At 69.0% G+C, this 50288-nt stretch carries 42 protein-coding genes, 1 tRNA gene and 5 pseudogenes; 24 read left to right on the top strand and 24 right to left on the bottom strand.

Annotated elements, in window-relative coordinates; translation table 11 throughout:
• Both J7E87_RS25635 and J7E87_RS25630 read right to left on the bottom strand, forming a co-directional pair.
• Positions 1–1423: pseudogene (locus J7E87_RS25635) on the bottom strand (hypothetical protein); the annotation flags it as partial.
• A 7-nt stretch (positions 1424–1430) separates the two neighbouring features.
• Positions 1431–2444 (bottom strand): SMI1/KNR4 family protein, encoded by a 1014-nt coding sequence (locus J7E87_RS25630; RefSeq protein WP_215096895.1) that lies wholly within the window; start codon positions 2442–2444, stop codon positions 1431–1433.
• Positions 2445–2663: 219 nt separating this feature from the next.
• Here J7E87_RS25630 and J7E87_RS25625 point away from each other — a divergent pair, with 219 nt between their 5' ends.
• Positions 2664–3179 (top strand): YwqJ-related putative deaminase, encoded by a 516-nt coding sequence (locus tag J7E87_RS25625; RefSeq protein ID WP_215096894.1) that lies wholly within the window; start codon positions 2664–2666, stop codon positions 3177–3179.
• A gap of 10 nt (positions 3180–3189) precedes the next feature.
• Positions 3190–3681, top strand: coding sequence for an SUKH-3 domain-containing protein (locus tag J7E87_RS25620; RefSeq protein WP_215096893.1), 492 nt, complete (start codon positions 3190–3192; stop codon positions 3679–3681).
• A gap of 179 nt (positions 3682–3860) precedes the next feature.
• On the opposite strand, the gene J7E87_RS25615 is transcribed toward J7E87_RS25620, so the two are convergent.
• Positions 3861–5198, bottom strand: coding sequence for a sensor histidine kinase (locus J7E87_RS25615; protein ID WP_215096892.1), 1338 nt, complete (start codon positions 5196–5198; stop codon positions 3861–3863).
• Positions 5199–5612: 414 nt separating this feature from the next.
• Here J7E87_RS25615 and J7E87_RS25610 point away from each other — a divergent pair.
• From J7E87_RS25610 to J7E87_RS25580, 7 genes are all read left to right on the top strand, one after another.
• Positions 5613–5685: transfer RNA gene (locus tag J7E87_RS25610), tRNA-Gln, on the top strand.
• Between the two features lie 109 nt (positions 5686–5794).
• On the top strand, positions 5795–7243 hold the full coding sequence (gene glmU, locus J7E87_RS25605; RefSeq protein WP_215096891.1) for a bifunctional UDP-N-acetylglucosamine diphosphorylase/glucosamine-1-phosphate N-acetyltransferase GlmU: 1449 nt from the start codon (positions 5795–5797) through the stop codon (positions 7241–7243).
• A 109-nt stretch (positions 7244–7352) separates the two neighbouring features.
• On the top strand, positions 7353–8330 hold the full coding sequence (locus J7E87_RS25600; protein ID WP_215096890.1) for a ribose-phosphate diphosphokinase: 978 nt from the start codon (positions 7353–7355) through the stop codon (positions 8328–8330).
• 259 nt (positions 8331–8589) lie between these two features.
• Positions 8590–9183, top strand: a complete 594-nt coding sequence (locus J7E87_RS25595) for a 50S ribosomal protein L25/general stress protein Ctc (protein ID WP_215096889.1) — start codon at positions 8590–8592, stop codon at positions 9181–9183.
• Positions 9184–9295: 112 nt separating this feature from the next.
• Complete coding sequence (pth, locus tag J7E87_RS25590; protein ID WP_215096888.1) at positions 9296–9889, top strand: aminoacyl-tRNA hydrolase; 594 nt, start codon at positions 9296–9298, stop codon at positions 9887–9889.
• 97 nt (positions 9890–9986) lie between these two features.
• Positions 9987–10406 (top strand): hypothetical protein, encoded by a 420-nt coding sequence (locus tag J7E87_RS25585; protein WP_215096898.1) that lies wholly within the window; start codon positions 9987–9989, stop codon positions 10404–10406.
• 185 nt (positions 10407–10591) lie between these two features.
• On the top strand, positions 10592–11260 hold the full coding sequence (locus J7E87_RS25580) for a PT domain-containing protein (RefSeq protein ID WP_215096887.1): 669 nt from the start codon (positions 10592–10594) through the stop codon (positions 11258–11260).
• 57 nt (positions 11261–11317) lie between these two features.
• Here J7E87_RS25580 and ppc read toward each other — a convergent pair whose 3' ends face one another.
• Positions 11318–14047, bottom strand: a complete 2730-nt coding sequence (gene ppc / locus J7E87_RS25575) for a phosphoenolpyruvate carboxylase (protein WP_215096886.1) — start codon at positions 14045–14047, stop codon at positions 11318–11320.
• A 225-nt stretch (positions 14048–14272) separates the two neighbouring features.
• Between ppc and J7E87_RS25570 the strand changes: the two genes are divergently transcribed.
• The 3 genes from J7E87_RS25570 (at position 14273) to J7E87_RS25560 (ending at position 17841) form a co-directional block, all read left to right on the top strand.
• Positions 14273–15253 (top strand): fatty acid desaturase, encoded by a 981-nt coding sequence (locus J7E87_RS25570; RefSeq protein ID WP_215096885.1) that lies wholly within the window; start codon positions 14273–14275, stop codon positions 15251–15253.
• A complete protein-coding gene (locus tag J7E87_RS25565; RefSeq protein ID WP_215096884.1) occupies positions 15250–15939 on the top strand; it encodes a TetR/AcrR family transcriptional regulator in 690 nt (229 codons plus the stop codon). The genes J7E87_RS25570 and J7E87_RS25565 overlap by 4 nt, the downstream gene beginning before the upstream one ends.
• 153 nt (positions 15940–16092) lie before the next feature.
• Positions 16093–17841 (top strand): VCBS repeat-containing protein, encoded by a 1749-nt coding sequence (locus tag J7E87_RS25560; RefSeq protein ID WP_308313081.1) that lies wholly within the window; start codon positions 16093–16095, stop codon positions 17839–17841.
• A 79-nt stretch (positions 17842–17920) separates the two neighbouring features.
• Here the strand turns inward: J7E87_RS25560 and J7E87_RS25555 are convergent, their stop codons facing one another.
• Positions 17921–18295 (bottom strand): VOC family protein, encoded by a 375-nt coding sequence (locus J7E87_RS25555; protein ID WP_215096883.1) that lies wholly within the window; start codon positions 18293–18295, stop codon positions 17921–17923.
• Positions 18295–19116, bottom strand: coding sequence for a trans-aconitate 2-methyltransferase (locus J7E87_RS25550; RefSeq protein WP_215096882.1), 822 nt, complete (start codon positions 19114–19116; stop codon positions 18295–18297). Before J7E87_RS25550 ends, J7E87_RS25555 begins: the two co-directional genes overlap by 1 nt.
• A gap of 131 nt (positions 19117–19247) precedes the next feature.
• On the opposite strand from J7E87_RS25550, the gene tamR reads away from it, so the two are divergent.
• On the top strand, positions 19248–19745 hold the full coding sequence (tamR, locus tag J7E87_RS25545; RefSeq protein ID WP_215096881.1) for a MarR family transcriptional regulator TamR: 498 nt from the start codon (positions 19248–19250) through the stop codon (positions 19743–19745).
• Here tamR and J7E87_RS25540 read toward each other — a convergent pair.
• The 14 genes from J7E87_RS25540 to rsmI all read right to left on the bottom strand — a co-directional run bounded on the left by J7E87_RS25540 (position 19704) and on the right by rsmI (position 36973).
• A complete protein-coding gene (locus J7E87_RS25540; protein WP_215096880.1) occupies positions 19704–20480 on the bottom strand; it encodes a response regulator transcription factor in 777 nt (258 codons plus the stop codon). The genes tamR and J7E87_RS25540 overlap by 42 nt on opposite strands.
• 513 nt (positions 20481–20993) lie before the next feature.
• On the bottom strand, positions 20994–22100 hold the full coding sequence (gene galK, locus J7E87_RS25535; RefSeq protein ID WP_215096879.1) for a galactokinase: 1107 nt from the start codon (positions 22098–22100) through the stop codon (positions 20994–20996).
• Positions 22097–23062 carry a UDP-glucose 4-epimerase GalE gene (gene galE / locus J7E87_RS25530; protein ID WP_215096878.1) on the bottom strand — a complete coding sequence of 322 codons (966 nt, stop codon included), beginning with the start codon at positions 23060–23062 and terminating at the stop codon, positions 22097–22099. The genes galK and galE overlap by 4 nt, the downstream gene beginning before the upstream one ends.
• Positions 23059–24102 carry a galactose-1-phosphate uridylyltransferase gene (gene galT / locus J7E87_RS25525; RefSeq protein ID WP_215096877.1) on the bottom strand — a complete coding sequence of 348 codons (1044 nt, stop codon included), beginning with the start codon at positions 24100–24102 and terminating at the stop codon, positions 23059–23061. Before galT ends, galE begins: the two co-directional genes overlap by 4 nt.
• A 254-nt stretch (positions 24103–24356) precedes the next feature.
• Positions 24357–25052, bottom strand: coding sequence for a LuxR C-terminal-related transcriptional regulator (locus J7E87_RS25520; RefSeq protein WP_215096876.1), 696 nt, complete (start codon positions 25050–25052; stop codon positions 24357–24359).
• 216 nt (positions 25053–25268) lie between these two features.
• Complete coding sequence (locus J7E87_RS25515) at positions 25269–27068, bottom strand: PQQ-binding-like beta-propeller repeat protein (protein WP_215096875.1); 1800 nt, start codon at positions 27066–27068, stop codon at positions 25269–25271.
• A 61-nt stretch (positions 27069–27129) separates the two neighbouring features.
• Positions 27130–28953 (bottom strand): PQQ-binding-like beta-propeller repeat protein, encoded by a 1824-nt coding sequence (locus J7E87_RS25510; protein WP_215096874.1) that lies wholly within the window; start codon positions 28951–28953, stop codon positions 27130–27132.
• A gap of 227 nt (positions 28954–29180) precedes the next feature.
• On the bottom strand, positions 29181–30986 hold the full coding sequence (locus J7E87_RS25505) for an ABC-F family ATP-binding cassette domain-containing protein (RefSeq protein WP_215096873.1): 1806 nt from the start codon (positions 30984–30986) through the stop codon (positions 29181–29183).
• A 286-nt stretch (positions 30987–31272) separates the two neighbouring features.
• Positions 31273–32169 (bottom strand): 4-(cytidine 5'-diphospho)-2-C-methyl-D-erythritol kinase, encoded by an 897-nt coding sequence (locus J7E87_RS25500; protein ID WP_215096872.1) that lies wholly within the window; start codon positions 32167–32169, stop codon positions 31273–31275.
• Entirely contained in the window at positions 32166–33023 is an 858-nt protein-coding gene (gene rsmA / locus J7E87_RS25495) for a 16S rRNA (adenine(1518)-N(6)/adenine(1519)-N(6))-dimethyltransferase RsmA (RefSeq protein ID WP_215096871.1), read from the bottom strand. The genes J7E87_RS25500 and rsmA overlap by 4 nt, the downstream gene beginning before the upstream one ends.
• Positions 33020–34432, bottom strand: a complete 1413-nt coding sequence (locus tag J7E87_RS25490) for a resuscitation-promoting factor (protein ID WP_215096870.1) — start codon at positions 34430–34432, stop codon at positions 33020–33022. The genes rsmA and J7E87_RS25490 overlap by 4 nt, the downstream gene beginning before the upstream one ends.
• Positions 34433–34579: 147 nt before the next feature.
• Positions 34580–35449 (bottom strand): TatD family hydrolase, encoded by an 870-nt coding sequence (locus J7E87_RS25485; RefSeq protein ID WP_215096869.1) that lies wholly within the window; start codon positions 35447–35449, stop codon positions 34580–34582.
• Between the two features lie 33 nt (positions 35450–35482).
• Positions 35483–35956, bottom strand: a complete 474-nt coding sequence (locus tag J7E87_RS25480) for a hypothetical protein (protein WP_215096868.1) — start codon at positions 35954–35956, stop codon at positions 35483–35485.
• 129 nt (positions 35957–36085) lie between these two features.
• Entirely contained in the window at positions 36086–36973 is an 888-nt protein-coding gene (gene rsmI, locus J7E87_RS25475) for a 16S rRNA (cytidine(1402)-2'-O)-methyltransferase (RefSeq protein WP_215096867.1), read from the bottom strand.
• A 53-nt stretch (positions 36974–37026) separates the two neighbouring features.
• Between rsmI and J7E87_RS25470 the strand changes: the two genes are divergently transcribed.
• The 5 genes from J7E87_RS25470 (at position 37027) to J7E87_RS35420 (ending at position 42387) form a co-directional block, all read left to right on the top strand.
• Positions 37027–38748, top strand: a complete 1722-nt coding sequence (locus tag J7E87_RS25470) for a dolichyl-phosphate-mannose--protein mannosyltransferase (protein ID WP_215096866.1) — start codon at positions 37027–37029, stop codon at positions 38746–38748.
• 192 nt (positions 38749–38940) lie between these two features.
• Positions 38941–40581: a penicillin-binding transpeptidase domain-containing protein gene (locus J7E87_RS25465; RefSeq protein ID WP_215096865.1), complete on the top strand. Its 1641-nt coding sequence runs from the start codon at positions 38941–38943 to the stop codon at positions 40579–40581.
• A gap of 119 nt (positions 40582–40700) precedes the next feature.
• Positions 40701–41189, top strand: coding sequence for a YbaK/EbsC family protein (locus J7E87_RS25460; RefSeq protein ID WP_251017994.1), 489 nt, complete (start codon positions 40701–40703; stop codon positions 41187–41189).
• Positions 41186–42037, top strand: a complete 852-nt coding sequence (locus tag J7E87_RS25455; protein ID WP_215096863.1) for a DMT family transporter — start codon at positions 41186–41188, stop codon at positions 42035–42037. The genes J7E87_RS25460 and J7E87_RS25455 overlap by 4 nt, the downstream gene beginning before the upstream one ends.
• Before the next feature lie 161 nt (positions 42038–42198).
• Positions 42199–42387, top strand: a complete 189-nt coding sequence (locus J7E87_RS35420) for a hypothetical protein (protein ID WP_308313079.1) — start codon at positions 42199–42201, stop codon at positions 42385–42387.
• Here the strand turns inward: J7E87_RS35420 and J7E87_RS25445 are convergent.
• Positions 42335–42658 (bottom strand): flavoprotein, encoded by a 324-nt coding sequence (locus J7E87_RS25445; protein WP_308313080.1) that lies wholly within the window; start codon positions 42656–42658, stop codon positions 42335–42337. The genes J7E87_RS35420 and J7E87_RS25445 overlap by 53 nt on opposite strands.
• Before the next feature lie 1072 nt (positions 42659–43730).
• Between J7E87_RS25445 and J7E87_RS25440 the strand changes: the two genes are divergently transcribed.
• The 3 genes from J7E87_RS25440 (at position 43731) to J7E87_RS25430 (ending at position 46314) form a co-directional block, all read left to right on the top strand.
• Positions 43731–44585 carry a hypothetical protein gene (locus tag J7E87_RS25440; protein WP_215096862.1) on the top strand — a complete coding sequence of 285 codons (855 nt, stop codon included), beginning with the start codon at positions 43731–43733 and terminating at the stop codon, positions 44583–44585.
• A 300-nt stretch (positions 44586–44885) separates the two neighbouring features.
• On the top strand, positions 44886–45179 hold the full coding sequence (locus tag J7E87_RS25435; protein WP_251017993.1) for a hypothetical protein: 294 nt from the start codon (positions 44886–44888) through the stop codon (positions 45177–45179).
• A 463-nt stretch (positions 45180–45642) separates the two neighbouring features.
• Positions 45643–46314 (top strand): hypothetical protein, encoded by a 672-nt coding sequence (locus tag J7E87_RS25430; protein WP_215096861.1) that lies wholly within the window; start codon positions 45643–45645, stop codon positions 46312–46314.
• A 929-nt stretch (positions 46315–47243) separates the two neighbouring features.
• Here J7E87_RS25430 and J7E87_RS25425 read toward each other — a convergent pair.
• A pseudogene (locus J7E87_RS25425) lies at positions 47244–48014 on the bottom strand (transposase family protein).
• Between the two features lie 224 nt (positions 48015–48238).
• On the opposite strand from J7E87_RS25425, the gene J7E87_RS25420 reads away from it, so the two are divergent.
• Together J7E87_RS25420 and J7E87_RS25415 are read left to right on the top strand one after the other, a co-directional pair.
• Positions 48239–48595 carry a hypothetical protein gene (locus J7E87_RS25420; RefSeq protein ID WP_215096860.1) on the top strand — a complete coding sequence of 119 codons (357 nt, stop codon included), beginning with the start codon at positions 48239–48241 and terminating at the stop codon, positions 48593–48595.
• A 10-nt stretch (positions 48596–48605) separates the two neighbouring features.
• Positions 48606–48725 (top strand): annotated as a pseudogene (locus J7E87_RS25415) (IS5/IS1182 family transposase); the annotation flags it as partial.
• A gap of 109 nt (positions 48726–48834) precedes the next feature.
• Here the strand turns inward: J7E87_RS25415 and J7E87_RS35415 are convergent.
• Positions 48835–48987, bottom strand: a pseudogene (locus J7E87_RS35415) (site-specific integrase); the annotation flags it as partial.
• Between the two features lie 173 nt (positions 48988–49160).
• Here J7E87_RS35415 and J7E87_RS25410 point away from each other — a divergent pair.
• Positions 49161–49676: a putative immunity protein gene (locus tag J7E87_RS25410; RefSeq protein WP_215096859.1), complete on the top strand. Its 516-nt coding sequence runs from the start codon at positions 49161–49163 to the stop codon at positions 49674–49676.
• Positions 49677–50008: 332 nt separating this feature from the next.
• Here J7E87_RS25410 and J7E87_RS35410 read toward each other — a convergent pair.
• Positions 50009–50288 (bottom strand): annotated as a pseudogene (locus J7E87_RS35410) (IS630 family transposase); the annotation flags it as partial.

The raw sequence follows: 50288 nt of genomic DNA, 5'->3' as shown, positions 1-50288 counted from the left end.
GGCTCGGGTCCGCCAGCATCGTCGCGGCATGGTGCGCGCCACCACCGGGCGGCGGCGTGCCACCGGGCGGGCCGGGCGGACCAGGAGGCTGCGGAGCACCGGGCGGGCCGGGGGGCCGGGGCGCACCGGGGCCGCCCAGTTGGCTCGGGTCCGCCAGCATCGTCGCGGCATGGTGCGCGCCACCACCGGGCGGCGGCGTGCCACCGGGCGGGCCGGGCGGACCAGGAGGCTGCGGAGCACCGGGCGGGCCGGGCGGCTGCGGTCCCTCCCCACCCAGCTGCGAGACGAGCTGCGTCGGCAGATAGCCGCCCGCGGGAGCACCGGGAGCACCCGGCCCCGAAGGCGGCGGCGTCGCCCCGGGCCGCGCGCCCGGAGTGCCCGGAGCGCCGGGCGGTGGCGGAGTCGTCGGACCGCTTCCGCGCGAGCCACGCGGCGGCAGGACCGCCTTGCTCGTCGCCGCGTCGGCGATGTCGGCCGCGCCGGGAGCGGCGGGTCGTCCCCCGGGCTGCTGGTTCAGCGCCGGGGCGACCGCGGTCCGCGGCAGCTGGCTGCCGCCCGACATCAGCGCGGTCGGCGCGTCCGCGCCCACCGCGGGCGGCGGGGTGTCATCGTCGTCGGTCCCCGAGATCGGCGGTGCGAACACCGTGGCCGGCAGCGGCACGGACGCGTCGTCCGACCCGGCGGCGCTGGTGTCCGTCCACGCGGCGGCCCCGGACGGCGTGTTGGGCACACCGTCGGATGCCGTCGGCTCGTAGTCGCCGCCACTGGCGCCGGCCCACAGCGCCCCGCCCTGTGAGGCGTCGCCGCCCGAGGTCCCGGCCGCGGGCCAGGCCGATCCGGCGGCGGACGAACTACTGCCCGCCTGCGACGCGTTGGGGCCGGTGGCACCCGAAGCGGCAGCGGGAGCCGCCCAGTCGGCCCCGGCCGACGGCACACCCGCGCCCGCAGGCGCACCGCCACCCGCAGGCGCGTCCGAGGAAGCCGTCCCCGAGCCCGAAGCTGTAGACGCACCCGAAGCCGTCGCGCCGGACTCCGGCGACCGCCGGTCCGGGATCCCCAGCTTGTCCGCCGCTTCCTGGAGCCACTCCGGCGGGCTCAACAGGAACGACGTCTGATTCAGGTCGATGCGCTGCGGCGGCTCGGGCGCTGCGGCGGCCTCGTCCTGAATCCCGTACTCCTCCTCGTACCGGCGGATCACCTCACCCACCGGCAGCCCCGGCCACAGCGTCGCGTCACCGCTGTCGCGGGCGATCACCAGCCGCTGCTGCCCGCCGTCGGAACGCGCACCGCCCTCGCGATCCTCCGCCCAGACCACAAAGCCGAGCTCGAACTCCCGCACCCGCACCTCACGATGCTGATACGCGGGCACATCGCCGTTGACCCACTCTTCCGCGCGCTCCTGCGCCTGCGCGAAGGTCACCATCGGACCGTCACCCCTCGTCCGAGATCGGGACGGCCTGCGCGAAGCCGCCGTCCACCATCAGATTCGCCACGGTCTCCAGCTCCGGCGGATTGCCCGCCAGGCGCTGCAGAAAACCGTCGAAGTCGTCGCCGCACGGCAGCAACAGCCGCTCCACGCGCTCCTGCACGTTCCAGCCGTCCTGATCCCGTGCGTCGTCGTACGCGCAGAACCACACCGAGCCGATCGCCGAGCCCTTGACCTTCACCGCCAGGATCCCGCCCTGGACGAACGCGACGCCCAGGTAGTCCTTGGTCAGGTGGTCCCGCAGGCATTTGTTGACGTACACCAGGTCATTGGCCCCGGCCTCGTCCCGCACGGTGAAGAACGGCTGGTCGACCAGCAGCCCCAACTCGGCGTCGAGCGCCGCCCCTACAGGTGCGCAGCCGCCCGCCGCCTTGAGGAAGGAGCGGTAGGCGCCCGGCAGCCGGTAGCCCAAGTCCTCCTCCACGCCGATCAATTGTTGCTCCGTCACCGACACGGCGCCCTTGGGCAGGCCGAAGTGCGCGGGCCGGGTCTCCTGCAGCGGCCGGGTACCCCGCTTGCTCAGGTCCACCGGCGTCGTCGCCAGGCCGCCGTGATGCCGCAGCAGCGCCTTCACCTCGACCGGGACCAGCTCGAGGCGGCGGGTGCCGGGCACGTGGTGCCAGGTCCAGCCATGCGGTGTGGCGACCGCGGGAATCGTGGCCCACAGCGCGTGGCCGTCGGCGTGCAGCGCCGCGTTCGCCGATACGTAGTCGGTGAGCCGCAGTTCGTCGACGCCGAAGCCCTCCGGGGGCTCGGCAATCTGGGCGGCGGCGCGCGCGTACGGCGAAAAGTCCGGATAGCCGTTCTCGTCCACGCGCACGCCTCTGGGGTGGCGGGAGGCCCGGACCGGGTCCGGGAAGTTCACGACCTGCCCGGCGTAGGCCGCGTTCGGTGGCGCGGTTTGTCCCACGGCCCGGGGGCCGGGAGGTGCCCCCAGCCCTTGCCGACCTGTCGTCATGGCGGTATGCCCCCTGCTGCGTTCCGGCTGGTTGAGGACAGCCTATGCGGTGGGGCAACAGGGAGAACCGACGCTCCTCTTCCGTCACGAACAGTCACAAACGCGTGACCGTTTGCCGACGGGTCGACACGTTTCAGTGCCCCAGCTTCCGCACCGCCCGGCCCATTTGGCAGTGTGTCCCGCAACTCGGGGGAGTGCAGGGGAGGGAACGACAGCACCATGCACACAGCGCAACCAAGCACGTCCGGCACCGCAGGTGATCCACGCCTCAATTGGAGCAGCACCGAGGCCCACCGCCCGCCCGCCCTGAACCACCGCCGCGACGGCATCCTGCCCACCGTCGCCGCGGCCCTCTCCGTCCGGGGCGAGACCCTCACCTGCACCGCGGGAAAAGGAGACCAGCCGCCCGCACTTCACGCGCTTGTACAGGATTTCCTCGACACCCTCACCAGCGGCCAGCGCGAACGCTTCACCGGCCGCTGCCCCGAGGCGATCCTGCTCTCACGCCATCTCACCGCCGCCGAGTCGCAGCGCTCGAAGCGGGCCCAGCGCAAACCGCTGACCCACAGCGAGGCACGGCGCACCCTGAAACAGGCGAAACTGACCGCACGCCGCATCCGCGAGGACGGCGACCCGCTGCACGGCAGCTACGCACCGCCCTGCCGTTCCTGTACGGCATTGCTCGACCACTTCGGGGTACGCCCCGTCGCCCCGACCGCACCCGAGAACGGCTGAACCCGCACCGATGCCCGACCACCTCAGCACCACCCGGTTCCCGGTCGCCGTCGACGCCGCCCTGCGCGAGGCGGGGTGGCAGCCCGGCCGCTGGGACATAAAGCTGGCCGAGCACTGGGCGGACACGCTGCGCGCGTACGCCTCGCCGGCCGGGCACCGGCACTCGGTGTTCCCGGCGGCGGTGGAGGCATGGGCGGAATTCGGCGGACTGCGTGTCGCGGCCCCCGGCCCCGGCCGGCAGACGGCCCCCACACCGGTGCACTTCGACCCGCTGGCCGGGCTCCACCTCGCCCGTACTCTCGCCGATCTGGGGCGCGCGCTGGACACCGAGATGTCCCCGCTCGGGGAGGAGGGGGACAGCCAGGCGGTGCTGGCCATCGACATGGACGGCCGGGTCTACAGCCTCGACCACACCGGCGACTGGTACCTCGGCCCGGACATCGACCGGGCGCTAGCCACGCTGGTCACGGGCGTCCAGCCGCCCCGGCTCACACTCCGCTGAGCCCCGCGCCCGATCAGCACGACTCAGAGCGGCCGAGCCCGATCCCGCGCCCGATCCCGGGCTCGATCAGCATGAGTCAGAACAGCCGACCCGGCCGAGCCCCATCCCGGGCCCGATCGGCCGGTCCCGGGCCCGATGAGCGCGAGTCCGAGCCCGCACCCACGCCCGATCGGCGCGAGTCAGAGCTGCTGCTCGCCGTACCCGTCCCGGTCCGGCAGCACCGCAGACACCCGGAAGCCGCCCACGTCGGTCGGCCCGGACACGAACACCCCGCCGAGCGCGAGCACCCGCTCCCGCATCCCCACCAGACCGTTGCCGCCGCTCGGCAGCCGCGCGGCCGCCGGCGCACCGTCGGCGTCCGGAGCGCCGTTCTCCACCTGCATGGCGACCTCGGCGTCGCGGCGCGCGAGCCGCACCATCACCTTCGCGCCGGCCGCGTGCTTGTGGACGTTCGTCAAGGCCTCCTGGACCACGCGGTACGCGGTCTGCTCGACCTCCGGCGCGTATTCGCGCGCCTCGCCCTGGACCACGAGTTCGACCACCATCCCCGCCTGCCGGGACTGGCCGACCAAACTCTCCAGGTCGGCAAGAGAGGGCCCGTCCTCGGCGGCGGCAGCGGCGGCGGCTGCCGCGGCGACCCCCACCGCCACCAACGGCACCGGCTTCGCGGCCCGCAGTTCGTCCCCGCCCGCCCGCAGCACCCCGAGCATCTCGCGCAGCTCGGTCAGCGCCTGCCGGCCCATGTCCCCCACCAGCGCGGCGTTCTTCACAGCTTTCTGCGGATCCTTGAGCGCCACCGCCTGCAGTGCGGCCGAGTGCACCACCATCAGGCTCACGCGGTGCGCCACGACATCGTGCATCTCCCGCGCGATCCGGGTCCGCTCCTCCGTACGCGCCCACTGGGCCCGCTGCTCGGCGCGGTCGGCCAGCAGCGACAGCTCCTGCTCCAGGCTGTCCGCGCGCTCCCGCAGACTCTCCATCAGCCGGCGCCTGGCCCCTATGTAGAGACCGAACAGCACCGGCGGCGCGGTCAGGGCGAGCGACATGAAACCCGCCATCGTCGGTACGTACCAGGCGCCGGGCTCCGGATCGAAGTCCGCGGACTGCACGTCCTGGCGCACCCGTACGTACGACACGATCAGCGTCGCGGTCAGCGACATCGCGGCGAGCGTCGCGGTTATCCGACGCGGAACATCGGACGCGGCGAGCGTGTAGAGCCCGACGATGCCCATCAAGAAGCCCATCTCGGCGGGCGTGGTCGCGATCGACACCAGTACCACGGCGATCGGCCACCGCCGCCGCAGCACCAGCACGGACCCGACGATCAGTCCGAACAGCACCCCGACTGGCACGGGAATCGCGGCCTTGTCCGCGAACCCCACACCCTCCAACGCGCACTCGACGGCGGAGACGATCCCGAGCCCTACATCCAACGCGGCACTGCGCCGCCGTCCCCACCACAGCCGGCCACGGGCGGTCGTGCCCGTGCCGTCCTGGTCTTCCCCCGTTGTGGTCATGCCGACCAGCCTACGGGCGGGTGCGGCTCATTTGGCGGAGAGTGCGGCAGCACGGAATGAGTCCGAACACGTGCGAAACAAGCAGTGATCGCACGATCCGATGAATCGAGCGGACTTTCGACCGGAACGTCCGCATTCCGGAAGACGCTCACCGCACGACAGAGATCCAGGGCAAGTACGCCGACTTCGAGGGCCTCCGTGAGCAGGCGATCGCGCCGCGACGGGAAGCCTCGGCCGACGCCGGATCCGCGACCGGCTCTTCGTCGACAACGCGGGGGAGACGTACCGGGGCTGCCCGGCCGTCCCAGTGACACAGAGCGCCGAGTTCTGCCTCGCGTGGAAGGCGCCTGGTACGGCATAGTGTTGGGTGCAGATTCGGCGGCCTGACTCAATGTCCGGTTTAGCCGAATTCCATCCCCCATGGTGTAATCAGGCAGCACTGCGGTTTTTGGTACCGTATGTTCAGGTTCAAATCCTGATGGGGGAGCCCAGAGACACGGGTCCTGACCTCCGCGGTCAGGACCCGCCCTTATTTCACTACTGAAACCCCCCGGTATCCTTCGGATGTCCACCACCCGAAGCCGAAGGGCATTCCAGTGAGCGCCAACCGCCCGGCAGCCGTCGTCGTCCTCGCAGCGGGTGAGGGGACCCGCATGAAGTCGAAGACCCCCAAGGTCCTGCACGAAATCTGCGGGCGTTCGCTCGTCGGACATGTCGTCTCCGCCGCGCGCGAGCTGGACCCCGAGCACCTCGTCGTCGTCGTCGGCCATGCCAGTGAGCAGGTCAAGGGGCATCTCACCGAGCAGTACGCCGGCACCCGCACCGCCTACCAGGCCGAGCAGAACGGCACCGGGCACGCCGTCCGGATGGCTCTCGAAGAGCTCGGCCGGACCCCCGAGGGAACCGTCGTCGTCGTGTGCGGCGACACCCCCCTGCTCTCCGGCGAGACGCTCACCGCGCTCGCCGCGACCCACGCCGCCGACGGCAACGCCGTCACCGTGCTGACCGCCGAGGTGCCGGACTCCACCGGCTACGGCCGGATCGTGCGCGACACCGTCACCGGCGCCGTCACCACGATCGTCGAGCACAAGGACGCCACCGAGGAGCAGCGCGCGATCCGGGAGATCAACTCCGGGGTCTTCGCCTTCGACGGGCAGCTGCTCGCGGACGCGCTGGGCAAGGTGCGTACGGACAACAGCCAGGGCGAGGAGTACCTCACCGACGTCCTCGGCATCTTGCGCGAGGCCGGTCACCGGGTCGGCGCCTCCGTCACCGGCGACCACCGGGAGATCCTGGGCATCAACAACCGCGTACAGCTGGCCGAGGCGCGCAAGCTGCTCAACGAGCGCCTGCTCGAGCGGGCGATGATGGCCGGCGTCACGGTCGTCGACCCCGCGTCGGTGCTCATGGATGTGACGGTGACGTTCGAGCGGGACGCGATCGTGCACCCCGGTACACAGCTGCTGGGCGTGACCCATCTCGCGGAGGGCGCCGAAGTCGGCCCCAACTCACGGCTGAAGAACACCACGGTCGGCCCGGGCGCGCGGGTGGACAACACCGTGGCGGAGAGCGCGGAGATCGGGGAGTCGGCCATGGTCGGCCCGTTCGCGTATCTGCGCCCCGGCACCCGGCTCGGCCTGAAGGCCAAGGCCGGTACGTACGTGGAGATGAAGAACGCCACGATCGGCGAGGGCACGAAGGTGCCGCACCTCTCCTACGTCGGCGACGCGACGATCGGCGAGTACACGAACATCGGCGCCGCGAGCGTGTTCGTGAACTACGACGGCGAGACCAAGCACCACACCACGATCGGCTCGCACTGCAAGACCGGCTCGGACAACATGTTTGTGGCTCCTGTCACGATCGGGGACGGCGCGTACACCGCGGCGGGCTCGGTCATCACCAAGGATGTGCCCGCCGGTTCGCTGGCCGTCGCCCGCGGCCAGCAGCGGAATATCGAGGGCTGGGTGGCTCGAAAGCGCCCAGGGAGCGCCGCCGCGCAGGCGGCCCAGGTCGCAACGGAACAGGTCACCGACGAGAACTGACCGGAAACAGGTGCGTCCATCTCGGCGTACCGTGATACGTGCACACAAATTCGGCTGGCTCACGCTCAGTACATCCGTGGCCAGAGAACACGTCTGAGGAGACAGTGCTGTGACCGGGATCAAGACGACCGGCGAGAAGAAGCTGATGCTCTTCTCCGGCCGCGCCCACCCCGAGCTGGCCGAGGAGGTCGCACACCAGTTGGGTGTCGGCCTGGTGCCGACGAAGGCTTTCGACTTCGCGAACGGCGAGATCTACGTCCGCTTCCAGGAGTCGGCCCGCGGTGCGGACTGCTTCCTGATGCAGAGCCACACGGCTCCCATCAATAAGTGGATCATGGAGCAGCTGATCATGATCGACGCTCTGAAGCGGGCCTCCGCCCGGAGCATCACCGTGATCATCCCGTCGTACGGCTACGCCCGCCAGGACAAGAAGCACCGTGGCCGCGAGCCGATCTCGGCCCGGCTGATCGCCGACCTGCTGAAGACCGCGGGCGCCCACCGCATCCTCACGGTCGATCTGCACACCGACCAGATCCAGGGCTTCTTCGACGGCCCGGTCGACCATCTCTCCGCGCTGCCGGTGCTAGCCGACTACGTGGGCGCGAAGGTGGACCGCAACAAGCTCACCGTCGTCTCCCCCGACGCCGGCCGGGTTCGCGTCGCCGACCGCTGGTGCGACCGGCTCGACGCCCCGCTGGCCATCGTCCACAAGCGCCGCGACAAGGACGTCGCCAACCAGGTGACCGTCCACGAGGTGGTGGGTGAGGTCAAGGGCCGCGTCTGCATCCTCGTCGACGACATGATCGACACCGGTGGCACCATCTGCGCCGCCGCGGACGCGCTGTTCGCGCACGGCGCGGAGGACGTGATCGTGACGGCGACGCACGGCATCCTGTCCGGCCCGGCCGCGGACCGTCTGAAGAACTCCAAGGTGAGCGAGTTCGTGTTCACGAACACGCTGCCCGACCCGGGCGACCTGGAGCTCGACAAGATCACGGTGTTGTCGATCGCGCCGACGATCGCGCGTGCGGTGCGTGAGGTGTTCGAGGACGGTTCGGTGACGAGCCTCTTCGAGGAACAGGGCTGAGGCCGAGGGCCGAGCACGTTCGAGAAGGGGCCGTTCCCGCCGGGAACGGCCCCTTCTCATGCCCTGCCGGAGGCCGAGTCCGGGACCTCTTGATCGAATTGGGTGGCTCGGGGGACTCCGAGTAGACTGTCCAAGTTGCTCGGCGAGGGAGGCCGCACCTTTGGTGCGGCGGTCCGTTATCGACGCGCTCTTCGTAGCAGGCCTGTCGTGGCCGGGTGACCGCCACCAGAGTCTTTTTCTGCAAATACGAGGAGTGCACATGTCCGAGGTGAAGCTCGCCGCCGAGCCCCGTACCGAGTTCGGCAAGGGCGCGGCCCGTCGTATCCGCCGCGCGAGCAAGGTTCCCGGTGTTCTGTACGGTCACGGCTCCGACCCGATCCACATCTCGCTGCCCGGCCACGAGCTGCTGCTCGCCCTGCGTACCTCCAATGTTCTGCTCTCCCTCGACATCGAGGGCAAGACCGAGCTGGCCATCCCGAAGGCCGTGCAGCGCGACGCGATCAAGGGCTTCCTGGAGCATGTCGACCTGCTCATCGTGAAGAGCGGCGAGAAGGTCAACGTCGAGATCCCCGTGCACACCGAGGGCGAGCTGGCCCCGGGTGCGTACCTGGTCGAGCACGTGCTGAACGCCCTGCCGGTCGAGGCCGAGGCCACGCACATCCCCGAGTCCGTCACGGTCTCCATCGCCGGCCTGGCTGCCGGTGACGCCATCCTCGCCAAGGACGTGCCGCTGCCGTCCGGCACGGTCCTGGCCGTCGAGGAGGACACTGTCGTCCTGCAGGTCCTGGCCGCGCAGGCCGAGGAGCCGGCCGCCGAGGGCGAGGGCGAAGGCGAAGTGGCCGCCGAGGCCTGAGCCGTAAGCTCTGCCTGAGCTTGGCTGACGGGGTGGCGGGCTGCGGCCCGCCACCCCGTTTCTCTGTCGGTTACGAATGCCCTTACGCCCTACGCGAGGAGACGCAGCGCAGATGTCCGAGGTGAACAGCCCCTGGCTCATCGTGGGCCTCGGCAATCCCGGGCCGGACTACGCCGCGAACCGGCACAACGTCGGATTCATGGTCGCCGACCTGCTCGCGGAGCGCACCGGCGGCAAGTTCAAGCGTGCGCAGAAGGCGCAGGCGCAGGTCGTGGAAGGCCGGATCGGCCCGCCCGGTCCCGCGAACCGGCGGGTGATCCTCGCCAAGCCGATGTCGTACATGAATCTGTCCGGCGGCCCCGTCAGCTCGCTGAGCGACTTCTACAAGGTGCCGGTCTCCAACATCGTCGCGATCCACGACGAGCTGGACATCGACTACGGCGCGCTGCGGCTGAAGCTGGGCGGCGGCGACAACGGGCACAACGGCCTGAAGTCCATGACCAAGGCGATGGGCGCGGACTATCACCGGGTGCGGTTCGGGATCGGCCGCCCGCCGGGCCGGATGCAGGTCGCGGACTTCGTATTGAAGGACTTCTCGTCCACGGAGCGCAAGGAACTCGGCTACCTGGTGGACCGGGCGGCGGACGCGGTGGAGTGCCTGGTCATCGAAGGCCTGGAGCGGGCGCAAAGTACGTACAACTCCTGATAAGGCCGGGCCACGGGTTGACCGAGCGCGGCCATATGGCCAAGGATCGCGCGTTGTGAACCGGACTCGCTTGCTCCTCTACAGCCGCCGGGCGGCCATGGCCTCTGTTGCCGCACTGCTGCTGGTGGCCGGTTTCTGGTCTTCGTGGGGCACGGCCCAGCACGTTCTGCTCGCGAAGGGCCGGGAACACGGCACGCTGACGGTCGCCGGCTGCGGCGCGGACACCTGCACCGGCCCTTACGACCCCGAGGGCTCGGCCGCGCCCCGCACAGGCATGATGATCGAGAAGTCGATCGCCGTGAAGAAGGGCGCGAAGCTCCCGGTCGTCGTGAAGCCGGGCACCGCGGAAGTGGTCCGCACGGACACAGCGGGCGCCCTTCACGCCTGGCTCCCGCTCGGCGGCGCACTGTTGCTCGCCGCTCTCGTCATCGGGGGCGGCCTCAGACTGACCCGGACCGCCTGGGCGACGGCGTTGGCGGGCGGGGCGCTGCTGATGGGAGCGTTCTTCGCACTCTGAGCCGCACTTCCGGAGCCCCGAACTCCGTTCCCCGAGCGGCGTATTCACCTGATCGTTATCCAGGACTTTTGGGACAAGCGATGGCTCTTGGTGCAGATGCGTCATTAAGTAGCTTGACCGGCACGCCGGTTCACAGGACGCTGAGCCGCCCCCCACGGCACCCGTCCTCTCTCAATGGATTGCCCATGCGCACCTTTACGATCACAGGCGCCCTGGTGGCGGCAGCGGCGCTCTCGCTGTCGGCCGCACCGTCCGCGCTCGCCACACCGCCCGGCGACAACGGCACCGTGAAGATCCACGACGCCAAGACCGGCGAAGAACTCCGCAAGAACGAGCCGCACGTCTGCTCCTTCTACCTCGACGCCTTCGGTTTCGACGGTGGCCAGGAAGTCGACTGGAAGATCGTCGAGATGCCGCCCACCGGCACGAAGGGCACGGTCGCGGACACCGGCTCGCTGACGCTGGACGGCGAGGGACACGGCCGTACGGACGACAAGACCCTGCCCGACGGCCACTACAAGCTCGTCTGGAACTTCGACGGCGAGCACGGCGAGGCCAAGCACAAGGTCTTCTGGACCGACTGCGAGGACGACGGCAAGCCGAGCGAGCAGCCGACCGGCAAGCCCTCGGACAAGCCTTCCGACAAGCCCTCCGAGGAGCCGACGGCGAAGCCCACCTCCTCCCCCTCCACGGCCCCGACGGCCGCCCCCTCCCCCTCCCCCTCCTCCACCGCCGGTGACCTCGCGGAGACCGGTTCGAGCGCCCCGATCGGCGCGATCTCGGCGGTCGCCGCGGCCCTGGTCGGCGCGGGCGGCTACCTGATCGCGCGCCGCCGCAAGGCCCAGCAGCACTGATCGCGTACGACGAACGGCCCTCTCCCCGCACGGGGAGAGGGCCGTTTCGCGCGCGCGTCAGCCGGTGTTGCGCAGCCCCGCCGCCACGCCGTTGACCGTCAGCAGCAGCGCCCTGGAGAGCAGCGGGTCCGGCTCCTCGCCCCGGGCAGCCGCCTCGCGCTGCCGCGCCAGCAGCGAGACCTGCAGGTAGGAGATCGGGTCCAGATACGCGTCGCGGATGGCGAACGTCTGCTGCAGCACCGGGTTCGTGCCCAGCAGCCGCTCACCGCCCGTGACCTTCAGGACTTCGCTGACCGTCAGCGCGTGCTCCGCCTCGATCGTGGCGAAGACATGCTTCAGGTCGTCGGGGACGAGCGTGTCCACGTAGTGGCGGGCGATCCGCAGGTCCGTCTTGGCCAGCGTCATCTCGACGTTCGAGACGAAGTTCCGGAAGAAGTGCCACTGCTCGTGCATCTCCTCCAGGACCGTGCCCAGACCCGCCTCGCGCAGCGCCTTCAGGCCCGAGCCGACGCCGAACCACCCCGGCACGATCTGCCGCGACTGCGTCCAGCCGAAGACCCACGGGATGGCCCGCAGACCGTCGAGCCCGGCCCCGCTGTCCGGGCGGCGCGACGGGCGCGAGCCCAGGTGGAGGTCCGCCAGCTGGTCCACGGGCGTGGCCGCGAAGAAGTACGCGGGCAGATCCGGGTCCTCGACCAGCTTCCGGTACGTGTCGTGCGCCGCGTCCGAGACCGTGTCCATCGCCGCGTCCCAGCGCGCCAGCGCCTCGTCGGACTGGCGCGGGGCGGTGTGCAGCGCCGATGCCTGCAGCGTGGCCGCCACCGTCAGCTCCAGGTTCTCCCTGGCCAGCGACGGGATCAGATACTTGTCGGAGATGACCTCGCCCTGCTCGGTCACCTTGATCTCGCCCTCCAGCGTGCCCCACGGCTGCGCGAGGATCGCGTCGTGCGAGGGGCCGCCGCCGCGGCCGACGGTGCCGCCGCGGCCGTGGAAGAGCCTCAGCCGTACGCCGTGCCGGTGCGCCACATCACGCAGCCTTCGCTGCGCCCGGTGGATCTCCCACTGCGAGGTGGTGATGCCGCCGAACTTGGACGAGTCGGAGTACCCGAGCATGACCTCCTGGACATCGCCCCGAAGGGAGACGAGCCGTCGGTACGAGGGGTCGGCGAGCATCCCCTCCAGGATGACGTCCGCGGCCTTCAGCTCGTCCGTGGTCTCGAGCAGCGGCACGATGCCGATCTTCGCCCAGCCCGCGTGCAGATCGATCAGCCCGGCCTCGCGCGCCAGCACCGCCGCGGCGAAGACGTCGTCCGCGCCCTGGCACATCGAGATGATGTACGACTCGATGACCTCGGGCCCGAAGCGCTCGAAGGCGGCCTTGACGGTGTGGAAGACGCCGAGAGTCTTGTGTCCAGCGGCGTCCAGCGGCGCGGGCGTCGGCGCCAGCGGCCGCCGCGAGCGCAGCTCCTTGGCGAGCAGCTTCTGCCGGTAGTCGCGCGGCATGTCGGCGTACCGCCAGGACTCTTCGCCGAGCCGGTCGAAGAGCTGCCCGAGCGCGTGGTGGTGCGCATCGGCGTGCTCGCGTACGTCCATCGTCGCGAGCTGCAGCCCGAAGGCCGCGAGCGTGCGGATCGTACGGTCCAGGCCGCCGTCGGCGAAGAGCCCGCCGCGGTTGGCGCGCAGCGACGTCTGGATCAGGGTGAGGTCGTGCAGCAGCTCGGCGGTGCCGAGGTAGTCGCGGCCCGCCTCGTGCAGCGTGCCCCTGGCGAGCCGCTCGCGGGTGTTGACGAGCTTCTGCCGGATGCAGGTGGCCTTGAGGCGGTAGGGCTCCTCGGCGTTGAGCCGCTTGTAGCGGGGGCTGATCTCGGGCAGCCGCTCCAGGTCCGTCTGCAGCGACGTCAGCAGCTCCTCCGTCGCGCCCGTGTAGCGGATGGAGTTCGAGAGCAGACCGCGCAGATGGTCGATGACCGCGATGGCGTCGGTGATGCCGTGCTCGTGCTGCAGGATCAGCACCTCCCAGGTCACCGCGGGGGTGACGTTGGGGTTGCCGTCGCGGTCGCCGCCGATCCAGGTGCCGAAGGTCAACGGGCGTGTCCCCGGCGGCAGTTCGACGCCGACCCGCTCCAGCTCGGCGGCCAGGTCCTCCAGCACGTCGCCGACGGCGCCCGCGTGCAGCTCGTCGAGGTAGTAGATCGCGTTGCGCGCCTCGTCGGCCGGCTCGGGCCGCACCACACGCAGCTCGTCGGTCTGCCAGATCAGGTCGATGTTCTCGGCGAGCCGCAGATCGTGCCGACGCCGGTCGGCCGGGCTGACCGGGGCATCGAGGAGTTCGGCGATGCGGCGCAGCTTGTTCAGTACGGAACGCCGCGCCGCCTCGGTCGGGTGGGCGGTGAAGACCGGCCGCACGTTCAGATTCTTGACGGTCTGGCGCAGGTGCTCGGGGTCGGCGTCCTTGAGCCAGTCGGCCGTACGGGCCAGCAGCCCGCCCTCGGCGGCCCGCCGCTCACGCATCTCATGGCCGCGGTGCACCTGCTCGGTGACGTTCGCCAGATGGAAGTACGTGGAAAAGGCACGCACCAGCTTGGTCGCGGTCTCGAGGTCCGTGTCGCCCAGCAGCTCGGCTGCGGCCTCACCGTCGCTGCGCGTCAGGGCGCGGACCCGCTCGACGAGCTCAAGGAGCTCATGGCCCTCCTGCCGGACGAGGGTCTCGCCCAGCAGATCGCCCAGGCGGCGGATGTCGGCGCGCAAATCGGCGCTGGCGGTGGGGGTCTGGTCGGCACTGCTCACAGGTGCGGCTCCTTGCAGTGTTTGAGCACGTCTGGAGGGTTCTGGAGGCTGCGGACCGCGCTGTCCGACGCCACCCAGGATAGGTGGCCTTTTCTTTGACGTTCGCCGCCGTTATCCACAGGTCTCTTGCCGTGAGGCTGTGCGCTGCCATACTTACGTTGCCGTAGGTTACGCGTCCGTAATACGGTTTCTGTATATATATCTCTCACCCCCCAGGGGACCCTCATGACAACAAGCCCTGATCTGCTGGACGATGTCCCTCAGACACCGTCGCCCGACCTCCCCTCAGCCACCCTGGGCGGGGACAGCAAGCGGTCGATCGAGCAGATCGCCCTGCTGATGTTCATCACGGTGCCCTTTCTCGCCCTGCTCGCGGCGGTGCCACTGGCCTGGGGCTGGGGCGTGAGCTGGCTCGATCTGGGCCTGCTGGTGGCGATGTACTACATCGGCTGCCACGGCATCACGATCGGCTTCCACCGCTATTTCACGCACGGCGCCTTCAAGGCGAAGCGCCCGCTGCGCATCGCGCTCGCCCTCATGGGCTCGCTGGCCGTCGAGGGCCCGCTGGTGCGCTGGGTGGCCGACCACCGAAGGCACCACAAGTTCTCCGACGCCGAGGGCGACCCCCACTCGCCGTGGCGCTTCGGCGAGACCCTCCCCGCACTGATGAAGGGCCTGTGGTGGGCACACATCGGCTGGATGTTCGACGAGGAGCGGACGCCGCAGCACAAGTACGCGCCGGATCTGATCAAGGACGGGGCGCTGCGCCGGATCTCCCGTGACTTCATCTTCTGGACGATCCTCTCGCTGGCGATCCCGCCGCTGATCGGCGGTCTGGTCACCATGTCGTGGTGGGGGGCGTTCACCGCCTTCTTCTGGGGTTCGCTGGTCCGCGTCTGCCTGCTCCACCACGTCACGTGGTCGATCAACTCCATCTGCCACGCGGTCGGCAAGCGCCCCTTCAAGTCCCGCGACCGCTCGGGCAACGTGTGGTGGCTCGCGGTGCTGTCCTGCGGCGAGTCCTGGCACAACCTGCACCACGCCGACCCGACGAGCGCGCGGCACGGCGTGCTGCGCGGCCAGATCGACTCCAGCGCCCGGATCATCCGCTGGTTCGAGAAGCTGGGCTGGGCGTACGACGTGCGCTGGCCCGACGCGGCCCGTATCGAAGCCCGGCGCAAGAGCGACGCCGTCGAAGCGGCATGATTGACGACGTGGCGATTGACGGCAGTACCAGCAAACCGGACAAGAGCCGGCCCCCCGGGGGCCGACGCGCGCGCCGGGTCCGGATGACCGGGGCGGAGCGTCGGGAGCAGCTGCTGGACATCGGCCGCACCCTGTTCGCGGAGAAGGGTTTCGAGGGCACGTCGGTCGAGGAGATCGCCGCGAAGGCAGGCGTCTCCAAGCCGGTCGTGTACGAGCACTTCGGCGGCAAGGAGGGGCTGTACGCCGTCGTGGTGGACCGCGAGATGCGCCAGCTGCTCGACATGGTGACGAGCGCGCTGACCGCGGGCCATCCGCGGGAGCTGCTGGAGCAGGCGGCGTTCGCGCTCCTCGACTACATCGAGAGGTACACGGACGGGTTCCGCATTCTCGTCCGGGACTCCCCGGTCGCCCAGTCGACCGGCACCTTCGCCTCGCTGATCAGCGATATCGCCACCCAGGTCGAGGACATCCTCGGCCTGGAGTTCAAAACCCGGGGCTTCGACCCGAAGCTCGCCCCGCTGTACGCGCAGGCCCTGGTCGGCATGGTCGCGCTGACCGGCCAGTGGTGGGTGGACGCCCGCCGGCCGAAGAAGGCGGAGGTCGCGGCGCATCTGGTGAATCTGGCGTGGCACGGCCTGGACGGGCTTGAGCAGAAGCCGCGGCTGATAGGCCGCCGCAAGAACTGACGCCTCTTCGGTCCCCCCTTCGTCTACCGGCCCGGATTTCACGGTTGTAGAATTTGAAATCATTCCGGGGAACGGTTCGCCACTCAAAGAGAGCAACTGCGAACGTCTTCAACCCGGTTCCACCATTTTCCCCAGGGGGGGACCTTGTCTTCAGTGGAACCCGGCCGTCCCGTTGGCGCGCGTTTCAGACGCGCCCGCAGGATCGCGGCCTGCACGGCACTCGCCGTCTCGGCAGGCATGCTGCTCGCCGTCCCCGCTGCGGCGGACGACACCCCGTCGCGGCCGGCGCCGGTCGACCAGACCAGGCCGAGCATGGAGCAGCCGAAGCTGACGCTTCCCAAGCACGCCGCCAAGCAGCCCTCCGCGGCGGACGCGGCCGACGTCCCGGTCGCCAAGCCCCGCAGCGACATCGACGGCGACGGCTTCACCGATCTTCTCTACCGTGCCGGCAACGGCAGCATCTATGTGGCGCCCACCAGCGGTACCACTTCGTACGAGTACCTCTTCGACACCAGTGAGAGTGCGGACGAGACGTTCAAGGACGTCTTCTCGGTCGCCGGTCTCGAGGCGGCCGGACCGGTCCACTTCACCCTGCTGTCGAGCGGCCGGCTCTCGGCCTACCGCAGCTCCCTCGACCGGGGCACGATCATCTGGTCCGGGGTGGGCTGGCAGGCGTACAACAAGGTCTTCTCGCCCGGCGACCTGACCGGTGACGGAAGCGGCGACATCCTCGCGCGTACGCCGTCGGGCGACCTGTACCTGTACCGGACGACCCCGGGGGCAGCCGCCCCCATGGCCGCCCGGGTGAAGGTCGGCTCCGGCTGGGGCGCGTACGACCAGCTCATCGGCGTGAACGACGTCAACAGCGACGCCATCGCCGACCTCTTCGCCCGTACGCCGACCGGCGAGCTGTTCTTCTACTCCGGCAACCCCAACCCCGACTCGCCCTTCAAGGGCCGCGTCAAGGTCGGCGACGGCTGGAACGGCTACAACCAGATCCTCAGCCTCGACGACCAGAGCGGCGACGGTCTGGGCGACCTCGTCGCCCGTACGCCGGCGGGCCTGCTGTACACCTACGAGTCCACGGGTACGGGTGCCTTCCTCCCCCGGGTGGCGGGCGGTTCGGGCTGGAACGCGGTGGCGCAGTTCGCCGGGGCGGGCAACAACCCGCACCTGGGCAAGGACGAAGTCCTTGGGATGGACACCAACGGCACCCTGTTCACCTACTACGCCCTGAACAACGGTCTGCTGAGCGCCCGTGACCAGGTCAGCGACATCGGCGGCTTCAAGGGGGCGAAGCTCACCTTCATCTCCTCGCTGGACGCCAACGGCTTCGCCGACCTGTTCGAGCTGTACAACGGCACGCTGTACAACCTCAGCCACGCTTCGGGCGAAGTCCAGGTCATCGGCTCCGGCTGGGGTGTCTACAACCTCCTCACCGGCCCCGGCGACCTGAACGGCGACGGCAAGGGCGACCTGCTGGCGCGTGACGGCTCCGGTGCGCTGTATCTCTACCGCGGCGACGGCACCGGTTCGAAGTTCGCCGCTCGGCTCAAGGTCGGCACCGGCTGGAACGGGTTCAACAAGCTGGTCGGAGCCGGTGACATCAACGGCGACGGCCGCAGCGACCTGATCGCCCGCGGCACCGACGGCAGGCTGTATCTGTACGCCGGTACGGGCGTCGCCTCCGCGCCGTTCAAGGCGAGGACGCTGATCGGCTCGGGCTGGAACACGTACAACAAGCTGTCGTCCCCCGGCGACCTCGACGGCGACGGACGGGCGGACCTGGTCGGCGCCAATGCCGCGGGAGAGCTGTACCGCTACACCGCCAACGGCAAGGGCGGGTTCAACACCAAGGCCAAGATCGGCAACGGCTGGAACACGTACGTCAACCTGTACTAGAGATCAACGAAGTACTGGAGATCAACGAAGCGCCCCGTCTCACCGGTCGACGACCGGGGGGCGGGGCGCTTCCGTGTGCTCAGGCCGCCCCCGTCCCCGACGGCTCCAGGAACTCCAGCCGGTTACCGACCGGGTCCTCGGAGTAGAAGCGGCGGTGGTTGGGGAGGTTGTCGTCCCAGACCACCTTCGCACCGCGCACCTCCAGGCGAGCCGCATACGCTTCGATCTCCGTGACCCGCAGGCCCGGGTGGGCCTTCTTGGACGGGCGGAAGTCCGCCTCGATGCCCAGATGGAGCTGGACGGGACCTGCCTGGAACCAGCAGCCACCACGGGCCGCGAGGACCGGAGGCTTGGGTATCTCCGTCATGCCGAGGACATCGGTGTAGTACACGCGCAGGGTCTCCTCCGACCCTGGCGGCGCGGCGAGTTGAACATGGTCGACTGCGGCGAGCATCACGACCCCCTTCGTGCGACGGCGAAGATCCGGCGGAACGGGAACACGGTGCCGTGCGGGCCCGGCGGATAGGCCTTGCGGAGCAGATCGCGGTACTGGGAGAGGAATTCGTTCGCGGCGTCGGGCTCGTCGGCGAGCTCGGTGAGGACCGGACGCAGGGCGGTGCCCTTGACCCAGTCCAGCACCGGGTCTTCCCCGGTGAGGAGTTGGTAGTACGTGGTCTCCCAGGTATCCGTCCGGCAGCCGAGGTTCACCAGGCGGGCAAGGTAGTCGTCGGGCTCCAGTATGTGGACGAAGCGGCGACCGTGGTCGCCGAGGCGGGCGCGCCACTGCGGGGTTTCACAGAGCTCGCCGAGAAGTGCGTGGCTGGGTGAGGTGAAGTTGCCGGGGACCTGGAAGGCGAGAGTGCCGCCCGGGGCCAGGTTCTCGATCCAGAGAGCAAAGGATTCGGGGTGGTTGGGCACCCATTGCAGTGCGGCGTTGGAGACGATCAGGTCGTACGGCTCGTCGGGCGTCCAGTGCGCGGCGTCGGCGAGTCTGAAGTCGAGCCAGCCGCCGCCGAATGTGGTGCCGGCGTGCTCTTTGTCGGCGATGGCGAGCATCTCGGGCGAGAGGTCGAACCCGGTGATGTGGGCGGTGGGCCAGCGGTCGGCGAGGAGTGCGGTGACGTTTCCCGGTCCGCAGCCGATGTCCGCGATACGGGCGGGTATATCGCGGTTCGGTAGCTGCGGTATCCGGGCGAGCAGATCGAGGAACGGGCGGGTGCGATGCCCTGCGTGACGCAGGTATTGATGCGGATCCCAGGTTGGTACGGAATGCATGTTCGAGCCCCCTTGCAGGAACGGTACGCCGAAACGGAACGATGTCCCGGCCCGACCATGCCCAAGCCTGAACCCGAATATATCTTGATGTCAAGAGACTCCACATCGACAGACCCTCTACACTGATCGACATGGAGGACGAGGTCGATCGACTGGTCGCAGCATGGCGCCGCGAGCGCCCGGACCTCGACGTGGAGCCACTTGAGGTGCTCAGCCGCGTCTCCAGGCTCGCCAGGCATCTGGACCGGGCCCGCCGGATCGCCTTCGCCGAGCACAATCTCGAGCCGTGGGAGTTCGACGTACTGACCTCGCTGCGGCGCGCTGGGGCTCCGTACCAGCTCTCACCCGGCCAGTTGCTCACCCAGACGCTGGTCACCTCGGGCACCATGACCAACCGAATCGACCGGCTCGCCAAGAAGGACCTGGTGGAACGGCTGCCGGACCCCTCCGACAGGCGCGGGGTGCTGGTGCGGCTCACGCCCGAGGGGCGGGACCGCGCGGACCAGGCGCTGGCCGGACTGCTCGCGCAGGAGCGCGCGATCCTGGCTGAGCTCTCAAGGGCGCAGCGGGCGGAACTGGCGGCGCTGCTACGCCAGTTGACCGCCCCGTTCGACAACATCCCCGGCTAGGTCGACCGGGCCGACGCCGGCGCGGCGGGCGAGGGCGACCGCGGCGAGCGTGGAGTGCACGCCCAGCTTCCCCAGGACGTTCTGCATATGCGTCCGGACGGTGTGCGGGGACAGGAAGAGGCGCTCGGCGACGGCTTTGCGCCCCAGCCCCGCCACCATGCAGCGCAGCACCTCGCGCTCGCGTGGCGTGAGCGACTCCACGAGCCGCTCGCTGTCGGTGCGGTGCTTGCGCGCGGCGGTCAACTCCCGCAGCACGCCGGTGAGCAGGGCGGGCGGCAGATGCGTCTCGTCCCGCAGCACGCCTCGTATCACCGCGAGCAGCCGCTGCAGGGAACAGTCCTTGGCGACCCAGCCGGAGGCGCCGGCCTGGAGCGCGAGGGCGGCGCGGCGCGGATCGTCCTTCTCGGCGAGCACGACGGTACGGACCGCGAGCCGGCCCGAACGGACGCCCGCGACCAGCGAGATGCCGTCGACGGGGCCCTCCTCGCCGCTGTCCGGCACGGCGCGGGCGACGACGGCACGGGCGCCGGGCACCACCTGCGCGCCGAGGTCGGCGTCGACGAGCATGACGTCGAACCTGCGCCCTTCGGCGGCCGCCCGCTCCAGACACCGCAGCGCGGCGGGGCCGCTGCCGGCCGCGGCGACGTCGACATCGGGCTCGGCCGCGAGGGCGGCCGCGAGCGACTCGGCGAAGATTCGGTGGTCATCCACCACCAGGACCCGGATACGAACCACAGACACTCCCCAGTGTCGGAGGAGGGACCGGCGCGGGTACGGCGCCCGGTGAAACGGGGTCATACAGCGGTCGCTCGGCCGCCGCCGTGCTGTGACTGATACCCCGCCCCGGGCGTCGTACCCGACTGTCTCGCCCCCTGATCGACACCGGCCCCCACCGGTGCTGAGCATCAGACTACGGCCGGGTGGCTGGAGCGGAAGGCTATTTGCAGAACTGATTGGCCAGGGTGTTTAGGGTGTGCCACATGTTTCGTATTGAGGCGTAAGTCGACAAAGATCGAACGCAGCCTGCTCGGTGAATGACTGGAGGCCGACAACGCCTCCAACGCCGAACGGTCACCGGCGATACGCGCGGTGCGGGGTACGCCGCACGGGGACGAAGTGCCGCTGGAGGAGTTCCCGGCGGTGCGAAGCCGCCCTGTGCGGATGCCCCCTCACGGCGCGGAGCTGCCGTCGCCCCGGGCGAGAGCCGCGGGGATCCCCCAAGGAGCCGGTGTGGGGGGGCGATCCCCCTCAGGACACCCGGCGCGCTCCCGGGGACGGGGTTGCCGGGAAGATTCTGGGCTCCGCGTAGGGCGTCGGCGCGAAGGCATCCAGGAGTGACTCCTTCAGCGTCGTCGACGTCGACGTATGCGTCAGGACGATCGCCGAGCCGCCGAAGCCGCCGCCCGTCATCCTCGCGCCCAGCGCGCCCGCCGACAGGGACGCTTCGACCACCAGGTCCAACTCCGGGCAGGAGACGCGGAAGTCGTCCCGCAGGGACACGTGGCCCTCGGTGAGGACCGGGCCCATCGCGTCGACCTCGCCCGCCTCCAGCAGTGCGATCACCCGTTTCACCCGGTGAGTCTCGGTCACGACGTGGCGGACCAGGGCCCGCACCTCCGGGTCGTCCAGCCGGGACAGCGCGGCCGGAAGATCCGCGTACGGGACGTCCCGCAGCGCGGAGACCCCCAGCGCCGCCGCGCCCGCCTCGCAGCCCGCGCGGCGTTTGCCGTACTCGCCCTCGCTGTGGGCGTGTTTGACCCCGGTGTCGACCACCAGGAGTTCCAGGCCGAGCGCCGCCAGGTCGAAGGGGATCTGGCGCTGCGAGAGGTCCCGGGTGTCCAGGTGCAGCGCGTGGCCCGCGGTGCAGCACGCCGAGGCCGTCTGGTCCATGATCCCGGTGGGCGCGCCGACGTAGACGTTCTCGGCGCGCTGGCACAGCCGGGCCATCCGCCCCCGCTCCAGGCCCAGTTCGTACAGGTCGTTCAGAGCCAGGGCCGTGACCACTTCCAGCGCGGCGGAGGACGAGAGTCCGGCGCCCGCCGGAACGGTCGACTCGTAGTGGAAGTCCGCGCCGCCCACCGCGTGGCCCGCGTCCCGCAGCGCCCACACCACGCCCGCCGGATAGTCCGTCCAGCCGCCGAGCCCCCGCCCCGGCGCGAGGTCGTCGACGCGCAGTTCGACCGCGCCGCCCGGTACGTCCGCCGAGTGCAGCCGCAGGACGCCGTCGCCTCGGCGCGCAGCCGACGCGACGGTGGTGTGCGGCAGCGCGAAGGGCATCACGAAGCCGTCGTTGTAATCGGTGTGTTCACCGATCAGATTCACCCTGCCGGGTGCCGCCCACACGCCTTCGCTCATGACACGTTCTCCCTCCCCCGGGCGAAGTCCCAGGCGTCCGACACGATGCCCGCCAGGTCCGCGCGGCTCGGCCGCCAGCCCAGCCGTTCCCGCGCGGTGGCCGCGGAGGCCACCAGCACCGCCGGGTCTCCGCTGCGGCGCGCGGCCGCGACCTCCGGGACCGGGTGCCCGGTGACCTCGCGTACGGTCTCGATGACCTCGCGCACCGAGAACCCGTTGCCGTTGCCGAGGTTGCAGATCAGATGCTCCCCCGCCGTCGCCGCGTCCAGCGCCAGCAGATGCGCGTCGGCGAGGTCCGCGACATGGATGTAGTCGCGTACGCAGGTGCCGTCCGGCGTCGGATAGTCGTCGCCGAACACCGAGATCGACTCGCGCCGGCCGAGCGCCACCTGCAGCACCAGCGGGATGAGATGCGACTCGGGGTCGTGGCGCTCGCCGCAGCTGCCGTACGCGCCCGCCACGTTGAAGTACCGAAGGGACACGGCCGCAAGGCCGTGCGCCGCCGCCTCACCCGTGATCATGTGGTCGACGGCCAGCTTCGACGCGCCGTACGGGCTGGTCGGCGCGGTCGGGTCGGTCTCGGTGATCGGGGTCGAGACCGGCTCTCCGTACGTCGCCGCGGTGGAGGAGAAGACCAGTTTGCGCACCCCGGCCGAGCGCATCGCGGCGAGCAGTTCCATCGTCCCGCCGACGTTGTTCGCCCAGTACTTCTCGGGGTGCACGACGGACTCGCCGACCTGCGAGAAGGCCGCGAAGTGCAGTACCGCGTCGTACGAGGCGTCGAGCCACTTGGTGGCATCGCGGATGTCGCCCTCGATGAAGGCCGCGCCCGCGGGCACGCCCTCCCTGAAGCCGGTGGAGAGGTTGTCGAGGACGGTCACCTCGTGCCCCGCCTCCAGCAGGTGCTGTGCCACCACACTGCCGACGTATCCGGCCCCGCCCGTCACCAAGTACTTGCTCACTCGCTCGCTACCTCTCGCAGTCGCTCGGCCGCGGTCTCCGGCGGCACATCATTGATGAACACGCTCATACCGGACTCGGAACCCGCGAGGAACTTCAGCTTGCCGGAAGCACGGCGAATGGTGAAAAGCTCGAGATGCAGTCCGAAATCGCTCCGGTCGACCGCACGGAAGGGCGCCTGGTGCCAGGCCGCGACATACGGCGTCGGCGGCGCGGCCTCCCCGAAGATCCGGTCGAAGCGTCTCAACAGTTCCAGATAGATCTGTGGGAACTCTGTGCGCGCCGCGTCTTCCAGCGCCCTGAGGTCCGGCACGCGCTGCCGCGGGTAGAGGTGCACCTCGTACGGCCAGTGCGCGGCGTAGGGCACGAAAGCCACCCAGTGTTCACCCTCCAGTACCACCCGTGCACCCTCCGCGCGCTCCCGCCCGACGATGTCGTCGAAGAGATTACGGCCGGTCCGCGCCCGGTGCTCGGCGGCCGAGCGCAGCATCAGCGCTGTACGCGGCGTGACGAAGGGGTACGCGTAGATCTGGCCGTGCGGGTGCCCGAGCGTCACGCCGATCTCCGCGCCCCGGTTCTCGAAGCAGAAGACCTGCTCCACCTGCGGGAGCTCGGCGAGCTCGGCGGTGCGGTCGGTCCATACCTCCAGAACCAGCGCCGCCTGCTCCTCGCTGAGGTCGGCGAAGGAGGCGTCGTGATCGGAGGTGAAGCAGACGACCTCGCAGCGCCCACAGTCGCCCGCGAGGGAGGGAAAGCGGTTCTCGAAGACGGCGACGTCGTAGTCGGCGGCCGGGATCTCGCTGAGGCGGCCGTCCCGGGACGGGCAGAGCGGGCATTCGTCGGCCGGCGGGTGGTAGGTGCGGCCCTGACGGTGCGAGGCGATGGCGACGGAGTCGCCGAGCAGCGGGTCTCGGCGGACCTCGGAGGTGGTGGAGACGGGATCGAGCGGCCGCCGGTCGACAGCGTCCCGTACGGCGTCGTCGCGGGAGTCGTAGTAGAGCAGCTCACGACCGTCGGCAAGCCGGGTCGACGTCTTCTTCACTGTGAAGCTCCCCTCAACCACCAACAGAACCGCACATAACAAATCACGAGCCAACAGTGACGTCAATGGCTGGGTACTCACAGAGAGCGCTTGCGCGCAGATACGAACATGCCTTCAGATTTAGACGCTGAAGAGTAAAGCCGGGTTCATCTGCCGGCCGCTGGCGAGCACCGGCCCGACGGCTCCGCCGCGAGCCCGCCCGAGGACGCGTAACCCACACCCGGCCGCCTGACCGGCCCTGGACCGCGTAGCCCTTACTCCGCCGCCTGACCGGCCGGAGACGAGACGACCGCCGCCCGGTCGAGCAGCCCGGTGCGCGCGGCCAGCGCCGCCGCCTCAAGACGGGAGCCGACCCCCAGCTTCATCAGCACCCGCTGCACATGCGTACGGGCCGTGCTCGGCGCTATCCCCATACCCGCCGCGATCAGCCGGGTGTCCTCGCCCTCCGCGACCCGCACGAGCACCTCGACCTCCCGCGGGGTGAGCATCTGCAGCAGCCGCTGCCCCTCGTCGTCCGGCTGGGCGGCCGGGTTGAGCAGCTCCGCGAACGCGCCCTGCAACAGCTGCGGCGCCACCACCGCCTCGCCCGCCCGGGCCTTGACCATGGCGCGCTCGACGCCCTCGATGCGCTCGTCATGGCGTACGTAACCGGAGGCGCCGGCCGCAAAGGCCGCGGCGATCCCGCGCGGACTCGGCACCGGGCCGAGCACCACCACGGCCACCTGCGGACGCTCCCGCTTGATCTTCACGATGGGGTCGAACGCACCCGGCTCCGCGGGCGTCGCCGTCCCCAGCAGGCACACCTCGGGTGCCCTGCTGACCACCAGGTCGGCGGCGCCGGCCGCGGGGGCCGCCGCCGCGAGCACCCGGTGCCCACGCAGCTTCAAGGCCGAGGCGAGTGCCTCGGCGAGCAGTCGGTGATCATCGAGCACCATGAGCCGCACGCCCATCGAGCAACCCTCCCCGTCGGAGCTGGCCCCCCGGCCCTCCTGACCCGGCAAGCTACACGCTAGTGCGACATCGCGCGCCCCGAACTCGGCAAAAGCCCCCCAGAGTGCCGAATTCTTCGTCAAACAGGGCCACTTACGGCCGTGGCCCGGCACATCGGAGAACCGATGTGCCGGGCCACCTGCGCTGTTGTCCGTGTTATCTGGGCTGTCCGGAAATCAGTCGGCCGTGCTGAAGGCGACAGTCAGGTACTTCTTCCCGAAGGTCGAGGAGGAGGACGACGGCTTGCTCAGCAGAACCGCCCCGACATACAGCCGCCCGTTGGCATAGCGGTACTCGGCGTAGTCCGAGGAGAAGCTGGTCTCCGCGGCCCGTACCGCCTTGTCGGCCGGATTCTCCATCAGCACCGTCTGCTTGAAGGTGCCGCCGTCGATGCTGACGACCTGGCCGCCCTTGTCGTAGGGGGGCCACTTGTACGCGATGAGGTTGCCGCCGTCCATGCGCAGCGGGAACATCGTGTACCGGTCGCCCGCGTCCGACCGGTCAGCGGTCGGCTTCCCGGTGGCGAGGTCGAAGGAGACGATCTCGTTGGTGTCGCCGTACTCCCCGGTGCCCTCGTGGTCCGCGGTCGGCAGATACAACCGCCCGTTGCCGACGACGATCTTCTGGCAGGACTCGACCTCGGTGGAGCCGCAGCGCGCCTGGAACTTGTCGCCCGCGGCCGGGATCTTGGCCTTCAGGGTGCCCTTCTCGTCGAGTGAGAAGAAGTCCGAGATGCCGAAGGTGCCGGTGTCTCCCACGTCCGCGGCGACCACCAGCGGCTTGCTGGAGACGATGCTCGCGTACTCCACGCCGGCCGGCATCTTGTACGAGAACGCCGGGGTGCCGTTGTCCGGGTTCAGGCCCTGGATGATGACCTGCGGGCTGTCGTACGAACCGCACTTGCGGACCGCGACGAGCGCCGGGCCGCCGCCGTACCCCATGTCGTAGCAGCCCTCGGCGTTGGCCGTGGGCTTCCAGCGGACGGCGCCGCTGGTGAGGTCGAAGGCCGCGCCGCCGTCGGTGCCGCCCGCGGCGACCGTGTTGCCGCTCTGCGTGACCTCGGTGAACCTGATCTTCTCGTCGCCCCGGCTCGTCCCCTTGACGGACTTGCTCCACAGCAGCTTGCCGGTGCTGAGGTCGACGACGCCGACCTCGGTGCACGGCTCGAAGTTCTTCGGCGGGACCCGCTTGGTGGCCTCGAAGAGGATCGCGGCCTTGTTGTCCTCGGACAGATGGCGGGACGCCGCGCAGACCTGGCCCGACAGCGGGAGGGTCCACAGCGGGGTGCCCTTGGCCGCGTCGTAGCCGACGAGGGAGTTCATACCGGGCTTGACGTAGGCCTTGTCGGTGACCCAGGAGCCCTTGACGCTGGTGATGTCGGTGCGCGTGGGCTCCGGCAGCTGGAAGGCCACCTTGGAGTTGACGTTCGCGGGCGCCTTCTCGTTGCCGGGTCCGTCGGCGGCCTTGCCGCCGCTGTCGCCGCCCGTGGAGCCCGCGGAACTGCCGTCCGAGCTGTTCTTGCTCTCGTCGTTCTTGCCGCCGCCCCCGTCGTTGGAGGAGGCGTACCAGATGCCGCCGACGACGATCAGCACCACGGCGAGGGACGCCGCGATGATGATCTGCATCTGCGTGCTCAGCTTCTTGCCTCCGCTGCCGCCGGACTGGGGCGGCATGTACTGCGGCTGCATGGGCTGGGTCGGGTAGCCGTAACCCGGCTGGGCAGGCGGCGGACCCTGCGGGTAGCCGTAGCCGGGGGGCTGGCCGGGCGCCTGGCCCGGTGCCTGCGGGTAGCCGTAGCCGGGCTGTCCCGGCGGCGGGCCCTGCGGCGGCTGAGCGGGCGGCGGCGTCTGCGGATAGCCGTACGAGGGGGCCTGCGGGGGCGGCGTCGGGGCTCCGAAGCCTCCCGGCGGAACGTCCTGGGGTGCGCCGAACCCTCCCTGCGGGGGCTGGTTCGGCGGCGGTGGCGGCTGCGTCATGGCGTGCTTACCTCGAAGGGATGCGTGGAGAAAGGAAGTGGGCCGGATGGCTCAGGACGCGTCACTTGCCGAAGGCCATCATGGTCTTCGTCTCCTTCTCCTCCGTGTCGTTGCTTGCGCTGACGCGGCCGCTGGCGAGGAAGAACCGGCCGTCCGCGTACACCAACTTCGGGGAGTAGAAGGAGTTCTCTATCTCGGCGGTCGAGGCCGGGTGCTGAAGCAGCACCTTCGGCGCGCCACCCGTCTGCGCGATCGCGGCGACCGCACCGCCCGCGTCGTAGGAGGCGTTCAGGTAGACGAGGACGTTTCCGCCCTCGGTGCGCAGCGGCGTCATCTGGTGCTTGCCGCCCGCGGGCGAACGCCATGCGGCCTTGCCCGTGTTGAGGTTGAAGGCGACGACTTCGTTGGCGGTGCCGTAGGCGGCCTCGGTCGCCATGTAGAAGTTCGTGGCGTCGGCGGCGACACCGGTACAGCCCTCGAGGTTCTGACCGAAGATCACGAACGCGCCGCCGCAGCGCGGCTGGAACTTGTCCTTGCCGCCGTCGATCTGCGAGCGCATCGTGCCGTTGTCCTTGAGCGCGACGATCGACCACTTCTTCGGCTCACGCTGCGTCAGGGAGACGACGAGCGGGCTGGCGGAGTAGACCTTGTCGATCTCCCAGCCCGCGGGGGCGTTGTACGTCCACTTGGCCTTGCCGGTGGTGGGGTCGATCTCGGAGAGCTGATGCTTGGGCTTGTTGTAGTCCGACGTCGGGCAGCTGGCCGCGGCGAGCAGCTTGGCGCCGCCGGCGAAGGCGAACGGCTTGCAGCCCTCAGTGGGCCCCTTGAACAGCTGCCGGCCGTCGGCGATCGAGAAGCCGTATGAGTTGCCGGTACCACCCGCGGCAAGGGTGTTACCACTGATCGACAGGGTGAAGTCGGAGAGCGAGCTGAAGGCGCCGGTGGCCTTCGGGATCGGCTTCTTCCAGCCCGCCTTGCCGGTATTGAGGTCGATCATCTGCAGATCGAGGCACTTGGACTTCTCGGTGAGGCCGTCCTTGACGCCCACGACAATCTTGCCGTCGGCCGTGGTCCGGCTCGGCGCCGAGCAGATCTCGGTGCCGAGCGGCAGGGTCCACTTCTTCTTGCCGTCGGTCGCCGAGTAGCCGACGACCTCCTTGTACATGCCCTTGACGACGGTGTCGCCGACCACCCACGGGCCGAACACCTCGGCGCCGTTGCGCGGCAGGTCGACGTCGTTCTTCGTCAGGAACATGACCTTCGCCTCGCCCGGCTTGCGCCCGGCGTTGAGGTCGTCGTTGGCCTCGCGGCCGTCGCCGCTGCCGTCACCCTGGTCTATGGACTCGGAGCCGGAGGGCTTGGGGTCATCGCTCTTGCTGACGTTCTTGTCGTCCGTCTTGTCGTCATCGCCGCTGAGCGCGAACCAGGTGCCGCCGCCGATCACCAGCAGTCCGGCCACGGCCGCGGCGATGATGATGCCGGGCTTGCTCGTGAAGAAGTTGCCGCCACCGCCGCCACCGGGCGGAACGGGCGCGCCCGGGTACTGCGGCTGCGTCGGGTAGCCGGAGTAGGGGCCCGGCTGCTGGTTGTACGGGCCGGACGGCTGGCTGTACGGGCTGGACGGCTGGCTGTACGGACCGGGCTGGCCGGGGGCCTGCTGCGGGTAGCCGTAACCGGGCTGTCCCGGCGGCGTCTGCGGATATCCGTAACCGGCAGCCGGAGCCGGTGCGCCGGCCGGTGGCGTGGGCGGCATCTGCGGCGGGCCCTGCGGGGCGGGCGGCATCTGCGGCGGCTGAGCGGGCTGTTGGGGAACGCCGTTCGGAGCATCCTGAGGAGCGCCCCCGTGGCCCCCCTGCGGCGGTTGCTGGCTGGGCGGCTGAGTCATCAGCGCTTCCCCCTTCATACGGTCCGGTGCCCGGCCGGTCTCCCCCGCTATTCCGGCAGCACTCGACCCGGAAAGGAGCGTTTCGGACATGGAATCCGCTGTATCAAGTCAGTCGAGCGGGGCTTCTTTCTATCACTCGGGCGCCCATCAACAACGGGCCGGTCCGCCCCTGTTCCCAAGGGAGGACCGGCCCGTGATGCCCTCGTTACGAGACCTGCACGCCGCCGCTACGCATCCTCGGCCAGTTCGAGCCAGCGCATCTCCAACTCGTCCCGCTCGACGATCAGTTGCCGCAGTTCCGTGTCGAGCTTCGCCACCTTCTCGAAGTCGGTCGCGTCGTCGGCGATTTGGGCGTGCAGGCTGGTCTCCCGGTCGGAGATCTTGTTCAGCTGACGCTCGATCTTCTGCAGTTCCTTCTTCGCGGTGCGCACGTCAGCCGCGGACTTCTCGGTCGTCGGAGCGGCGGACGCGGCAGCCGGCGCCGGGACGGCCGCCTCGATCATCTTCTGCCTGCGCTCCAGGTACTCGTCGATGCCGCGCGGCAGCATCCGCAAAGTGGCGTCGCCCAGCAGTGCGAACGTCTTGTCCGTCGTCCGCTCGATGAAGAACCGGTCGTGGGAGATGACCACCATCGAGCCCGGCCAACTGTCGAGCACGTCCTCCAGCTGGGTCAGGGTCTCGATGTCGAGGTCGTTGGTGGGCTCGTCGAGGAAGAGGACGTTCGGCTCGTCCATCAGCAGCCGCAGGATCTGGAGCCGGCGGCGCTCACCGCCGGACAGGTCACCGACGGGCGTCCACTGCTTCTCCTTGGTGAAGCCGAACTGCTCGCACAGCTGACCCGCGGTCATCTCCCGGCCCTTGCCGAGGTCGACGCGGTCCCGTACCTGCTGTACGGCCTCCAACACCCGTAGCGCGGGGTTGAGTTCGCCGACCTCCTGCGAGAGGTAGGCCAGCTTCACCGTCTTGCCGACGGCGATCCGCCCGGCCGCGGGCTGCACATCGCCGCCACTGCGGGCGGCCTCGGTGAGCGCGCGCAGCAGCGAGGTCTTGCCCGCGCCGTTGACGCCGACCAGACCGACGCGGTCGCCGGGGCCGAGCTGCCAGGTCAGATGCTTCAGCAGCACCTTCGGCCCGGCCTGGACGGTCACGTCCTCCATGTCGAAGACGGTCTTGCCGAGACGCGCGTTGGCGAACTTCATCAGTTCGCTGGTGTCCCGGGGCGGCGGCACATCGGCGATCAGCTCGTTGGCGGCCTCGATGCGGTAGCGCGGCTTGGAGGTACGGGCGGGGGCGCCGCGCCGCAGCCAGGCCAGCTCCTTGCGCATCAGGTTCTGCCGCTTGGTCTCCTCGGTGGCGGCGATGCGCTCGCGCTCGGCGCGCGCGAAGACGTAGTCGCTGTAGCCGCCCTCGTACTCGAAGACCGAACCCCGCTGCACGTCCCACATCCGGGTGCAGACCTGGTCGAGGAACCAGCGGTCGTGGGTGACGCAGACGAGCGCCGAGCGGCGCGTGCGCAGATGCTTCGCCAGCCAGGCGATGCCCTCCACGTCGAGGTGGTTGGTGGGCTCGTCGAGGACGATCAGATCCTGCTCGGCGATGAGGAGCTTGGCGAGCGCGATCCGGCGGCGCTCGCCGCCGGAGAGCGGGCCGATGACGGTGTCGAGCCCCTGCTCGAAGCCCGGCAGGTGCAGATCGCCGAAGAGCCCGGTGAGGACGTCGCGGATCTTGGCGTTGCCGGCCCACTCGTGGTCGGCCATGTCGCCGATGACCTCGTGCCGGACGGTGGCCGCCGGGTCGAGGGAGTCGTGCTGCGTGAGCACCCCGAGCCGCAGCCCGCCGCTCTGGGTGACCCGTCCGGTGTCGGGCCCCTCCAGCTTGGCGAGCATGCGGATGAGGGTCGTCTTGCCGTCGCCGTTACGGCCGACGACGCCGATGCGGTCCCCCTCGGACACGCCGAGGGAGACCCCGTCGAGCAGGGCACGTGTTCCGTACACCTTGCTGACTGCCTCGACATTGACCAGGTTGACTGGCATTTCACTCCTGTACGGGGGGATGGATCGACGTCCCAGCGTAGTCGCCGCGGACAGGGCTCAGGAGCGGCGGCGGGGTGGACCGCTGCGCGGGGGCTCCGCCGCGTAGGGCTGGGGGCTCCGCCGTGCGGGGTTCCGCCCTGATTGTGCGGCCCAGCCGCACAATCAGGCCCGTCCGGCGATTGAGGACGCGTGCGAAGCACGTCGGCGGCCTTGGGGGCTTGTCCACCGCGCGGCGGGGCCGCGGATCGGCACAGCGGGAGGGGCGGGTGGGGGGAAGCCGACCGCCCTACACCAGCACCGTCGCACCCCGCGCCGGGGACACCGCCACCCTCGCCGTCCGGCAGGTGCCCGACGCCAGCAGGGCCTGAGCCACCGCCCCCGCCGACTCCTCGTCCTTCGTCAGGAACGCCGTCGTCGGGCCCGAGCCCGAGACCAGGGCCGCGAGCGCAGCCGCCGCCGTGCCCGCCGTCAGGGTGTCGGCCAGGGCCGGGCGCAGGGAGAGGGCCGCCGGCTGGAGGTCGTTCGCCAGGGACGCGGCAAGGGCCGTCGCGTCGCCGGTGCGCAGGGCTTCGAGCAGGGGTGGGGACGCGGCCGGGGCGGGGACTGCGACGCCCTCGTTGAGGCGGTCGAACTCGGCGTACACCGCGGGCGTCGACAGGCCGCCGTCCGCCACCGCGAACACCCAGTGGAACTCTCCGCCGACCTCGAGCTCGGTCAGCTGCTCCCCGCGGCCCGTGCCCAGTGCCGCGCCGCCCACCAGGCTGAACGGCACATCGCTGCCCAACTCGGCGCAGATGGAGAGGAGTTCGGAACGCGGCGAGTCAAGACCCCACAGCGCGTCGCAGGCCAGCAGCGCGCCCGCGCCGTCCGCGCTGCCGCCCGCCATGCCGCCCGCGACCGGAATGTCCTTCGCGATGTGGATGTGGACGGAGGGATCGATGCCGTGACGGGCGGCGAGGAGCTCCGCCGCGCGGGCCGCCAGGTTCGTACGGTCCAGCGGGACCTGCGAGGCGTCCGGCCCGGAGCATGTGATCGTCAGCGACTCGGCGGGCGTCACCGTGACCTCGTCGTGGATACCGACCGCCAGAAAGACATTGGCGAGGTCGTGGAAGCCGTCGGGGCGCGCCGCGCCGACCGCCAGCCGGACATTGACCTTGGCCGGCACTCGTACCGTGACGCTCACGCCTTGGCCTCCGCGATCCGTGCGAACTCCTCCACCGTCAGGGACTCGCCGCGCGCCTGCGGTGAGATCCCGGCCGCGACCAGCGCGGTCTCCGCGGCGACGGGCGACCCCGCCCAGCCGGCCAGCGCCGCCCGCAGCGTCTTGCGCCGCTGCGCGAACGCGGCGTCGACCACCGCGAAGACCTCCGCCTTCGTGGCCGTGGTCTTCGGCGGATCGTGGCGCACCAGCGAGACCAGACCCGAGTCGACGTTGGGGGCGGGCCAGAAGACATTGCGCCCTATCGAGCCCGCCCGCTTCACGTCCGCGTACCAGTTGGCCTTGACCGACGGGACCCCGTAGACCTTGTTCCCGGGCCGCGCCGCGAGCCGGTCCGCGACCTCCGCCTGCACCATCACCAGCGTGCGCTCGATCGTGGGGAAGCGGTCCAGCATGTGCAGCAGCACCGGCACTGCCACGTTGTACGGAAGGTTCGCGACGAGCGCCGTCGGCTCTGGGCCAGGCAGCTCCCGCACCTGCATCGCGTCTGCGTGCACCAGCGAGAAGCGCGTGACCCGCTCCGGCATGCGGGCCAGGATCGTCGAAGGCAGCGCGCCCGCCAGCACATCGTCGATCTCTACGGCGACGACCTGGTCAGCCGCCTCCAGCAGGGCGAGGGTCAGCGACCCGAGCCCGGGGCCGATCTCGACGACCACGTCGTCCTCACGCACCCCTGCGGTGCGGACGATCCTGCGGACCGTATTGGCGTCGATGACGAAGTTCTGGCCGCGCTGCTTGGTGGGACGTACGCCCAGCGCTGCGGCCAGTTCACGGATGTCGGCGGGGCCGAGGAGTGCGTCGGGCTCAGTGGTGCTCACTGATACAGCCTACGGCCGCAGTGCGGCCACGGACTCGCCCCCCTTTGCACGTAGAGCTGCTTCGCCCGGTACGTCTGTTCCTCCGGGGGCGCGTCCTGCGGCCGCCCGCTGCCGCCGAGCGAGCGCCAGGTCCCGGTGTCGAACTGGTACAGCCCGCCGTACGTCCCCGACGGGTCGACCGCGCCCGACCGTCCGCCCGACTCGCAGTGCGCGAGAGCGTCCCAGTTCAGCTTGTCCGCGCCCGCGACGGATTTCGGCAGCGGCTCGATGCCCACCTTCACCCGCTGGGCGACGGGCTCCCGCACCACCTCCTCGGCGACCTTCTGCGGTTTTTGTTTGACGCCATTGACGGTGCGCACGGTGTAGGTGACCCGGCGCGCGCCCGGTCTGCCCTGCTGTACGACGACCTCGGTGCCGGAGAACAGCGTGGGGTCCTCGGCCTTCTCCACCTCGAATTCGATGTGCTCCTCGCGCACCTCCCTGGTGCCGGTGATCCGCATGACGGTGACGGTCTGCCCGTCGCGCGGAAAGCTGCCGGGCGGCACGGACGTGGTGTCCTGGCCGCGCAGCTCGATCCCGGCCTCGTCCAGGGCCTCATGCACGCTCGCCGCGTTCGTACGGATGGTGCGCTCGCGCCCGTCGGCCATGAAGGTCACGGTCCGCTCGGTCCGCACATCGAGGGCAAGCCCGTCGCGGGAGATCGGCATGGAGCGCGAGACCGACAGATACGCGCCCTGAGCGCGCACCCCGAGCTGGCGCAGTGCGCCCTCGACCGTGCGGGCGGTCGTCCACACCCGCTGGCGCTGCCCGTCCAGGGTGAGGATGACGGGCCGTCCGTAGCGGACCACGATCTCGTCGCCGCTGGCGAGGGCCGCGGCGGGAGCGGGGGCCACGATGTCGTGCGCTCCGACGCCGACCCCCTCGTCATCGAGGAGCTCGCGCACATCGTCGGCGAAGGTGTGCATGGTGCGCGGTACGCCGTCGACGGTGAGCCGCACCGCCTTGTCGCTGGCGACGAAGGCCGAGGTGCCGCCGGCCAGGAAGGCGACGACGAGGGCGTGCGGGACGAGCCTGCGCAGGGTGTCGGGCGTCTCGCCGGTCCGGCGGCGGGCGGCCCGGCGGGCTTCGGCGCGGCCACCGGTCCCGGAGACCGCCGGGACCGGGGCCGGGTCCGGGGCCGAGCCCTGGCGCGGCAGCGCGGGCGCGGTGGGGACGTAGCTGCGCGGGAAGGCCTCATCCTCGTACGGCGTCCCGGGCTCGTCGTGTGTCGGCGCGCGGGCCTCGTCCTCGTACGAGGTCTCGGGCTCGTCGTACGCGTAGGTCGTCCCGGGCTCGTCGTACGGCTCTGCTGTCCCGACGGCGAGGAGACCGCCGCGTGCGGCATGGTGACTGCCCTGCGAATTGCTCATGACGCTCCGTAAGGTCCGGTCCGCCCTCCCCACAGCCTTCGGCGTGGGAGACCCCCAGTTGCGGCCGGGACACTAGCGGACTCCGGTCACTCTCCAAAGCAATTCGACTACACAGTGTCGCGACGTTACCCTGTCCGCCGCTGCCCCTCAGTAACCAAACGCCTCCGCCGTATTGGCCGAGATCGCCGCGGCCAGCGTCTCCTCGTCGAGCGCCTTCACCGCCGCCATGGCGCGCAGCGTGACCGGAATGAGATACGGCGCGTTGGGCCGTCCGCGGTACGGCACCGGCGTGAGGAAGGGCGCGTCCGTTTCGACGAGTACGAGTTCCCGCGGGGCGGCGACGAGCGCGTCGCGCAGCGGCTGGGCGTTCTTGAAGGTCACATTGCCGGCGAAGGACATGAAGTAGCCCGCGGCCGCGCACACTTCGGCCATTTCCGCGTCGCCCGAATAGCAGTGGAAGACGGTCCGCTCGGGCGCCCCCTCCTCGGCGAGGATCCGCAGCACGTCGGCGTGCGCATCGCGGTCGTGGATGACCAGGGCCTTGTCGTGCCGTTTGGCGATCTCGATGTGCGCACGGAAGGCGCGTTCCTGGGCGGCGATGCCCTCGGGGCCCGTACGGAAGTAGTCCAGACCCGTCTCGCCGACGGCGCGGACCTGCGGGAGGGCTGCCAGCCGGTCGATCTCCACCAGCGCGTCGTCGAGGGCGCCGTGGCCACCGGCCTCACGGGCACCCTGCCGCGACCAGCTATCAGGGTCCCCCAGCACGATGCGCGGGGCCTCATTGGGGTGCAGGGCGACCGCGGCGTGCACGCTGTCGTGGGCGGCGGCGGTCTCGGCGGCCCAGCGGGAGCCCTTGATGTCGCAGCCGACCTGGACCACGGTCGTCACCCCGACCGCGGCGGCCCGGGCGAGCGCCTCCTCGACCGTGCCCTCCTGCATGTCCAGGTGGGTGTGCGAATCGGCGACCGGCACGCTGAGCGGCTCGGGCAGCGGCGGCGGGGCGGACTTCGAACTCATGGGCGCGATCCTACGAGGCTCGCGCCCGATGCCTCACCGGCGGTGGAAGGGGTGCAGGAGGTCCGAGAGGTGCCAGTGGTGAGAGCTTTCGGCCGATCCCGGCTGTCCGGCGGCCGGCCCCTGCTGCACGGACTGCTCGGGCTGCTCGGCACGCTCGGCGATCCCCGGCCGGTCGGCGGCCTCCGCGGACTTGGCGGGCACCGGCCCGGCCTGCGGCACGGGCTTCTTCGCAGCGCTCGGGTTCAGCATGTTCATCATCGACTCATGGACCGAGGAGACCTGCCCCGCCCTCATGATCCGTACGACATGTCCGCCACAGGCGGGGCAGTTCGGGCTCGAAAGCGGGGACGGCACCCGCAGGCCCTCGGCCTTGTACACAACGTATTCCCGGCCCGAGCCCTCGATGTGGTGCTCAATCTCGTAGGACTGCTCCCAGCCGTGCCCGCAGCGCATGCAGGCGAAGGCGTACGCCTCGTGGACCTTGGCGGGGCCTGTGATCTCACTCATGCCAGCTCCTCTCCACTGATTCAGTGGACGCCGATTCCGGCGGGAGCGCATCAGCGCCTGTCGATTAATGGTGTGGACTTTGGCGTTCCCATGCCAGAAAGGCCAAGGACGCGGTCTGCGCTTTGCTTTTCACGATAGTCCTTTACCCTTCGCGGGGGCCGGTCGATCCGCATTCTTTGCCGCGACGACGGCATCGAACACCTCGCGCTTGGGAAGCCCCGCGTCCGCGGCAACCGCAGCGATGGCCTCCTTGCGCCGCTCCCCCGCCTCCTCGCGCACCCGCACCCTGCGCACCAGTTCGTCCGCGTCGAGATCGCCGGGTCCGGCCTCCGGCGCGCCCTCGACGACGACGGTGATCTCGCCGCGTACGCCTTCGGCGGCCCAGGCGGCCAGCTCGCCGAGGCCGCCGCGCTTGACCTCCTCGTACGTCTTGGTCAGCTCGCGGCAGACAGCGGCCCGGCGCTCGGCGCCGAACACCTCGGCCATCGCGGCGAGCGTGTCGTCGAGCCGGTGCGGCGCCTCGAAATACACCAGGGTCCGCCGCTCCTGCTCGACCTCGCGCAGCTTGCCGAGGCGTTCGCCCGCCTTGCGGGGCAGGAAGCCCTCGAAGCAGAAGCGGTCCACAGGCAGCCCGGACAGCGCGAGCGCGGTGAGCACGGCTGACGGTCCCGGTACCGCGGTGACCTTGATGTTCTTCTCGACGGCTGCGGCGACCAGCCGGTAGCCGGGGTCGGAGACGGACGGCATGCCCGCGTCGGTGACCAGCAGCACCCGGGCGCCGCCGGCCAGCGCCTCGACCAGCTCGGGCGTACGGGCCAACTCGTTGCCCTCGAAGTACGAAACGACCCGCCCCCGGGTGTGCACACCGAGGGCCTGGGTGAGCCGCCGCAGCCGCCGGGTGTCCTCCGCGGCCACGATGTCGGCGCTCTCCAGCTCGGCGGCGAGCCGGGGCGGCGCGTCCGCGACATCGCCGATGGGGGTCCCTGCGAGTACCAGCGTTCCGTTCACGTACGCCATCCTCGCAGGACCGGAGGTACGACTCGCACAGTCGCGTTCCCTACGATGGCGCGGTGACCAGTACCGCGCCACAGACCCTTCAGGGCCAGGACGCCGATCCGCAGCCGCCCGGCTGGCAGCAGAGGCTGCGCAGATTCGGCTACGCGCCCCGGCCCGTGACCGGGCTGCGTGAGCGCCTGGTGCCGCCCTACACGCGCCCCTCCGAGCGGGTATGGCCGGTCTTCGGCATCCCGCCGACCGTCGTGAACCCCCTGCTGCGCATCGCGGCGTGGGGCGGTCCGCTGCTGGTCGCGCTGGTCGCGGGCGTGATGCGGTTCTGGAATCTGGGCAAGCCCGATGCGGTGATATTCGACGAGACGTACTACGCGAAGGACGCGTGGGCGCTGATCAATCAGGGCTACGAGGGCAGTTGGCCGAAGGACATCGACAAGGCGATCCTGGCCAACCCGGACAACGTCACCATCCCGGCCGACCCCGGCTATGTGGTGCATCCGCCGGTCGGCAAGTGGGTCATCGGCCTCGGCGAGCACTTCTTCGGCTTCACGCCGTTCGGCTGGCGCTTCATGGTCTTCGTGCTCGGCACGCTGTCGGTGCTGATGCTGTGCCGGATCGGCCGCCGGCTGTTCCGCTCGACATTCCTGGGCTGCCTGGCGGGCGCGCTGCTCGCGGTGGACGGGCTGCACTTCGTGATGAGCCGCACAGCGCTGCTCGACCAGGTGCTGATGTTCTTCGTGCTGGCCGCGTTCGGCTGTCTGCTCATCGACCGGGACTGGGCGCGCAGACGTCTCGCCGCGGCGCTGCCGACGGACGAAGAGGGCGTGCTGCGGCCGGACACCAAGATCGCCGAGACCCTGCGGCTCGGCTGGCGTCCATGGCGCCTGGCGGCGGGCGTGATGCTGGGCCTGGCAGCGGGCACCAAGTGGAACGGCCTCTACGTGATGGTCGCGTTCGGCCTGCTGACCGTGGTGTGGGACGTGGGCGCGCGCCGGACAGCGGGTGCGGTGCAGCCGTACAAGGCGGTGCTGAAGAGAGACCTCGTACCGGCCTTCGTCTCGACGGTGCCGGTCGCGATCGCCACGTACATCGCCTCCTGGACCGGCTGGATCGTCACGGACAAGGGCTACTTCAGGAACTGGGCACAGACGGACGGCAAGGGCGGCAGCTGGACCTGGCTGCCGGACTGGCTGCGCAGCCTGTGGCACTACGAGAACGAGGTCTACGAGTTTCACGTCAACCTCACCTCGGGCCACACCTACCAGTCGAACCCGTGGAGCTGGATCGTCCTTGGCCGCCCGGTCTCGTACTTCTACGAGGACCCGAAGGCGGGCGTGGACGGCTGCCCGGCGGACACGGCGGACAAGTGCGCCCGCGAGGTCCTGGCGCTCGGCACGCCGCTGCTGTGGTGGGCGGCGTGCTTCGCGATCTGCTACGTCCTGTGGCGCTGGCTGTTCCGCCGCGACTGGCGCGCGGGCGCGATCGCCTGCGGCGTCGCTGCGGGGTGGGTGCCCTGGTTCTTCTACCAGGAGCGCACGATCTTCCTCTTCTACGCGGTCGTGTTCGTGCCGTTCCTGTGCCTGGCAGTGGCGATGATGATCGGCGCGATGCTGGGTCCACCGGGCTCGGACGAACGGCGGCGGGCGATCGGGGCGATCGGCGCGGGCGTGCTGGTGCTGCTGATCATCTGGAACTTCATCTACTTCTGGCCGATCTACACGGGCACGACGATCCCGGTGGGGGACTGGCGCAACCGGATGTGGCTGGACACCTGGGTCTAGCCGCGTGATGCTGCTCGACCTCCACCGGACCTTGTGCCCGGACCCCGATCCGGACCCGGGCCTGACCGTCGCGGTCCGATAACGACCAACTCTCCTGTCACCCCTGTCCCGTAGAGTTCACGCGATGCATGTCCTTGAACACGCTTTTCCATAGGCGCGGTCAAGGAGCTCCTGGGGAGGGGGACTGCACTGATGCGCAGTGGAGCGAAGGTCGCCGTCATCGGCGGCGTATTCCTGGTGGTCGCCGGTGGCGTGGGCTACGGCGGCTACAACCTGTACAGCGGGCTGTCCGGCGGGGGTGGCACGGACGCCACGACCACGTCCGCGTCCAAGAAGACCGGGCCGCCCGACGCCGATGAGATCGAGCAGACCGCGAAGGACTTTCTGGCCGCATGGGCGGGCGGCAACGCGCCGCAGGCCGCGCAGCTGACCAACAACGCGGCGGAGGCCGAGCCGCTGATCACCGGGTACCGCGAGCAGGCCCACGTCTCCGAGGCCGTGATCACGCCGGGGAAGGCGGTCGGCGCCAAGGTGCCGTTCACGGTCAGGGCGACGGTGACGTACGAGGGGCAGTCCAAGCCCTGGTCGTACTCCTCCGAACTGACCGTCGTACGCGGGCTGACCACCGGCAGACCGCTCGTCAGCTGGGCGCCGGCAGTCGTCCACCCGAAGCTGACGAAGGACGCCGGCCTCAAGACGGACAAGGCGTCGGCCCCGCCGATCAAGGCCGTGGACCGCAAGGATCGGGAGCTGACGAAGGAAAAGTACCCGTCACTCGGGCCCGTTCTGGACTCACTGCGCAAGAAGTACGGCGAGGACGCGGGCGGCACCGCAGGCGTCGAGCTGGCCATCACCTCCACGAACGAGTCCACGCCCGACCAGACCCTGCTGACCCTGACCGAGGGCAAGGAGGGGACGCTGAAGACCACCCTGGACGCGGATGTGCAGGCGGCCGCCGAGAAGGCGGTGAAGAAGTACAGCCAGGCCTCGGTTGTCGCCATCAAGCCCAGCACGGGCGAGATCAGGGCCGTCGCCAACAGCCCCGCGGAGGGCTACAACACGGCCATGATGGGCGCCCAGGCGCCCGGCTCCACGATGAAGATCGTGACCGCGGCGATGATGATGGACAACGGCATCGTGGGCGGCCCGGGGGCGAAGGTGGAGTGTCCGCCGACTGTCTCGTGGGAGGGGGTGACGTTCGAGAATCTCAAGAAGTTCGAGATCAAGGGCGGCACCTTCAAGGACAGCTTCCGCCGTTCGTGCAACACCGCCTTCATCAAGGCCGTCAAGCCCCTCACCGAGAAGAACATCGCCGGTACGGCGCTGGGCGACACCGCCCGTAAGTACTTCGGCATCGGCCTCGACTGGCAGACGGGCATCGTCTCCGTCGACGGCACCGTGCCCGAGTCGGCCGGCCCCGAGACCGCCGCCTCGTACATCGGGCAGGGCAAGATCACGATGAACGCCCTCAACATGGCGTCCGTCACCGCCACCGCGAAGAGCGGCGGCTTCCGCCAGCCGGTGATCGTCCCGCAGTCCCTCGACAACCGTGAGCTCGCCAAGGCACAGTCGCTGCCCGGCTCCATCGCCCAGGCGCTGCGCGAAATGATGCGCGCCACCGCGCAGTACGGCACGGGCCAGTCCGCGATGGCCGGCGTCGGCGGCGACAAGGGCGCGAAGACGGGCTCGGCGGAGGTCGACGGACAGGGCAAGTCCAACAGCTGGTTCACCGGGTACGCCGACGACCTGGCGGCGGCCGCGGTCGTGCAGTCAGGCGGGCACGGCGGCGACGCGGCAGGACCGGTGGTCGCCCAGGTGCTGCGCGTCCGCTGACACCGCACGCTGACCGCCCGCTGACCGGCCGCTAACTGACCGCCCGCCGACCGCCTGCCGTCCGCCCGCCGTGAATACCTGCTCGCATGGCCCGTACAGCTACCACTAGCGTGCGGGCCATGAGCAATCAAGACACCGACGCCCACCCCCGCTTCGCCCAGGCGCTGCGCGAGCTGGAACTCGAGGTCCCGGTCCGCCGTTTCCCCGACGCCACCCGGACCGCCGCCGAGGCCGCCGCCGCGATCGGCTGCGACGTCAGCGAGATCGTCAAGTCGCTGATTTTCGAGGCGGACGGCGCTCCGGTGCTGGTGCTGATGGACGGGTCGTCGCGGGTGGACGTCGAGCGCGTACGGCAGGAGCTGGGCGCCGAGTCCGTCAAGCGGGCGGGCGCCGATCTGGTGAGGGAGACCACCGGGTACGCGATCGGCGGTGTGCCGCCCTTCGGCCACGCCACCAGGACCCGGGTGCTGGCAGACCGCCGCCTGCTCGACCACGACGTGGTGTGGGCGGCGGCCGGGACCCCGCACACGGTCTTCCCGCTCGACCCCAAGACGCTGATCGCGCACGCGGGCGGCGCGCTGGTGGACGTACGCGAGCGCACGGCGTGACGGTACTCGTCGCCACGGCGGTCCTGATCGCCGCGGTCACGCACGCCACATGGAACGCGATCGCACACACCATCAAAGATCAACTGGTCGCCTTCACGCTGATAGCCGGTGGCGGCACGGTGATTGGGGCCGTGCTGGCCTGCTTCTCGCCGCTGCCCGAGGCCGGCGCGTGGCCGTATCTGATCGCCTCCGCCCTGCTGCACATCGGCTACCAGACACTGCTGATGCGGTCGTTCAGCCTGGGCGACTTCGGCCAGATGTACCCGATCGCGCGTGGTACGGCACCGCTGGTGGTGACCGTGCTCGCGGCGCTGTTCGTCGACGAAAGCCTGAACGGCTGGCAGTTGGCGGGCGTGGTGCTCGCCTCGGCGGGACTGGTCGGCGTGGCTCTGTGGGGCATCAAGGGCTCCGGCAAGCGGCCGCACTGGCCCGCGCTGCTGGCCGCGCTGGCGACCGGTCTGTCGATCGCCGCCTACACGGTCGTGGACGGTCTGGGCGTACGCGCGTCGGGCACGCCGCTCGGCTATATCGCCTGGCTGATGATTCTTGAAGGGGCACTGATCCCGGCGTACACGCTCTACGTCCACAGGGGCGGTCTGCTCGCCGAGCTACGCCCCTACGCGGCGCGCGGGCTGCTCGGCGCGGTGCTGTCGGTCTCGGCGTACGGGCTGGTGCTGTGGGCGCAGACCCGGGCGCCACTGGCTCCTATCGCGGCGCTACGCGAGTCGTCGATCATCGTGGGCGCGGCGATCGGGGCGCTGTTCTTCAAGGAGCGCTTCGGCGGTCCGAGGATCGCGGCGGCGGGTCTGATGGTGGTGGGCATCGGCCTGATGCTGCGCGCGGGTTGAAAGCCGCCCGGACCGCATATGGCGGGAGATCGCCGAGCGCCTGCAATTACGCATCGCGCCGGAACACGTCTACGTGGACAACAACCGTTCAGCCTGGCAGCGCAACCGCAAGCGTCCGGGCTGGGACGAGATGCTCAAGGAGCGAGGGAGCCATCAGGCACGTGATCGTTTATCACCCGGACCGGCTGATGCGTCAGCGGAAGGACCTTGAAGAGCTCTTGTCCATAGCCGACAACAAACGTGTCCTGTTGCACGGCGAGGCCAACCGCCGCGACTTGTCCGACCCGGACGACCGTTTCATCCTGCGCATCGAGGCGGGTGTCGGGCAGGGAATGCCGTCCCCCGCCTGATGGCCTCGATGACTGTGGTCCAAGGGAGTTCTCGGACTGATGGGTCTTCGCGAGGCTCGTACAGCGGCCACACGTCAGGGCCATGGACGAGCTCCACGCCGCCCCTCCGTAGGGTCTCGATGTGTCCCTCCCATGCCGGGTGCCGCACATGGGCTGCGTTGACCCGGGGGAACACCACCACGGGCACGCCGATCGTGCCAATGGCCTCGGCCACTTGTGTCAGCGCCTGATTGCCGGCGATGCCGGTCGCGAGTTTGGCGACGTAGTTCACGCTGGCCGGTGCGACGACGTAGCAAGTCGGCGACAGGATGCGGGCGAGGCTCACTGGGCAGGCGAGGGGTGTCCCGCACCCGCAGGCCGGACACTGCCTCAAGCCGCTCAAGTTCGCCGTTTGCGCGCAGCCATCGGCCGGCGTTCGGCGTCAGCGTCACGGCCACCTGCCAACCAAGGTCCAGGGCCGATTCGACCAGACCGGTACGCAGCGTCTCGATTCCGTCCGTGGCCGCACCCACGACGCCCAGCACCCCGCGACTGCCTGAGTGCGGAGATCGCTGCGCAGCCCATCGGGACAGCGTGCCCGCGAAGCCATCTCTTCGACGTACTCGCCCCACAGGGAGTCCACCGAATCAGGGAGATCCAGGATGTCCCTGAGCTGCTCGAAGTCCGCTGGGTAGGCCCGCTCACGGAGGGCGTCAACAATCAGGCGCTCTGTGTGAGATGCCAGCCCACGGGCCGCGCTGAAGTGCCCGGCCCATTCCTCCACGGCGCCTTGCCGGTCAATCAGGGTGTTGTCGAGATCGAAGAGGGCGAGTAGCTGCACTTGGTGCACGATACGCCCGAAGCCTGTCGGGACCTCGCAGGATGTGTCCCAGCCGTCCCACTGTCCTGTTACACATCTGACCTGCACAAAGTGGTGGGACAGCTCCAGTGAGCGCTGTCCCACCCGTCCGGTCCGGTTACAGACGGCTGCAACACGCCCGGATGTTGCAGCCTGTCGGCGAAGCCGACCTATGAAGGTCGCAGGCGCGCTCCGGATACGTCTCACCAGCTATGTGATCCCTCGGCACAAGATCGAGATCATAGACAGTCTAGGAATAACCGAGCGACGTTGGGCATCTCGCCAGTTCACTCATTCGGGCTGGCGCAAAGAAATGATTCAATTTTGGACAAGCCAGCCGGGCAGCTGACGGGGCGACACTCTGCACGAGTTTCGCCATGCATCCGACCGTGCTTCTCTAGTAGAGGGGTGTGCACCATCTACGGCACCGCGCGAATGCGGTCTTCGCTACATAGGTGTATCTGTCTCGGCTAGCGTTGCAAAGGCGCCGACCCATGGAGGAGTCATGAACAAGCAGTTCTCTCCAACGCTCCTAGAAGCAGCGCGCGTGGAAGCCGCTCCGACTTTTGGGCCAATGAACGTGTTCAGCGGGACCAAACGTGGGGTAGAAATAGATGACGTATTTCCGCTTCAGCCTGCCCTGCTCAATAGCTTCTTCTTCGATTTCGGGCAGAGCACTAGGGGGCGAGGCTACGATCACCATCTGAAGAGGATCGCGATCTTGCCACACTCCCCACGCATAGGCACCATGGAAGTTGCGTTCCATGACGACGAACCAGATGAGTACTACTGCAACGTAAGACATCACACTATTCGCGGTGACAATATCGAAGAACGGAGTTGGACCAACGACATCTTCTGCAGAAACGAATGCACGATAAATCTTGACGCGCCTGAAGGGGAAGGGGTGCTTCAGGATTTCGTGTTCGTCCTTCGAGGACTCGACTTCCATTTCCGTGGAGGTGACGAGCATCTCAACAAGATTGGGATGCTGGAAAACAATGGCAAGCTCACCATGACCATCGCCGACAGACACCCCGACAGCTTCGACTGGGGCGTGAAATGGGCATGGGTCCCGAAGACGCTCTTTACCGCCCTAGGCGAGTCCAGAGGGACCGGACGCGGAGGTATTCGCGGGGGTGCTAGCGACTCTATTCCCTCGGGCCCTGCGGTGATTCGAGGCTTCCGTTTCAACTTCAAGGGTGTGCGGCTTCCCATCTTCGGCACAATCCCCGACCATCACATCAGGGATATTGGAGTCTTTCTGCAGGATGACGGTAGACTATCGACGTATTTTGAAGACAGAAGCCAGAACGACGAGTTCGAATGGATAGTACGTTGGGGAATTCTGGCTACTTGAGTAGCATTCCGGCGCGGCCCGCCAATGCGTGAATGCGCAGACATGCTTGCCCTCCACGTAACAGCCGGTACGCGCGTGCACTGACTGACAAGGTCCGTGAGGCCGGAGCGCGTTGGCCGTCTGGAACTCCCTGCTTGCGGGTGTCCTCGACTCCGAGGGGAAGGGCCGCTCGTGTGAGCATCGTGTGAACCAGCCACGCGTCTGATCTTGAAGGGCTATTAAGGCAGGTCAGGCATGGTGTCTGACCTCACCTGATCATGCACTCCGGAGCCGTGTGCTCCGACCGGCATGATGTTCGCTATGACTCCCGAAGCCAACAGCACCCCGCCCGAGAGCACGCATATCACGGCTGTGACCGATGGTGTCGCACGAGTCTTCACATGGGAGGACGACACGCGTATCGAGGTCCGGAACCTCGGTGGCGAGGTCGTGATTGAAGCGAATGCCGCTGGCCTCAGAACGCTGGCCGGCCACCTGGTCACGCTCGCAGAGGACGGCGTCCCCGATGGGAGCCATCTGCACCTGGAAGGCAGCAACGGTCTGGTTGATGGGTCCGTCGCGCTGGTTCTGGAACGAAGCGACGAAGAGGAGTGAGGTAGGCCAAGGGCCGCTGCCACGAAGTCCGTTGGCACGTCGGTCGAATGGGTGTCGAAGTAGAGCAGATCAACGGCAGACTCGGCGTGATCGCGCAGGTCACCCACCTTGGCGTGCTTGAGCATCCAAGCGCCTTCTAAGCGCGCGGTCACACCTGGAAGGTTGCGGGCCTGGGGGCACAGCTCCACTCGTGCCGCAGGCGAACGCCCTGCCTCGCTGGCCCAGTAGGGATGCGTGGGGATCCGGGAGGACATCAGCTGCAGACGACGGCGCAGCAGCGCGGTTGTCCCGGATCATGGGTATTTACGTCGCGTGAGGGGTCGGGTACAGCATGTGGAACATCAAGTTCTCCTCTGAGTTTTCACAGGGGCCTTGTTCTGGCGTTGAGGTCCGCTGGAGGATCAAGGTCCTGCGAGCGGGGAGCGACCAGCCCCAACTCGCTTGACCTGAGGGGGATTTCGATATGCGCGTTTCTAAAATCGCGTCGACGCTGATTGCACCGAGCCTCGCGATAGCCGTTCTGGGGGTTGGTAGCCCGGCCTTCGCGGCGGACCCGACTCCCACCGCGACCGAGGCGCCCGCCGAGACCACACCTCCGGCTCAGCCGGAGGAATCGGACCTCGCCGAGGTGGGTGGTGGGGATACTTCGGCACCGCCGCCGGCGGAGGGGCCGGGCAAGCCGCCGACCGACGTTCCCCCCGCCCAGCCGTGCGAGCCGGGCTGGAGATGGGCGTCGACCAAGAAGTACAAGGACTACCACAAGGGCGTAGGTGCCGAGCAGGCCAACTACAACGGCACTGGACGCACGGCCAGGTCTGAGTTCATCTCTGAGGTGTCGGGCGAGGTGGGCATCGCTGTCAGCGGCAAGCTCAAGGTGGGGGGTTCCGTGGCGGTGGCGGAGATAGAGCTGGAATATGGCGTGGAGCTCTCCGTGAAGCTCACAGCCAGGCTCGGCAACAAAATCACAGTCGACACCCCGTCCAGGTACACAACTCACGCCCGGTACGGGGTTTTCCGGTTGAAGACTGCGGGCTACAACCAGTACGTCTATGCCAACTGCACCAAGGGAACCAAGGAGAACGCGACCCTCTACACGCCCCGCCGTATCGGCTGGGCCATCTGGGAGACCAAGTAGTGCCACGCCGCCCCCTCGCCAGACTGAGTCTTCTGTCAGCAGTCCTCCCTCTCGCCCTTGCCTGCTCGCCCGACAGCTCGGACGCGGGCAAAGCTCCTCAATCGCCCAAGCCCACCGAGCCGGCGTCCACCGCCTCCGCCAGCTCCGCACAGCCCTCCGTCGCGCAACCTCCCGAGCTGGACAAAACCGAGACCCTCGCTGCCAGCCAAGACGAGACACACGGCAGTCGCCGTATCGAGTTCGACAAGGGAAAGCAAGGGGATGCTCTGATCGTCGCAGTGCGATGCCAGGGCAAGGGGACGATCAAGGTCACCGTGAAACCAGTGAACATCGGTTTCCCACTGGAATGTGTCGATGGGGAAGTGACGACCACTTACAACCAGGTCGGCGTTAAGGGCGTGGAGAACAAGGGCACTGTTTCCGTCCAAGCTCCCTCAGCAGTGCGCTGGTCAATGACCATTGGCCGTGGCGAGGCAGCAGCACCGGAACCCCCTGAGTCGCCCGATGCAGAGTAAGGCCCCACGCAGCGCCGGCAACTCGATGGGTTACTGCCGTGCGTTGTCCCAGCCACGATGCTGATTCTGACGAGCCGCAGCCGGCCCGGGACATGACCGCGGAACGTCGGGAGGCCTCCGGACGTATGCCGTACAGCAGCGAAGTACAGCAACCACCGCGACCGCAGCTGACCGATATCGGCCCCAGGCAACCGGCTGACCAGCGCGGCAGACCTCAGCAACCGTCCTACCGGTAGTTCGGGACGAAGGGGTCACACCCAGCCCCCGGCCAGGCAGCGCCGCACCAGATGTGCACCAGAACGGGTGGTGAACCACGGTCAATGCAGTCACCGCATAGCTGCTGGTGCCAGTCCGAAGACCAGCGTTCTAGCAGCTCAACGCTCGAACCGTGCATCAACGATCAGTGAGCCTTTTTCATTCTGCCGCTGAGCTGGCCTGATGCAGGGTGACAACGGCCTGAATGAGGGCGGTGATGCGGGTGGTCGAGCACCGGATTTTGCGTAGGAGCCGCCAGCTCTTGAGGATGGCCATGGCTCGTTCGACCAGAGCTCGAATCTTGGCCTGCGATCGATTCACGGCCTGTTGGCCGGCGGGAAGCGTGTCCCAGCAGCCGCGGAAGGGAACACGGAGCGTTCCGCGGGCACCCTGGTAGCCCTTGTCCGCCCATCAGGTGATCCGGGCCTGGTCGAGAGCGTCGACGATGCCGTGCTCGCGGGCCGCGCGAACGTCGTGGACTGCGCCGGGCAGCGCGGGCGAGGCCCACAGGAGCTCGCCGAACGGATCGGTGATGACCTGCACGTTCATCCCGTGCTTGTGGTGTTTTCCGGAGTGGAACGGGCGGTCGGCCGCTATCCGGTCGATCGGCAGAAGCGTCCCGTCCAGCAGCACGTATGCCTTCGTCGACGCGGCACGGACTGCCTCGGCGAGGGTCGGCGCGAGTTCAGCGAGCAGGTCGACGGCCTCGATCACGTAGCGGTAGACGGTACTCGTTCCGACTCCGAAACCCGCCGCGAGCTGGGCATACGTCGTCCCGTTCCGCAGATGCGCCAGTGTCAGCAGAGCCTGCCTGTCGGCAGTCAGCCGGCGCCAACGGCTTCCGATCCGGCGGCGGTGCTCACGGAGACGGGCAGCGAGGAAACACAGGGAACGGCTGGACACATCCAGGCCGCACGGGTAGACAAGCACACGAAGCCTCTGGTGGGTCGGGCGATCTTGGTCGTGAACCCGTCTACCAGGGGCTTCACCCATCTGTCAGCCCAACAGCCATGTTCAGACAGCAAGTTGACAAAGCCTCACGGCCTAGAACCCTGCTTGTTCGACCAGCCAAGTACCTTGATCGGTATGACAACGGCTTCTCAGAAGCTTACATTCGAGGGAAAGAAGATCGACCTAGAAAGGGTGTGCCGAGTATGTCTGGTTCATTCATAAACATCGCCGGCCAGTTGAAGGTTGTGCAAAACAATCGACACACCGCTTTCGTGAACATGCAACAAGATGGCGATCAACTCTCCGGATTCGCCACGCATGCCGGGGGAAGCGTGACAAGCACAGGCATTACCGGCCAAGTGGTAGGCGAATCAGTTGACTTCACTATCATGTGGAGCAACGGCGCCAAAGGTCACTACCTCGGCAGGCTGGAAAAGGGGATTGCAACGAACCGGATGGAAGGGATACTCAAAGGCACCGCCAGGGATGAGAACAACCCGCAGAACACCGCGAACTGGGAAGTGCATGATCGGGTCTTCAGGCGGCTCGTGCCCGCGTAGCAAGCACTGAGCCATGGCCATCCTCAAGAGCTGGCGGCTCCTACGCAAAATCCGGTGCTCGACCACCCGCATTACCGCCCTCATTCAGGCCGTTGTCACCCTGCATCAGGCCAGCTCAGCGGCGGGATGAAAAAGGCTCAGTGATTCCCAAGCTCAGAGCGCGGGTTCGATTCCCGTCACCCGCTCCACGCAAAAGCCCCAGGCCAACAGCCCGGGGCTTCTTTGTTGTCTGGAACGCATCAGGCGTCGCGCACCAGATCCGCACCAGATGGTTCCTGATTGCCCTTCTTCCGGGCGGCCCGCACGAGCTGGTCGAGCCCGCTGGCAACCCCCTGCTGTCGCTCAAGATCCGAGTGCTGATAGATCAGCGCGGCCTTCTCCGACGACTGCCCGTCACAGCACCGCCGTACCCGCGCCCGATGGGGCAGACTGGACGTTTGACCGGAAGGACCCGACGAGCCTTGCGGATCGACCATCGAGTTTGCAGGCTTTGCTTGGGGGGCGTGCCTGGCGCGCGTGCGCGCCCTTGGGTGTTTGGCGGATGCAAGCATCAGGAGTGCCAATCATGATCCTTCCGAAGGTCCGGGACCCTCGCTTCGTGACGATCCGCCGCGGTGGGACCCTCACTGATTCGGATCACCATCTCCTCGCTCTTTGGGCGGCATCTTGCGCGGAGCACGTCCTTGACCTCTTCGAGTCGGCTCAGCCTGAGGACGCACGGCCGCGTCAAGCGATCGAACATGCCCGCGCCTGGGTGCGTGGCGAGGTCAAGATGACCCAGGCTCGCGCGGCGGGCGGCCATGCAATGGGTGCGGCCAGGGACCTGCGTGGGGCAGCACGGCATGCCGCGTACGCCGCCGGCCAGGCCGGGGTCGTCGCACACGTCGCCGCGCACGAGCTCGGTGCGGCCGCCTATGCGATCAAGGCCGCACGTGCTGCCGCGCCGGAAGGCGAGGGCGAGGCCGCAGGACGACTCGAGTGCCAGTGGCAGCGTGACCAGCTCCCGGAGGCGATTCGCGAGCTCGTACTTGACGACCAGCGGTTGCGGAACGACATCTGCTGGTCGGTGTTTGACTGCTGACGCGCGTCGGGGCGCCAGCACCGCCCTTTGGCCGAACAGGTGCTTGCGTGGCTTGTCACGGCCAAGGGGCGCGCCACCCCGATCACTGTCGATGCCCATGGGCACGTCGACGATGGCGAGAGTGCCGATCGGCTCACCCGCCAGGGGAGGAGCGAGAGACGGTCTGACACCACCGTCTCAGTCTCTACGGGGAAGGCGGGTTCGTTCCGAACAAGCCAGGTGAAGGCCGACCCGACGCGTACCCGTGGCACCTCGCCCTCGCCGCCGCAGAGTCAGTCGTCAGCCGGCGCGATGCGGGTGGGACACAGGCCACCGACCAGCGGTCCCCCTAGCTAGTGTCCTGCGCCAGAGATCCGTCGGCAGAAACGGGCGAGGGAGTCGAGGATCTCCTCGGCTGTTTTGGTCCAGATGAACGGCTTGGGGTCCTCGTTCCAGTCCTTGACCCACGCGCGGATGTCGGCCTCGAGTGCCTGGACGCTCTTGTGTGCGCCGCGGCGGATCTACTGGTCGGCCAGGAAGCCGAACCACCGCTCGACCTGGTTGATCCAGGAGGAGCCGGTCGGAGTGAAGTGCATATGAAAGCGTGAGTCTTTGGCCAGCCACGTCTTGATC

The organism is Streptomyces sp. ISL-1, assembly GCF_018614585.1.
Taxonomy (GTDB): Bacteria; Actinomycetota; Actinomycetes; order Streptomycetales; family Streptomycetaceae; genus Streptomyces; species Streptomyces maoxianensis.
The sequence above is the reverse complement of the archived record's forward strand: the minus strand, read 5'-3'. Positions and strand labels throughout refer to the sequence as shown.

Bases quoted from the DNA above. Each gene is read 5' to 3' on its own strand.
- J7E87_RS25630 (WP_215096895.1), bottom strand. From the start codon at position 2,444: ATGACGACAGGTCGGCAAGGGCTGGGGGCACCTCCCGGCCCCCGGGCC.
- J7E87_RS25625 (WP_215096894.1), top strand. From the start codon at position 2,664: ATGCACACAGCGCAACCAAGCACGTCCGGCACCGCAGGTGATCCACGC.
- J7E87_RS25620 (WP_215096893.1), top strand. From the start codon at position 3,190: ATGCCCGACCACCTCAGCACCACCCGGTTCCCGGTCGCCGTCGACGCC.
- J7E87_RS25615 (WP_215096892.1), bottom strand. From the start codon at position 5,198: ATGACCACAACGGGGGAAGACCAGGACGGCACGGGCACGACCGCCCGT.
- J7E87_RS25595 (WP_215096889.1), top strand. From the start codon at position 8,590: ATGTCCGAGGTGAAGCTCGCCGCCGAGCCCCGTACCGAGTTCGGCAAG.
- pth (WP_215096888.1), top strand. From the start codon at position 9,296: ATGTCCGAGGTGAACAGCCCCTGGCTCATCGTGGGCCTCGGCAATCCC.
- J7E87_RS25585 (WP_215096898.1), top strand. From the start codon at position 9,987: ATGGCCTCTGTTGCCGCACTGCTGCTGGTGGCCGGTTTCTGGTCTTCG.
- J7E87_RS25580 (WP_215096887.1), top strand. From the start codon at position 10,592: ATGCGCACCTTTACGATCACAGGCGCCCTGGTGGCGGCAGCGGCGCTC.
- J7E87_RS25570 (WP_215096885.1), top strand. From the start codon at position 14,273: ATGACAACAAGCCCTGATCTGCTGGACGATGTCCCTCAGACACCGTCG.
- J7E87_RS25565 (WP_215096884.1), top strand. From the start codon at position 15,250: ATGATTGACGACGTGGCGATTGACGGCAGTACCAGCAAACCGGACAAG.
- J7E87_RS25555 (WP_215096883.1), bottom strand. From the start codon at position 18,295: ATGCTCGCCGCAGTCGACCATGTTCAACTCGCCGCGCCGCCAGGGTCG.
- J7E87_RS25550 (WP_215096882.1), bottom strand. From the start codon at position 19,116: ATGCATTCCGTACCAACCTGGGATCCGCATCAATACCTGCGTCACGCA.
- tamR (WP_215096881.1), top strand. From the start codon at position 19,248: ATGGAGGACGAGGTCGATCGACTGGTCGCAGCATGGCGCCGCGAGCGC.
- galK (WP_215096879.1), bottom strand. From the start codon at position 22,100: ATGAGCGAAGGCGTGTGGGCGGCACCCGGCAGGGTGAATCTGATCGGT.
- J7E87_RS25520 (WP_215096876.1), bottom strand. From the start codon at position 25,052: ATGGGCGTGCGGCTCATGGTGCTCGATGATCACCGACTGCTCGCCGAG.
- J7E87_RS25515 (WP_215096875.1), bottom strand. From the start codon at position 27,068: ATGACGCAGCCGCCACCGCCGCCGAACCAGCCCCCGCAGGGAGGGTTC.
- J7E87_RS25510 (WP_215096874.1), bottom strand. From the start codon at position 28,953: ATGACTCAGCCGCCCAGCCAGCAACCGCCGCAGGGGGGCCACGGGGGC.
- J7E87_RS25505 (WP_215096873.1), bottom strand. From the start codon at position 30,986: ATGCCAGTCAACCTGGTCAATGTCGAGGCAGTCAGCAAGGTGTACGGA.
- J7E87_RS25490 (WP_215096870.1), bottom strand. From the start codon at position 34,432: ATGAGCAATTCGCAGGGCAGTCACCATGCCGCACGCGGCGGTCTCCTC.
- J7E87_RS25485 (WP_215096869.1), bottom strand. From the start codon at position 35,449: ATGAGTTCGAAGTCCGCCCCGCCGCCGCTGCCCGAGCCGCTCAGCGTG.
- J7E87_RS25480 (WP_215096868.1), bottom strand. From the start codon at position 35,956: ATGAGTGAGATCACAGGCCCCGCCAAGGTCCACGAGGCGTACGCCTTC.
- rsmI (WP_215096867.1), bottom strand. From the start codon at position 36,973: ATGGCGTACGTGAACGGAACGCTGGTACTCGCAGGGACCCCCATCGGC.
- J7E87_RS25465 (WP_215096865.1), top strand. From the start codon at position 38,941: ATGCGCAGTGGAGCGAAGGTCGCCGTCATCGGCGGCGTATTCCTGGTG.
- J7E87_RS25460 (WP_251017994.1), top strand. From the start codon at position 40,701: ATGAGCAATCAAGACACCGACGCCCACCCCCGCTTCGCCCAGGCGCTG.
- J7E87_RS25440 (WP_215096862.1), top strand. From the start codon at position 43,731: ATGAACAAGCAGTTCTCTCCAACGCTCCTAGAAGCAGCGCGCGTGGAA.
- J7E87_RS25435 (WP_251017993.1), top strand. From the start codon at position 44,886: ATGACTCCCGAAGCCAACAGCACCCCGCCCGAGAGCACGCATATCACG.
- J7E87_RS25430 (WP_215096861.1), top strand. From the start codon at position 45,643: ATGCGCGTTTCTAAAATCGCGTCGACGCTGATTGCACCGAGCCTCGCG.
- J7E87_RS25420 (WP_215096860.1), top strand. From the start codon at position 48,239: ATGTCTGGTTCATTCATAAACATCGCCGGCCAGTTGAAGGTTGTGCAA.
- J7E87_RS25410 (WP_215096859.1), top strand. From the start codon at position 49,161: ATGATCCTTCCGAAGGTCCGGGACCCTCGCTTCGTGACGATCCGCCGC.